Below are 46,814 nucleotides of genomic sequence, written 5' to 3'. Positions count from 1 at the left end.
GTGAGGGCCCGACGGTAGCAGCGCGTGCCGATATCGACGGGCTACCGGTCAAGGAAGCGTCGGGAAAAAGCTATGCCTCCACCGCCACACAGGTTGATAAAACTACCGGCCGCGAGCTACCCGTCGCCCATGCTTGTGGCTATGATTTCCACCTCATGTCTCTACTCTCGGCAATAGGCCTATCTTGGCCAGCATGTGCTCGCCACCTTGCCTGGTGGCTACGTGGGAACTCGCCCCGGACCTCCAACCCACGCTTGATCGCGGTGTTGAGGCGATCGTTGTTGCCGCGTCCGCCTGGCTAACCACGTAGTGTTGTTGCCAATGTAATCCTGGGCATGAGAAAACCGCCTGGTCCGGCATGAAAGTCGGGCCAGGCGGTGAATGCTCGAGTTATTTAGCGAGCCGTGTCGGTCAGCGGGTTCTGAACCCAGGACATCATGTCACGCAGCTGAGCACCGGTCTTCTCGATCGGGTGCTCGGAGATCTTGGCGCGCAGACCTTCGAGCTCCTTGTTGCCACCCTCAACGTTGGCGATGAGGCGACGGGTGAACTCGCCGGACTGAATGTCCTTGAGAACATCACGCATGCGCTCCTTGGCACCAGCGTCAACAACGCGCGGGCCGGAGAGGTAGCCACCGAACTCAGCGGTGTCAGACACCGAGTAGTTCATGTTGGCAATGCCGCCTTCGTAGATGAGGTCAACGATGAGCTTGATCTCGTGCAGGCACTCGAAGTACGCCATCTCCGGCTCGTAGCCAGCCTCGGTGAGAACCTCGAAGCCATTCATGATCAGCTCTTCCAGGCCACCGCAGAGAACAGCTTGCTCACCGAAGAGGTCGGTGACGGTCTCAGCCTCGAAGGTAGTCGGGATGACACCAGCGCGGGCACCACCGATTGCAGCAGCGTAGGACAGAGCCAAGTCGTGGCCGTTGCCCTTCGGGTCCTGCTCGATAGCGATCAAGCACGGAACACCCTTGCCGTCAGCGAAGGTGCGGCGAACCAGGTGGCCCGGGCCCTTCGGAGCAACCATGCCGACGATGATGTTCTCAGCCGGCTCGATGAGCTTGAAGTGGATGTTCAGGCCGTGGCCGAAGAACAGTGCGTCGCCGTCGTTGAGGTTCGGCTCAATATCGTTCTTGAAAATCTCAGCCTGGGAAGTATCCGGAGCCAGCAGCATGATGACGTCTGCCCATGCAGCGGCATCAGCGTTGGACTTGACCTCGAAGCCAGCCTCGCGAGCCTTCTCCGCGGACTTGGAGCCGTCGCGCAGACCCACGACGACCTCAACGCCAGACTCACGCAGGTTCTGAGCGTGTGCGTGGCCCTGGGAGCCGTAACCAATCACGGCAACCTTGCGGCCCTGGATGATGGACAGATCAGCGTCGTCGTCGTAAAAGACTTCAATAGCCATGAGCGAACCTTTCAAAATTTTTGAGATGTGTCAGTCGCGTTTCCCACTATACGGGATACGCGTCCAACTATGTGAGACGGGGGTGAAAAACTTTTTAAGACTTGGACGGAGCCAGGGTCTTCGGACCACGGTTGAGTGCCACACGGCCAGATTGAACGAGCTCACGGATACCAAACGGCTCGAGGACATCCAAGAGTGCGCGCAGCTTGCTGGACGTACCGGTTGCCTCAATGACCACTGAATCCGGGGCAACATCCACTACACGGGCACGGAAGATGTTCGCAGCGTCCACAATCTGCGGGCGGTTGCTGTTATTGGCGTTCACCTTCACCAGCATCAGCGAACGAGCGATGGTGGAATCTTCTTCCAAGCGGAGGACCTTGAGCACGTCGACAAGCTTGTGCAGCTGCTTCGTAATTTGCTCGACTGCATGCTCCGAAGCGTCAACGACAACAGTGATGCGGTTGATGCCCGGGGTCTCCGTCTTCGCGGAAGTCAGGGAGACAAGGTTGAAACCACGGCGCGTGAACATCGCGGTCACGCGGGTGATGATGCCCTCGACGTCCTGAACCAGCACGGACAGGACGCTACGGGTCACGTCGTCATAAAGATGATTAGTGGTCATGCTTAGTTCTCCTCGTCATTGTCATCATCAATCGCATCAGCGATCGTTTCGTGGATATCTGCTGGAGATTCGCCAGCGGACACCTCTTCGTCGAAAAGCGGGCGCAGATCGCGCGCGTACTGGATCTCAGAGTTTGAGCTGCCAGCTGCAATCATCGGCCACACCTGTGCGTCCTCACCGACGACGAAGTCGATGACAACCGGGCGGTCATTGATCTCGCGAGCGCGCTTGATAGCCGGAAGGACTTCCTCCTCCGTGGTCACACGGATCGCTTCGGCACCAAGCGCGGCAGCCAGGCCCATGAAGTCCGGGATGTACGTGGTGTCCTGGTGCAGCTTGGTGTGGGAGTAGTGGCCGTCGTAGAAAAGCGTCTGCCACTGGCGCACCATGCCGAGGTTGCCGTTGTTGATCAGGGCCACCTTGAATGGGAAGCCCTCCACAGCGGCGGTGGTGATTTCCTGGTTGGTCATCTGGAAGCAGCCGTCACCGTCAATCGCCCACACTTCCTTATCCGGGCAACCAGCCTTCGCGCCCAGTGCGGCAGGAACGGCGTAGCCCATCGTGCCCAGGCCACCAGAGTTGAGCCAGGTGCGCGGCTGCTCAAAGTCGAGGAACTGTGCCGACCACATCTGGTGCTGGCCAACGCCGGCAACGTAGATGGCGTCGGGGCCCACTTCCTTGGACAGGGTCTCGATGACGAACTGCGGGGAGAGCGTGCCATCAGCATGCTTTTCGTAGCCGCGCGGGAAACGCTCCTTCATATCGCCGAGGTAGTCCATCCACTCATCGATCTTCGGAGCAGATGCCCTCTTGCCCTTCTTGAACACATCGATGAGCTGGCTGATGACCTCACGTGCGTCACCCACGATCGGCACATCAGCAGCGCGGATCTTGCCAATCTCGGCTGGGTCGACGTCAGCGTGGATCACCTTCGCATCCGGTGCGAAGTGCTCCGGGTCGCCCGTCACACGGTCATCAAAACGCGCGCCCAAGGTGATGAGCAGGTCGGCCTTCTGCAACGCTGCAACCGCCGGAACGGTGCCGTGCATACCCGGCATACCCATGTTCAGCGGGTGGTGGGTGGGGAACGTGCCCAGCGCCATCAACGTAGTCACCACAGGCAGACCCGCCAGCTCAGCGAACTCACGCAGTTCCTTTGCTGCATTGGCCTTAACGATGCCACCACCGGCGTAAATGACTGGGCGCTCAGCCTGAGCGATCATCTTCGCGGCCTGGGTGATCTGGCGGCTGTGTGGCTGAGTGGTTGGCTTGTAGCCCGGCAAGTCAATGACCGGCGGCCACTCGAAATCCAGCTCAGCGTTCTGAACGTCCTTCGGGAAGTCGACCAGGACTGGGCCGGGGCGACCAGTGGACGCCAAGTGGAATGCCTCCGCGAGAGCCTTGGGAATGTCCTCCACGCGAGTCACCATGATGTTGTGCTTGGTGATCGGCATGGTGATGCCGCGGATGTCCGCCTCCTGGAAGGCATCCGTACCCAGCAGTGCGGTACCCACCTGACCGGTGATAGCCACGATCGGCACCGAATCCAGGTAAGCATCAGCCAGCGCGGTCACGAGGTTAGTTGCACCCGGGCCGGAGGTGGCCAGGCAGACACCAACCTTGCCGGAAGCAATGGCGTAACCTTCAGCCGCGTGCCCCGCTCCCTGCTCATGGCGCACGAGGACGTGGCGCAGCTTCTTGGCGGCAAACAGGGCGTCATACAGCGGAAGTACCGCTCCTCCCGGAATACCGAAAATAATGTCCGTGCCCAGCTCCTCAAGGCTGCGGACGATCGCCTCCGCACCTGTCATGCGTTCGGGCTGTTTTTTCTGTGACGCTGCCACTATTCCCTCAAACTCCTTATGTGAGGCCTTTTCGGTGTTTTACCAGACTTAATCACACCCAGCCTGGGGATGTGATCTTGGGGTGACCAATAACAAAGCCCCCGCTGTGTTGGCGGGGGCGCTTGCTGTAATCGGCCGTTTGTGCAACCGGATCCGATGCTTAAAGAAGCATCAGTCACGCGAAGCGCCGCGCGGTACCACTACTAGCCCAATAAAAGTCATGCTGAATATCATACACGATTCATCAGCCCATTCTCAGCTTCATCGAGCTACTCTGTTTGTGTTATGCCGTTCTCACTGATTCTTGACCAGGTCTGGCGTTGGCTTGCCGACACCGGTATTAACCTGGCCCTTTTACTTGTCCTTGCCTTTCTGGTTCCCCGCGCAGGCCGCCTGGCCAACCGCTATGTGGAACGTCAGGTATCTGAATCTAAAGACACGAATGAGGGTAAAACTTCCCTCGCGCTCGCCGGCGTAGGCATTTATATTGCCCAGTTGGTTGCATACTTTCTCATTCTTGTTTTCTTCCTACAGCAGCTCGGCTTCTCGCTTGCCGGCGCCGCCATCCCCGCCACTGTCGTGTCGGCTGCGATTGGTTTTGGTTCACAGCAGATCATCGCTGACTTCGTGGCCGGCTTCTTCATCCTCACGGAGAAGCAGTACGGCGTGGGCGACTTGGTCACGTTCCAGGGCAATGGCATTGATGTGACCGGTGACGTCATTCAGATCACCATGCGCGCCACCCAGGTGCGCACGCTTGAGCAATACACAGTGACTATTCCGAACTCTGCTGCCCAGGTGTGCATCAATAATTCCAACCACTGGTCGCGCGCCCTCGTGGAAGTGCCCGTGCCCCTGTTGGGTTCGCACAACACCGAGGAGGTCATCTCCCGGGCGGAAGCAGCTGCACGTCGTGCGATTTCGGAGCCAGATATTGTTCCGCTCATCCAGGGTGATTTGCTGTGCCAGCCAGGTACTGCACTCAATCCGCCGAACACCGTTGGTATGCCGTGGACACTGGATATTCGCTTCATGGTGCGGTGCAGCCCGGGTGACCAGTTCCCCATCGAGCGCGCCATTCGCGTGTACCTCCTCGACGAGTTCTTCGATGAGTACGGTTCAGCCGCAGCCATGCCGGATGCACCGCTTTTCGACGAAAACGACACCCGCACCACCGCCTTCACCCCAGCATTCGTTGGGAAGCGCTATGCCTCGGAGTGGAACCAGTGGGAAACAGAACACGAAAAGCAGCCCGAGACAAAACCGATCATCGCCTCTGCCCTGCTGGAGGAGGATGCCAATAAAGGCAAGCGCATGGGCTTGTCCGCTGGTACCCCCACGAAGGCGGATAACACCGCCCCGGAAGATGATCCGGCGACGCAGAACAAAGAGGATAGGGACAAAGAGTCCAAGAAGAGCCGCTATTCCTTCGGCACCCTTGGTGGCCGCGTCCGCGCGTCCACTGGCATGCTCATCCTCCTCTTCTTCATTCTCCTTGTCTTCCGTGGTTTGACGCTTGATTCGGCGGAGAGCAGTGATAAAAATTCAGGAATTCTTGCCCCACCACGGATCAGCACTCCCTCATCAGTGATTGAGACGCCACAGCCACAACCGACACCAACCCAGGCGCCCGTACCAACGACCGAGGTCACCCCCACTAACACCGCTGAGGCAACGGCCACCACGGCTGAGCCGACAACTGGCCAAACTGATGCCCCTACGGACCAAACCAGCCCGCAACAGCCGGGGCAGAATCCGACTGAGCAAGGGGTCAACGAATCGTCGATAAGCGAGCCCGTACGACCGTAACCCTCACGTGACTGCCTTGAATGACACCCAGTTGGATAGCATGACACCCATGACTTCTGTCGGCCGAACGTTCACTCCAGACCGCACCCACCTCCTCGCGGTGGCTTTGATGACGGGCATTGGGCTCATTGCTATCTCATGGGCCCCGCTTTACCTGGGCTGGGTCCTGATTTTCCCGGTGGTCTTCGTCCTGTGGGTGCTCAAAGCACACACGCGGGTTGATGAGTCGGGCGTTTCCATCACCTACCTCTTCCGTAAAAACGAAGAAATCCCGTGGGAAGAACTCAAAGGCGTGTCCTTCAAGGGCATGAAGGCTCTTGCTACCACCAAGAATGGGAAGCAATTCCCCTTGCCCGGAGTAACGTTCAATTCATTGCCGGCACTGTCTGAAGCATCCCAGGGCCGTATCACCGACGTGATTACGGAGGCCGCGGAAGCAGCAGACGGAATGGTGGAAGTCACCGACACCGAAGGCAACTCCGTGCTCATGACACAGGAAGAGTACGAAGCCCACGTGCAAGAACACGCGGAAACAGAAGCACAAGCAGACAAGGAGTAAGCACGTGCCCAACGCGATCCCTCTCCGTTCCCGGGTCACCACCGTTGGCCGCCAGGCCGCTGGTGCGCGCGCTCTGTGGAAGGCCACCGGAACCAAAGACAACGAATTCGGCCGCCCGATCGTGGCGATTGTGAACTCGTATACACAGTTCGTGCCCGGCCACGTGCACTTGAAGAACGTCGGCGACATTGTTGCTGAGGCCGTACGTGAAGCAGGCGGTATTCCAAAGGAATTCAACACCATCGCTGTCGACGATGGCATTGCGATGGGCCACGGCGGCATGCTGTACTCCCTGCCCAGCCGCGAGATCATCTCCGACTCGGTTGAGTACATGGTCAACGCCCACACCGTGGATGCCATGGTGTGCATTTCTAACTGCGACAAGATCACGCCGGGCATGCTCAACGCGGCGATGCGCCTGAACATCCCCGCTGTCTTCGTGTCCGGTGGACCGATGGAGGCCGGTAAGGCTGTCGTCGTGGATGGCATTGCGCAGTCCGGTACGAAGACAAACCTCGTGGACGCGATTTCCTACTCCGCGAATGATGAGGTCAGCGATGAGGCTCTGGACCGCATCGTCGATTCAGCCTGCCCGACCTGTGGCTCCTGCTCCGGCATGTTCACCGCAAACTCGATGAACTGTCTGACAGAAGCACTGGGCCTCTCCCTGCCGGGCAACGGCACGACGTTGGCTACGCACACTGCCCGCCGCCGCCTGTTCGAACGCGCTGGCGCTGCCATCATGGACATCTGCCGCCGCTACTACGGCGAAGGCGATGAATCCGTGCTGCCGCGCAATGTGGCCACCCGTGATGCGTTCCGTAACGCCATGGCTTTGGATATGGCCATGGGTGGGTCCTCCAACACGATCCTGCACACGCTTGCCGCTGCGCAGGAAGGTGAGATCAACTTTGACCTGAAGGATATTGACGAGCTCTCGCATGAGATCCCGTGCATCTCCAAGGTCGCTCCAAACGGTGACGCTCACATTGAGGACGTGCACCGCGCTGGCGGCATCCCCGCCATCCTGGGTGAGCTCAACCGCGCTGGCTTGCTCAACACCGATGTCCACTCGGTGGTCTACCCCACCCTGCAGGAATGGCTCGATGACTGGGACATTCGCGGCGGCAAGGCAACCGAAGAAGCCATTGACCTCTTCCACGCTGCCCCTGGTGGTGTGCGTTCCATCGAAGCATTCTCCCAGTCCAACCGCTGGGACAGCCTGGACACGGACTCTGTCAACGGTGTCATCCACGACTTTGACCACCCGTTCAGCTCCGATGGTGGCTTGGTGGTTCTGCGTGGCAATCTCGCCGAGGACGGCGCCATTCTGAAGACAGCTGGCGTGGACCAGGAGCTGTGGGAGTTCTCCGGCCCTGCCCGCGTCGTCGACTCGCAGGAGCAGGCCGTGTCCATGATTCTGTCTCGTGAGGTTCAGCCGGGCGATGTCGTGGTCATCCGCTACGAAGGCCCCGCTGGCGGCCCGGGTATGCAGGAAATGCTCCACCCCACGTCCTTCCTCAAGGGCGCAGGCCTGGGCAAGGTGTGCGCCCTCATCACCGATGGCCGCTTCTCCGGCGGTACATCTGGTCTGTCCATCGGCCACATTTCGCCGGAAGCTGCCCAGGGTGGTCTCATCGGCTTGATTGAGAACGGTGACACCATCCGCATTTCGGTGCGCGACCGCATCCTGTCCCTCGAAGTGGACGACGAAGAACTTGATAAGCGCCGCACGGCGATGGAAACAAAGGACAATCCATGGACACCGAATCGCACTCGCCACGTCACGAAGGCGCTCAAGGCCTACGCGCGCATGGCAACGTCGGCGGACAAGGGCGCCGTGCGCAAACTCGACTAATCATCCGGTTCCTGCTCATCGTGCTCGCCGTAACGCTGGGCGCGGTGAACCTGTACAACAGCTACCTCACGGCTTTCGATAGCAGGTTGCTGGATGTCGGTGTCTTCCGCGACGCAGGCAATGCGATCCGGCACGGGCATCCGCTTTACGACGGCTTCCCCTCCCGCAGCGGATACGCCTTCATCTACCCACCGTTTGCGGCTGTCCTGTTCCTCCCCTTGACCGTGGGCGGGGAACTCTTCATGGACATCGTGTGGAACGCCACGATTGTTGCGTGCGTCGTGGGCATCATGGCTATGGCTTGCCATCGCGCCGGTATTAAGGACTGGCCGTACTGGGCCATCACCCTGGCTGGATTTGCCACGTGCTTGGACATGATTCAGGCGAACCTGTATTTCGGCCAGATCAACGTCTTCCTGGTGTTCCTGGTCACCGCTGACGTGCTGGGGTACACCCCTAAGCCGATTCGTGGACTTGGCATTGGTCTGGCTGCGGGCGTGAAGATTACACCGGCTGCCTACGCCATCATCTTCTTGGTACGCAAGGACTGGTGGTCACTCGCCCGCGCCGCGGGATTCTTCTTTGTCACCGTCATCTTTGGGTTCATCGCCCGTGCGAAGGAGTCCGTGGACTTCTGGACAGTCATCTTTTTCGAGACTGACCGCGGCGGCCAGGTGAACTACCCGAACAACCAGGGCCTCGGCGGCATTCTGTCCCGAAGCGTGCTGAGCGTGGACCAGGTGGGCGCTGTCACGCCATTCATCTTTGTCTTCTTCGCCGCCGCCACGATCTACGTGGCTTACCAGCTGGAGAAGCACAACCGAAGCGTGGAAGCCCTCCTCATCGTCGTGTTGGGGATTTCCATCGGCGGACCGTATGCAGTCTCCCACCACTGGGCAGGCGTGATTCTGGCGCTGCCTGTAATCCTCATCGTCCGTGAAGAGGCGCTGCGCGTCATTCTTTCCATCGCCGCCGGCGCATGGGTCGTCCCGGGCTACCTGTTGGCGCCCGAGAGCGACCCCGGCAATGTTGGATGGACAACCTGGGTAGCAAGCAACCTGATCGGCCTGATGGGTCTAGCGGTGTTTATCGGATACCTGATCTACACCGCATCCTCCGAGTGGCGTTTACAGGAACCACCACAAAAGTCCGGCAACAGCGAGACCAACAGCGGCACCGAGCCACGAGCTAGCAAGTGGGCGGCGCGCCCAGCTGCGGCCGTAATCGATACCGATGACGCCAGGGCCAGTAAATTGAACCGCTAGGGCCATACCCAGCAGAACAACTGCCAGCCACGCGGCCGGGTCCCAGTTGAAAGGCGACACCGTTCCGGCCACAGCATCCAATGCTGTGAAGCCGGTGACGGCCACTGCCACCGTGGCTGCGAGCGGGGTAATCAAACCCAGCAGAAGGAACACACCGGCAGCAAGCTGCATCGTCGGAACAGCAATAGAAAGCGCTGCTGCCTGAGCGTGGCCAGCCTGCTGCAGCTGGTCTTGGAGGGCAGCCAGACCCTCATTCGTGCCCAGCTGGAAGAACGTTCCAAGGACGGTGAATGTGAGCACCGCGCCCAACACCACGCGCAGAATCATGACACCAAAGTCCATGGTGCCGCGATCTAGGGACACTGGCTGCGCTGCCGGGGCTGCCGGTTCAACGTTGTCCTCCGCTACCGGCTCTTCAGGGCTGAGCGCAGAAGTCGGTGCTGCAGCACCCGCAGAAACCGTCGCGAGGCTTTCCGTCTTCACACCCTTCGTATCCTTCGTGTCAGCCGCCGGTGCGGGTTCCGGAGTGGAAGGCGTTTGGGGTTCTCCTGCCACGATTTTGATCGGCTCGTCGTCAAGCGTGGCGTCCTTGCTTGGCTCAGTGGACGCTGCTGGCAGCACCTCAGTAGGCGCAGCCTTACCCGTGCGGGTGTAGATATTCGATGTTGGCGCAGCGGGGATGTCATCCAGCGACTCGTCGAGGTCGAGGAAGACGTCAGCGTCGTTAAGCTCGCGTGCTTCTTGGCCAAGTTTCTTGTTCGGGGTGCTGCCAGTATCGGTCATGCACACCAATCTAAGTCAGCAGCCAGCTGTTTTCGGGGACCTTCACCGCGTGTACGGCAACCTGTCGTGGCGTCTTGTTAATTACTGGGTAAAAGGTGCTTGAAACCGTAATAATTCCTCTCTGATAACCTCTATGGCGCACATTTTTTCAATTTCTAAAGGTTTTTCTATGAATAAGTCCTTAAAAGTGGCTCTTGCGCTTGTAGGCCTCACCGTTGGTGCTGGCTTCGCGTCGGGCCAGGAGGTCATTCAATACTTCCTTGCATTCGGCTACCGCGGCATCATCGGTGCCGCCATCGCCGGCATCACCATTGCGATCTTCAGCGCGTGGGTATACCAGCTCGGTTCCTACTACATGGCTGATGATCACAGTGCCGTGTTCAAGAGCGTTTCCCACCCATGGCTTGCCCGCTACATGGACGTGACCACGATGTTCACGTTGTTCTGCATCGGCTTTGTCATGGTGGCTGGCGCAGGTTCGAACTTGAACCAGCAGTTTGGCTTCGACACATGGATCGGTTCCGCGATCATGGTCGTGTTGCTTATCGGCTCCGGTTTCCTGGACATCGACAAGCTGACAAATGTCATCTCCTTCATCACTCCCCTGCTGATCATCTGCCTGCTGGGCGCGTTTGTGATCACGCTGATGAATATGCCGGAGAACGCCGCCAGCTTGAATGAGCTCGCGCAGACCAATACACCTGCGTCTGGCACGTTCAACAATTGGTTCATCACCGCGCTGAACTACGCCACCTTGGTGATGATCATGGACTGCTCCATGATGCTCGTCTTCGCCGGCTCCCACATGAACCCCGCGCAGGCCGGTAAGGGTGGCCTGCTCGGCGGCATCATGTTCGCGGTTCTGCTGATGATCCTGGTGTTCATCCTGTTCTTCAGCATGGAGAACATCATGGATGCGGATCTGCCACTGCTCATGGTCTTCTCCACGATGCACCCGGCGGTGGGCACCTTCGTCTCCATCGTCATCTACCTGATGATCTACAACACCGCGGTTGGCCTCTTCTACGCCCTCGGCCGCCGCCTGAGCCACGACAAGCCGAAGAAGTTCCGCTTGTACTACGCAATCGCTGTCTTCATCGGCTTTGCCCTGTCCTTTATTGGCTTCGCTGATCTGGTGGGCTGGGTTTACCCACTCCTGGGTTACCTCGGCCTGATCCTCGGCATTGTCATGGGTGTCGCGTGGTTCCGCGATCGCAGCAATATCAAGGAGGAGACGGAGCGCCGCGAACGCCTCGCGGAGCTCGCCGAGACGCAGCTCGATCCGGACATGGAAGATCTGACTCGCTCAGAGCGCGCTGAGGTTGAGGACCTCGTCGCCGATTCCCATGTTGCTGACCAGGAACTCTGGCAGTCCGTGCAGGAGGAGGTCGCTGCTGACCTCGACGCCGACCCGGAGAGTGACTTCGATCTGAACGATGTCCCCGCGCTCGACCCTGAGTCCGAGAGCTACGAAGGCGCCCCCGAGTCAAAGGACGACGAGATTCAGTGGAAGGCCTACGAGGAGATGTACGCCACGGGCGAGTTCCCAGCCGTCAAGCCCGAATCGAAGTAGCTTTTCGTTGCAACCGTCCAAAACTCCTTTCCCGGGCTGGAAACTCGTCTTGTTCTCGCTGGCTATGTGGCCTTCTTGCCTGTTTCGTTGCGTGCTTTAGTGCTCACCCCCGTGGATAGTTGTTGAGTTATCCATAGGCCGTTTTGGCTGATAGTTTCGTGTTTCGGTTTTTACGTTTAGTGTGCGTGGCATGAACGCATTCGGATCACTGGTAGCGGGTTTCACCAACCCGATCGAGGCCCTGGCATCCTTTGATGCCCAGGTGATCCTCGATGCTGGTTGCAGCCCTGCCCGTGTTCGCGATTGGACCAAGACCTCGGCAGCCAGGAACGGCTGACCGGGGCAAAAGTGTAGGCCGAGGGTTCCCCTCGCTTTCCGCCCGGAGTCGAGATATCTCACCGCCCTCCGAAACCCCGTTTCCTGAAATGCCAAGTCACGGGGTTTTCGTGATTTTGGGGTGCGGGCGGGATGTCAGACTTCTCGGATGGGCCTTCTGGGCCTCTCTGGGACCCCCTAGATGCGGTTTGACTATGGCGAAGGGCGCCAGGCAAAACATCAGGTCGCGGATCGCTGGAAGGTGCCATAGTCAAACCGACCCTTCAACGCCAAAGCCCCGGTAGCGGGAAAGGCTGACCGGGGCGAGGGACGTCGTGAAGCTAGTCGGCGAGCTTCTTCGCGATGATCTCGTTGATGGACTTCGGGTCCGCCTTGCCCTGCGTCGCCTTCATCACGGCACCAACAATGGCGCCGGTGACCTTGGTGTTGCCGGCCTTATACTTCTCCACGATGTCCGGGTTAGCAGCAAGCGCCTCATCGACGGCTGCTTCAATGGCGCCGTCATCGCGCACGACCTCAAGGCCGCGTTTAGCCACAACCTCGTCGACATTGCCCTCACCGGCGATGACGCCGTCGAGAGCCTGGCGGGCGAGCTTGGTGGTGAGCTTGCCTTCCTTCACTAGTGCGACAACACGTGCCACATCGGCTGGGGTGACACCCAGCGCATCGAGCTCGGTGCCGGCCTCGTTGGCCTTGCCAGCGATGTAGGAAACCCACCATGCACGTGCCTCATCCGGGGTGGTGCCGGCTTCGACGGTGTCCACGATGAGGTCGAGAGCACCAGCGTTGACCAGATCACGGAATTCCTTCTCCGGCAGCTGCCACTCTTCCTGGATGCGCGCGCGGCGGACCCACGGAAGCTCCGGCAGGGTCGCGCGGATCTCTTCCACCCACTCCGGCTTGGCAATCACCGGCGGCAGGTCAGGGTCGTTGAAGTAGCGGTACTCGCTCGCTTCCTCCTTGGGGCGACCCTTGGAGGTGGAACCATCGGTCTCCTGGTAATGGCGGGTTTCCTGCACCACTTCCCCGCCCTCTTCCAGGACGCCAGCCTGACGCTGCATCTCGTAGCGCACAGCCTGCTCGACGGACTTCAGGGAGTTGATGTTCTTGGTCTCCGTACGCGTACCAAACTTCTCCTGCCCCTTCGGACGCAGGGAAACGTTGGCGTCACAGCGCATGGAACCCTGGTCCATGCGCGCATCGGATACGCCGAGAGCCTTGACCAGCTCACGCAACGCACCGACATATGCGCGGGCGACCTCTGGCGCGCGTTCGCCGGCGCCGATGATCGGCTTGGTCACAATCTCAATAAGCGGCACACCCGCACGGTTGCAGTCAACCAAGGACGCCGTCGCACCGGAGATACGGCCCGAAGCAGAACCCAGGTGGGTCAGCTTGCCCGTGTCCTCCTCCATGTGGGCGCGTTCGATTTCGACGCGCCACTCGGTGCCGTCGTCAAGCAGAACATCCAGGTATCCGTCGTATGCGATCGGCTCGTCGTACTGCGAAATCTGGTAGTTCTTCGGCTGGTCCGGGTAGAAGTAATTCTTGCGGGCGAAGCGGGAGGACTCCGCAATCTTGCAGTTGAGAGCCAGGCCGATCTTGATGGCCCACTCCACGCCCTTCGCGTTCACCACCGGCAGCGCGCCAGGCAGACCCAGCGACACCGGGTCAACGTTTGTATTTGGCTCTGCACCGAAGTGTGCGGAGGAGGTGGAGAACATCTTCGTCTCGGTACCGAGCTCGACGTGCACCTCAAGGCCCATAACCGGGTCGTACTTGTCCAGTACTTCGTGGTAATCCATCAGATCGTACGCAGTCATAGTTGACCAGTGTAATGCCCTTCCGCTACCGCCGAGACGATAGCTCCAGTTACTGCTTCTTTCGGTCCTGGGCGCGGAAGATCAGCGCCAAAACTGCACCCGACAGGTTGTGCCAGACGGAGAACACTGCGCCAGGCAGCGCCGCCAGTGGGCTGAGGTATGCGGTGGCAAGCGTTGCCGCCATGCCGGAGTTCTGCATGCCCACTTCGACAGCCATGGTGCGCGCCGTTGATTCTGGCTGGCCCGTCACCTTGCCGGTGAGGTAGCCGAGCGCGTAGCCGATGGCGTTGTGCAGGATGACCGCGATGAGAACAATAAGACCCGCCTGCGCGAGCTTGTCACGGGAGCCCGCAACCACGATGGCCACGATCATGGCGATCGCCGTCACGGATACCCACGGCAACGCCGGCAGAAGCTTTTCGACGAACTTCGGCGCCAAGAAGCGCACCAACAGCCCCAGACCAACCGGCAGGACAACCATCTTGAGGATGGACAGCGCCATCGGGCCGGCACTGACATCCATGTGCTCCCCTGCCAACCACAGGGTCAGCAGCGGGGTGAGCAGTGGTGCCAGCAGGGTGGACACAGAGGTCATGGTGACGGACAGGGCCACGTCGCCACGCGCAAGGTACGACACAACGTTGGAGGACGTTCCGCCGGGTGCACAACCAACGAGGATGACACCGGCTGCAATCTCCGGCGGGAGACGCAGCGCCCACGTCAAGGCGACGGCTGCCAACGGCATGATCACAAATTGAGCAACCACACCGATCAACACCGGCAGTGGCTTCTTCGCCACAAAGACGAAGTCATTGCCCGTCAGCGTCAGGCCCATGCCGAACATGACGATGCCCAGCAGCCAGGTCGTCCATCCCGAGATGGGGGCGACGACGCTCGGGGCCGCAAAACCGATGATGCCACCGATGATCACCAGGATTGGGAATCCAACCGTGGCGATGAAAGCTGAGCGATCTTGTGTGCTCTGATTCTGTTCAGTTCCCGTCAATTCCATACCGTGGACTGTAACTCCCACTGTGTGAAACATGTTCATTGGGGGTGGATTTGCCCTCATAAAGACTAAAGCGGGCTACATTGAACACATGTGGACCGATGAAGTGCAAAAACTGAAGAAAGAACGAAACGCCGTCATTCTGGCGCATAACTACCAGATCCCAGAGATCCAAGATGTTGCTGATTTCACCGGCGATTCTTTGGCCCTCTCCCGCATCGCTGCTGAGACGGATGCAGATGTCATTGTTTTCTGTGGCGTGCACTTCATGGCAGAAAGTGCGAAGATCCTGAGCCCAGACAAGACCGTACTGATCCCGGATGCGGACGCTGGGTGCTCGCTGGCGGATTCCATCACTGCCGAGCAGCTCCAGGCTTGGAAGGACGAACACCCCGGTGCCGTGGTGGTCAGCTACGTCAACACCACCGCTGAGGTGAAGGCGCTCACCGATGTCTGCTGCACCTCCTCCAACGCGGTAGAGGTCGTGGAATCCATTGATCCGGACAAGGAGATCCTCTTCTGCCCTGATCAGTTCCTCGGCGCCCATGCCAAGCGCATGACGGGGCGCGAGAACATGCACATCTGGGCTGGCGAGTGCCATGTCCACGCCGGCATCAACGGCAAGCAACTCGCCGAACAGGCAGCTGCCCACCCCCATGCGCCGCTGTACATCCACCCAGAGTGCGGCTGCGCCAACTCCGCGATCTATTTGGCGGGAGAAGGCGTCATCGATCCATCCCGCGTGCACATGCTCTCCACCGGCGGAATGCTCGACCAGGCAGCGCATGACACGCAGGGCACGGTGCTCGTGGCCACCGAGGTGGGCATGCTCCACCAGCTGCAACTGAAGTCCCCGAACACGGACTTCCAGCCGGTGAACCCGCAGGCATCGTGCACGTACATGAAGATGATCACGCCGGAGAAGCTCGTGGCCAGCCTGCGCGACATGAAGGACGAGGTCACTGTGCCGGAGGATGTCGCGGCGAAGGCGCGGCAGTCGCTGGAGCACATGATCGCCATCGGCAACCCAGGCAGCGGGGAGTAAGCCAGTGCAGGGTTTGAACAAAGACGCCACGCTGCGGCTCATCCGCCTTGGCCTGTCGGAGGATTTCGCGCATGGTCCGGACGCCACTACAGAAGCAACGATCGACGCCGATGTGCAGTTGACCGCAGCACTCGTACCCCGCCAGGACGGAGTCGTCGCGGGCCTTGACGCCGCGCGCTGGACATTCAACGAGGTCTCCCCCGCCATCACCGTGGACATCCACGCAGTGGACGGTGACGCGGCTGCTCCCGGCGATCATCTCGCGACTGTCTCTGGCCCCGCACGCGCCATCTTGTCCGCGGAACGCACCGCATTGAATCTGCTCACCTACGCCAGCGGCATTGCCACCCACACCAACGAATGGACCCAGGCGCTCGCCGGCACCCACGCCCGTGTGCGGGATTCCCGCAAGACGCTGCCTGGTTACCGTGACCTTGCCAAATACGCCGTGCGCTGCGGCGGCGGGGTCAATCACCGTATGAGCTTGGGCGACGCGGTGCTGATCAAGGACAACCACGTCGCCAGCGTGGGAAGTGTCGCCGAAGCTTATCGACGCACCACCGCCACCTTCCCCCACCTCCCCCGCGAAGTCGAGGTGGATAACCTTACCCAGCTCGAGGAGGTGCTCGCGTTCACGCCTGACCTGGTGATGCTGGACAATTTTGGGGTGGAGGGGACGAGGGAGGCCGTCGATAAGCGAAATGCGATGTCCCCGGCTACGAAGCTGGAATCTTCGGGTGGGCTCACGCTCAGTGATGCGCGTGAATATGCGGAAACGGGCGTAGATTACCTGGCCGTGGGGGCGCTCACGCACTCTGTGAGGGTCTTGGACATCGGGCTGGACGCAATCTAGCTGCGCAGCTTGGCTTCGAGCGCGGTTTTCACCTCGGGCCACTCCGTGTCCAGAATCGAGTACACGCACGTGTCACGGACGAGACCGCTCTTGAGGATCTTGTGGCGGCGCAGCACCCCGTCCAGCTTCGCACCGAGGCTCTCAATAGCCGTGCGCGACTGACGGTTCATGTAGTGCGTCCGAATCTCTACGCGCAGGCAACCAAGCTCCTCGAACGCGCGCTGCAGCAAAAGCAGCTTCGCCGCCTTGTTGATCGGGGTACCCTGCGCCTCTTTGGTCAGCCATGTCGAGCCGATCTCGATGTTCCTGTTCGCCGGGTCGGGGTGGAAGAAGGTGGTCACGCCGATAGCCTGGCCTTCCGGCGTCACAATCGCCCACGGCGCGCGGGTGCCCTGTTTCTGCTCAGCGAGCAGCGTATCGATGTACGCCGGCACCCCCTCTGGCGTAGGAATGTGGTCTAAGTACCAGAGCTCCGACAGATCACCGACGTGCGCGGCAAGTGACTCCACATGCGCGGGGCTCAGTGGCTCTAGGGTGACCCACTCATTGCTCATCGTGGGGGTTTCACAAAAACTCATCATGCTCCTCGAAAGTAGTCAACGGTCCGGGAGACTCCTTCATCCAGGCTCACCGTGGGTTCCCAGCCCAGGACCTCACGCGCGCGGGTGGCATCGAGCGCTGAGCGCGGCACATCACCGAGGCGTGCTGGATGATTCTCAGGGGCATCTGGCGCTCCCGCATGCTTGGCCACCAGCGTATGCAGTTCACGGTCCGTCGTTTCAATGGACGTACCAATGTTGAAGCGCATCCCGTTACCCTTATCCCCCGCGGCCAGGACAAACGCGCGCGCAACGTCCTCGACGTAGACATAGTCGCGCGTATTCGTGCCGCCGCCAAAGATCTTCGTGGGCTGACCGTGCAGCAGGTTCTCGGAGAAAATCGCCACCACACCGGCCTCCCCGTGCGGGTTCTGGCGTGGCCCGTACACGTTCGCGGGCGCAATGAAACTGCACTCCAGCCCGTACAAATGGCGGTACACATTCAGGTACTGCTCGCCGGCCAGCTTGGACGCGGCGTACGGGGAATGGGGGTCTGGTGGGCAGGTTTCGCTGATAGGCAAATCCGCTGGGACGCCATAAATCGACCCACCTGAGGAGGTATGCACGATCTTGCGCACGCCAGCTCGGCGCGCTGCTTCCGCGAGACGAATGGTGGACACAATATTCGTCTCCGCATCCGCCACCGGGTCGGCGACGGAGGCGCGCACGTCGATCTGCGCTGCCAAGTGGAAGATCACCTCAGGAGCAAGCTTATCGACGATCTCCCCCAGCCCCTCGCCCCTCACATCCGCCTCCACCAGCTCCACATTCGTGTGGTGGCGGAGGTTAGCGGGGTTGCCGGAACTCAAATCGTCGATAACAGCAACGTCATGGCCATTGCTGATGAGCTGGTCTACGAGATGTGATCCGATGAATCCGGCACCGCCGGTGACTAGAGTTCGCACGCGAGAAAATTCTACTCAGTATGTCGGCTTAGCCGAACATGGCACGAGCAGTTTTGTACCGGTGTTCTGGCACACGCTTCAGCGTGCCCACGGCGTCTTCGAGCGGGACCAGGTCGATGTTCTCACCGTGGAGGGCAACAGACATACCAAACTTGCCTTCGTGTGCTGCACGCGCGGCGTGGACGCCATAACGGGTAGCCAACACGCGGTCGTAGGCGGTGGGGGTACCACCGCGCTGGATGTGGCCCAGGACTGTGGTGCGCACGTCATAGCCGAGACGCTTGTGGATCTCATCGCCGATAATCTGCCCCATGCCCTTGAAGGTCTTGTGGCCGAACTCGTCTTCCTCCCCCAGGCCGGCATCCATCGTGCCTTCCTTCGGCACAGCGCCTTCGGCGACGACGATGATGCCGTACTTCTCCCCCATCTGGAAGCGACGCTCCATCGACTTACAAATATCTTCGATATCGAAGGGGTCCTCCGGGATGACGGTGTAGTGTGCACCGCCAGCCATACCGGCGTGCAGCGCGATCCATCCCACGTGGCGGCCCATCACCTCAACGATGAGGATGCGGTTGTGGGATTCCGCCGTGGTGTGAAGGCGGTCAATGGCATCCGTGGCCACCGACACTGCGGTGTCAAAGCCGAAGGTGTAGTCCGTGGCATTGACGTCATTGTCAATCGTCTTCGGCACGCCCACCACCGGGATGCCGTTGTCGGAGAGGAACTTCGCGCCCTTGAGGGTGCCTTCGCCACCAATGGCGATGAGGGCGTCCACTCCCGCATCCGCGAGGTTCTCCTTGATCTGATCGATCCCGGCCTTGAACTTGTCCGGGTGCAGGCGGCCGGTACCCAAGATCGTGCCGCCGCGCAGCAGGATGGAATCCATATACGCGTCGTCATACAGGTCTTCGCGCAGATCATCCATGAGACCCACCCAGCCATCGCGGTACCCCACCACCGTGGAGCCGAACTCGGAGCTCGCGGTGCGGACGATACCGCGGATAACAGCATTCAGGCCGGGGCAGTCGCCGCCGGAGGTCAGTGTGGCAAGACGCATGGGTCCCAGACTAGCGCGATTACGCCGGCATGTCCGCGACGGCTCGCCTTCGACCGCTCGCGAGCACCAGAGACGCCAGTGCTCCTACCACCATGGCTGCTGCTGGCAGCGCCAAAGCCTTGCCCGCAGTGGCTTCAATGGCTCCGGAGGCCAGCACCGTGCCCACCAGTGCAACGCCGATGACGCTACCCACCTGGCGTGCCGTGTTGTACAACCCCGATGCCGCACCAGTGTGGTGGTCTGCGATACCGCGCATGGTCACCGCCGCATTGGGGGCCCAGACGAAGGCACCGCCGATGCCCAGCAGCGCCGTGACCGCCAGGAACCACCACACACCTGCGCCGGCTTGAATAAGCGCAATGGCCAGACCGATTCCCGCGGCGGACACCCCAAAACCAGTAACGCACAACCGGCCAGGATCGCGTCGATCCGTCAGGTACCCCGCAACCGGGGTCAGAACCAGAGCGAGGACGGACATGGGTGCCGTGATCAACCCCGATTGGCTCGGCGTTGCACCAGCGACTGTCTGCAGCCAGTACATCAGCGGAATGAACATCGAGGCGACCGTAAAGCCCATCGCCGCCACGCCGACTGCCCCTAGCGTGAAGGAGCGGTCGCGCAAAAGCTCCAAGGGAAGAAAACCTTCATCGCTCCCCCGCTGCGCGAAGAGCACGAGGAGCCCCAAGAACAGAACCCCCAGAACGACAGCAAGCCATTCACCGAATTGGATGCCGTAGACCAGACAGCCCAGCCCGCCGAAGGACAGCAGAACAGGCAGGAGGTAGATGCGTTGGTTGTGGGAAGGGAGCGTCGGCAAAGCAATAAGCCCCGCGATAAGCGCCATGACACCAAGACCAGCTTGGGCCAAGAAAGCCGCACGCCACCCAGAAAACTCCGCGATCGCACCACCGGCCACCGGCCCGATGAGGGAGGCCACCGAACCGATGACTCCCCACGCAGCAAAGGCACGCCCTTGGCGGTCCTCACTGAACACACGCGGGATAAGCCCAAAGGCCTGCGGCAGGAAGAGTGCCGCACCAAAGCCTTGTAGTCCGCGGGCCGCAACCAAGGACGCGAAGGACCAGGACAAACCCGCGAACACGAGGGCCACCACATAAATGGCCAACCCGATGAGGAACACGCGGCGCTGCCCATGGGCATCCCCCAAACGCCCTGACGCCGGCATGGGCGCAACCGTGCACAGCAGGTACACGCTGGTGAGCCAGACGGCATTGCCAACGTCGAAAGGCAACAGCGGCGTGATCACGGGCATGAAGCCCTGATCAATGAGAACGAGAAAATACCCCGCAGCCAGCGCTGCGAGGGTATTCCAGGGATTAACGGCCGGCTTCAAAGGCTGCTGCCACGCGGTAGAGGCGCTCGTCGGCGAACGCCGGCGCGATGAGCTGCAGACCAACCGGCAGACCCGTGTCCGAGGCGGTGCCCGCCGGAACAGACATGCCCGGGAGACCAGCCAGGTTCAGCGGCAGGGTGAACAGGTCGAAGTTGTACATGGCCAACGGGTCATCGATCTTGTCGCCCAGCTTGAAAGCCGTGGTCGGCGTTGCCGGGCCGGCGATGATGTCCACCTGCTCGAAAGCCTTGGCAAAGTCCTGCGCGATGAGGGTACGAATGCGCTGTGCCTGCAGGTAGTACGCGTCGTAGTAGCCAACAGACAGAGCGTAGGTACCCAGGATGACGCGGCGCTTCACCTCATCACCGAAGCCCTCACCACGAGTCAGAGCCATGACCTCTTCAGCGGAGTTCTTGCCGTCGTCGCCGACGCGCTTGCCGTAACGCATGCCGTCGAAACGCGCGAGGTTCGAGCTGACCTCCGATGTCTGAATGATGTAGTACGCACCCATGACGTGCTCGAACGTGGGGCAATCCACCTCGACGATCTCCGCGCCCTGGCTCTCGAGCTGTGCGATTGCCTTATCGACGGCCTCCGCAACCCCCGCCTGCGTCCCCTCGCCGCCGAACTGCTTCACGCGGCCAACCTTGACGCCGGTGAGGTCACCAGTAGCGCCCTGCTTTGCAGCCTCGACGACGGGGCTCACCGGGCGGTCAACGCTGGTGGCGTCGAACTCGTCGTGGCCAGCGATGACCTGGTGCAGCAGCGCCGTATCCAGCACGTTGTTGGCGCACGGGCCAGCCTGGTCTAGCGAAGAAGCGTTGGCGATCATGCCGTAACGCGACACCGCACCATACGTCGGCTTCACGCCCACGGTGCCGGTCAGGGATGCCGGCTGGCGGATCGAACCACCGGTGTCCGTACCGATGCCCAGCGGTGCCTGGCCAGCAGCCAGCGCTGCGGCCGTACCGCCACCGGAACCACCCGGGGTGCGGTCCAGGTCGTGCGGATTGCGGGTGACCTTGTAGGCGGAGTTCTCCGTCGACGAACCCATGGCGAACTCGTCCAGGTTGGTCTTGCCCAGAATCGGGATCTTCGCGGCACGGATCTTGGACACGATCGTCGCGTCGTACGGGCTCATGTAGCCCTCGAGCATCTTCGACGCAGCCGTGGTCGGCGCATCGGTGGTGACAAACAGGTCCTTCAACGCCAGCGGCACACCCGCGAGCGGGGATGCCGGGGCTTCGCCGGCCTTGACGGCCGCATCCACTTCGTCGGCAACTGCGAGAGCTTCCTCCGCACCAACGTGAAGGAACGCACCGATCGTGTCATCGGTCTCCGCGATGCGGTCAAGGAACGCCTGGGTGACCTCGCGGGAAGTTACCTCACCGGCCTGGATCTTCTCAGCCAAAACGTGCGCCGGCAGGCTGGTCAGCCCTTCTGCGGGAATGGTGTACTCGGTCATTTACTGCTCCTCCCCCAGAATCTGCGGAACCATAAAGCGGTCTTCCTCGACCTCGGGTGCCTGGTCGAGCGCCTGCTCCTGCGTCAACGTGGGACGCAGTACATCCTCGCGCATACCCGCATCAATCGAGTGCGGGTGGCTCATCGGCTCAACACCCTCGGTGTCTACAGCCTGAACCGCTGAGACAGCCTCAACAATGGTGTCCAACTGGCCTGCGAGCTGGTCCAATTCCTCTTCGCTCACGGCAATCCGCGCGAGTCGCGCGATGCCTGCGACCTCGTCGCGGGAGATTCCTGAGGCTTCAGCCACGGTGCCCACCTTCTTAAAATCATTGGTAATAGTCTCGGTCGCCCTTATACTACGGCAGCACCCCTTTCGACTTTCAACGAGACGAGATGTGATGTCTTACCTGATCCGTGTTGTCCTTCCAGACACCCCTGGCAGCCTCGGCGAGCTCGCCGAGGCCTTCGGCATGGTCGACGCCAACATCAAATCCGTGGACATCGTTGAAAGCGTCTTTGCTGGCGACGCTGCGATGGTGACCGACGACATTGTGGTGGAACTTCCCACCGGCGTCATGGTTGATTCCCTCATCACCGCCGCTGCGTCCGTCAAGGGCGTGGAGGTTGATTCCATTCGCCCCTTCACCGGCCGCGTTGACCGCCGCGAGCAAGTCCAAATGCTCGCCCGCGTGGCTAACCAGGTCCACGATCTGCCCGCCGCGATGGAGGAGCTCGTCTCCGTCATGCCCATGGCATTGACCTCATCCTGGGCCGTTGTCCTCCGCGAGACTGAGACTGGCAGCGAGCGCGTCGCTGCGTCTCAAGCTGCCCCCGGTGATGACGGTTCCGCGCCCAAGCTTATCGACGTCTCCCACGCCCGCATCCTCCGCGACGACATCGACACGTGGGTCCCCGATGCCTGGTGGCTCCTCGATTCCACCCTGGCCATCACCCCTCTGGGTACCACCGGCCTCTACATGGTGGTCGGCCGTACCGGCGGCCCGGACTTCCTCGCCTCCGAGGTCAACCACATCGGCGACCTCGGTGCCATCGTGGGCGCCCTGGTGAGCTAGAACTCAGCTACTAAGCCCAACGGGTAACATCCAACTATCCTTGTCACCATGAACGACATGGAAAAACTCTATGAGTCAGCGGCTAAGCTGCAGAAAGTGGCGCCAGATGCCGTCCTCGTCGGAGGAAGTGCGGCCGTTTTCTACGCTGGCCACCGCATGTCGTTCGATCATGATCACGTGATCCAAAACCTTCAAGGACGCTACGACGCAGTTCTTGAATCGGTTATGGCGCTCGAGGGCTGGACGACCGATCCACGCGCCTCCAAGCCGCCAATGACGATTATGGGCAGTCTCGATGACTATCAAGCTGGTCTTCGTAACTTACGACGTAAAACCCCATTAGAGATCGAAGAGATCACTCTCCCATCGGGGGACCCCCTCCGGATTCCTACAATTGCCGAAGTCCTACGCACAAAGGCCTTTCTCATCGTCCGCCGAAACCAAGTGCGCGATTATCTCGACGTAGCTGCCGTTAGCTCCCAATTGGGCATCAAGACAGCCTGCGAGATTCTTTCCAACATCGATTCGTACTACTCCGAGATGACCGAAACCGATGGTTCAGTTCTTTCCGAGCTGATCTTCATGTTGGCGGCACCGAATCCTGCAGACACCCGGAATCGAGATTCGCTTGCGAACTACAAGGGTGTTTCAGCCGATTGGAATTCATGGTCACGGGTAGAAGCCACGTGTAAGGAGTTGGCTGCATGTCTCACGTAATCCGTCCGCAGATGTTCCGAAACGTCTCGGCATCGCCAAAGGATCCGATCTCCTCGTGGCCCTACGAGGTGTACGTCGCCACCCTGCAATACGGCAATGTTTTTGACTGGCGGGTCTTCGCCGAGGAAATCCGTCGGGACCCATGGGGCGAGGTAGCAGAGCTCATGAACAGTGTCGTCCATGAGCTTCCCAATTTGGATGCTTCCCCACTCTTCTTCCTCATTCTGGGGCAGGCACGTGGGGATGAAGAGATCTTCTTCAAGTCGCTGCCTGGGCGCGACAACGACTATGAAGCCTGGTGATTCGGTCTAAATCTCGCCGGTTTCCAGCAGCTGCTCGAACTGGGCTTCGTCCAAGATGGTGATGCCCAGGTCGCGTGCCTTTTGCTCCTTGGAACCCGCGTTCTCCCCCACCACGACGTAGTCCGTCTTCTTCGACACCGAACCCGAGGCCTTACCACCACGGGAAAGAATCGCTTCCTTGGCGCTGTCGCGGGAGAAATTCTCCAGGGTGCCGGTGACCACGATGGTCAGGCCCTCCAGAGTCTGCAGTGCTGCATCCTCCGCGGAGTCCTCCATGGTCACGCCAGCAGCGGCCCACTTGTCCACGATGTCCACATGCCAGTCCACCTCAAACCATGCCTTGAAGGATTCGGCGATGATCGTACCCACGCCATCGGTCTCCGCGAGGTCTTCTACCGAGGCAGCACGCAGCGCATCCATGGACTTATAGCGCGCCGCCAACGATCGCGCTGCCGTCGGCCCAACATGGCGGATCGACAAAGCCACCAGCACACGCCACAGATCGGTGTTCTTTTTCTCCTGCAGGTTGCTCAGGAGCTTCTTACCTGACGCATTCACCGCTCCCTTCTGGGTGGTGTACACACTGGATTTTGCCAAGTCGTCGACGGTGAGGTCGAAAAGCGTGGATTCGTCGATAAGCACACCCGATGCAATGAGGTCATGCGCACCCTTCTCGCCGAGCGCTTCGATATCGAATGCTCCGCGCGAGGCGATGTATTCCAGGCGCGCGCCGAGCTGAGCTGGGCACGAGCGGGTGTTGGGGCAACGCCAATCCGCATCGCCTTCCTTCGCGGGCGCGAGCTCCGTGCCACACGCCGGGCAATTCTTCGGGAACACGAACTCGCGCTCAGTGCCGTCGCGCAGATCCGCAACGGGGCCGAGGACCTCCGGGATGATCTCCCCGGCCTTGCGCACAACGACGGTGTCGCCGATGAGCACGCCCTTGCGCTTGACCTCCGTCTGGTTGTGGAGAGTGGCCATCGCGACCGTCGAACCGGAAACAAACACCGGCTCCATGACTGCGTATGGCGTGGCGCGGCCTGTGCGGCCGATGGAGACCTCGATATCCAGAAGCTTCGTGGTCACTTCCTCCGGCGGGTACTTGTACGCGATCGCCCAACGTGGCGCGCGCGACGTGAAACCGAGCTGGCGCTGGGTAGCCAGGTCATCGACCTTGATCACCACACCATCCATCTCGTGGATGGCATCGTGGCGGTGGTCGGCCCAGTAGGTCACGGCGTCCTGGACCTCCTGGGCTGTCTCAGCCTTCTTCGTGTACTCACTGACGGGCAATCCCCATGACGCAAGCTTCTCGTACGCTTCGTGCTGGGAGGTGAACTCAACTCCCTCACGCGCGCCAATGCCGTGGCAGATCATGCGCAACTTGCGGGTGCGCACCGCCTCCGGATCCTTCTGGCGCAGGCCACCAGCCGCTGTATTACGTGGGTTGGCAAACGGCTTTCCGCCCTCCTTCTGGCGCAGCTCGTTGAGCTCCGGGAAATCCTCCGGGCGGATGAACACCTCGCCGCGGACCTCCACGAGAGCTGGTGCGTCCCCTTTGAGCTCGTGCGGGATGTCCTCGATGACCTTGGCGTTTGCGGTGATGTCTTCGCCCACGCGGCCGTCACCACGCGTGGCGGCGCGAACAAGCTTGCCGTTTTCGTAGACCAGATCGATGGACACGCCATCGATCTTCAGCTCCGTCAGATACGGGCCGGGGGTTTTGGCTAGCCAATCTGCCAGCTCCTCCGCCGAAAACACGTTGTCCAAACTGGTCATCGGCTCAAGGTGCTCAACATCCGCGAACGCTGTGTTCGTGACAGGGGCGCCGACTTCCTTGGTCGGCGAATCCGGAACGGCCAATTCCGGGTGCTCCTCTTCGAGTTTCTGAAGCGCGCGGAACATCTTGTCGAATTCCGCGTCCGTGATCACCGGGTCACCGTTGTAATACAGGTCTCGGTGGTGGCGGACCTCCTTAGCCAGCTCATCCCACTCGCGGAGGAGATTCTTATCGATGCTGCCGTTATTCTCAGTCACGCTGCCCCAGTGTAGATGCGCGGAACCAGGAGGGGGTTATTCGGACGAGGTCGAGAAATCTCACCACTTTCGCGTTTTGGTCTTCTAAACGCCCAGGACGCTAAAAGCGCGATGTAAGAAATATCGACCTCCCGAAAGCACCCCCTCACCACTCTGGGTTTGCCACGTCCACGCCCTCAGCAGCAGCATGCATTTCGACGAGTTCCAGCAGATACCCCTGCGCCCCCTGATACGCATCGTGGAAGCGCTCATCACCGACGTACATCCGCGCCAAAATAAGCTGACGGGCGGGAGTGACTTCGTACCACTGCCCGATCATCTCTCGGTGGCGCGCGACGAGCGCGGAGGCTTCGTCAGAGCCAGCCTCCACCCCAGCGTCTCGTGCAGCAACCAGATCCGTGGCAAAGGCCTCCTGATCGCGCTGTAGCTGCGCGAAGTCACCTTCACCCATCTGCGCCAGTTTCTCTTGGGACTGCGCCCATTCGGCAGTATCACCCCAGCGTTCCTCGGCTTCTGCCTGGTATTCCGGCATCTTTTCACCGAGGTATTTCTTCATTGCATCCATGTTGATCTGTCCTTTCATGGTTTCGTTGATAAGGTCATCCACCGCATCAATCTGCTCACTCACAGCAGCGAGCCGACGAGCTAGTTCCGCGCGGTGGTGGTTGAGGGCGGATCGGAGGGTGTGGGAGGGGGCGTCGATAAGCATTGCGATGCTCTCGAGCGACATGCCCACGCCGCGGTAGAGCGCGATGGCTGCGCAGCGTTCCACATCAAAATCTGAGTACATGCGGTACCCGCTGTAGGTGCGGGACGGTTCCAGCAGCCCGCGCGCCTCCCAGTGCCGCAGTGTTTTGGTGCTCAGGCCGAGCATGTCGGCCATTTCTCCGATCGTGTAATCACCCATGGCTCCTAGTGTGAACGTTGACCTAGGGGCAAGGTCAAGATGTGCGTGTCGCGTGGCTCATTAGAATGAGCACCATGCCTACTTTCGACGCGTCGCGGATGCTCTCCTTCGACCTTGAAACCACCTCGGCGAATCCGCTTGAGGCACGCATTGTGACCTCAGCGCTCGTGCGTATCGACGGCCGCGAGGTCACCGCCACCGAACACCTCGCTGACCCAGGAGTGGAGATCCCTGAACAGGCTGCTGCGATCCACGGCATCTCCACGGAGAAGGCACGCGCGGAGGGGCGCCCGCATGACGAGGTGTTGAAGGAAACCGTGGACACCATCAAGCAGGCCTGGGACGACGGTTTCACCCTGATCGTGTTCAATGCACCGTACGACCTGACGGTGCTGCGCGCGTTGACCGGCGATTTCACAGTGACGGGCCCGGTGTTTGATCCACTGCTCATTGACCGCGCGATGGACCGCTACCGCAAGGGCGGCAAGCGGAATCTCGGCGCACTATCGGAGCACTATGGTGTGCAGTTAGAAAATGCTCACGAGGCCACCTCCGATGCGATGGCTGCTGCGCGCATTGCCTGGAAGCAGGTCAATTCCGTCTGGCCGGAGCTGGCCCAGAAGGACCTGGATGAGCTCATGGAATTCCAAGCCGTCAAGCATTTTGAGATTCAGACGGACTTCCGCAAATACATGGAATCCCGCGGACGTGACACCTCCACGATCAACACGGCGTGGCCGATGATCAGCTAGCCATGTCTGCGCCAACTACAGCTGGTATTCGCCCTTAACCTCGTTGACGAACGTCGACAGACCTTTCTTGTCCCAGCCGGCGTCGAGGGTGTGCGTGCTGCCGTCGCTCGTTTGCACGACCATCTCGCCCTTCGAGTCGTCGAAGGTCACATGATCGACATCGCTGAGCGGGATTGATTCAACCTTCTTCCCCACCCCGAAGATCAGATTGCCGTCCTCGACCTTCGCACGGTGCTTCTCCCCCAACGCCATAGCTATCGACAGACCGAAAGCGAACCCGACTGAGATGGCCAAGGCAAGGTTGTCGAACACGTTGCTCATTGCGAAGCCGAAGAGCACGCTGAAAATCAGGATGTAGTACCACTCGTAGTGGTCGTGTTTCCAGATCATCGCAGCGCTCCTTGCCAGTGAGTCAGTTCGTTCCAAGGGTACAGAAACGCAAGCCGCACATGACGGACTTCAGTCCCAGCTAGACAGAGCGCATGAGGCCCACTACAGTTGAATCAACTTTGAAAGGACTTGATTCAGCATGAATATTCCAGCTGATTTTGGTCGGCGCCTAAAAACTCTGCGCGTGGCTCGTGACATGAACCAGCGCGCACTGGCTCAAGCCACAAACGGAGCTTTGTCTCAGTCGGGCATCGTCCGCATAGAAAAGGGCGATAAGACTCCGTCCCCTAGTGAACTTCTCGCATTGAGCTGGGCACTCGGCGTGAGCTTGGACGAACTGACCGATGCCAAGCCGTTGAGCGAACGAAAGATGTGGGCGGCGCGCTCCAAGCACCGCGTCGATGTCACCGACGCCCTTGACCGCCTCACCGCACAGCTCCAGCTGCGGAATACGCTCCAGGAAGTGCTCGGTTCTCGTGCTTCCTAATAGGCGCCTGTCCGGACAGAACCTATCGCCGAACGCTCAAGGCATCGAACTCGCCCAGCGGTTTCGCCGGCAGCATCAACTTGCCCTCGGCCCCATCGAACGGATCGAGCATCTCACCGAGCTTGTCGACGCAGACCTGCTCATCACCGATCTCCCCGACAAAGTCGACGCGTTGACGGTCCAAGACCCCGCCACCCGAAATATCGTGATCGGGGTTGCCACTTCCGGGATTCCATTCCGGCAGAACTTCTCACTCGCCCACGAAGTTGGGCATATTTATGCCGGTGACCTGACTAACGCGTCCAACTTGAATCCATGTCTGAACTACAACGCAGAAAAACGCGCGGATTCTTTTGCCGCCCATGTTCTGTGTCCGCTTGAATCTTTGGAAGAACAGCTGGAGGGACACGATCCGAGTACGGCCGAAGCTCTCTCGCATATTGTGCAGCGTTACAAGATTTCGCCGCGCGTGGCATTGAACCAATTACGGCGCGCGGGCTTGATCACGCCTAGTCGAGCCACCGAACTTGGACGCACCTGGTCAGCCCCATCCCTCGCGTCACGTTTCGGTTGGCGGGATGAATACGATGCAGAGGTTGCCCGAGCATCTACTCCCCGACCCGCGCCACGTATTGTCGCCGACGCTACCCAGGCGTACCTCAGCGGCGAGGTCTCAGCAGAAGCAGTTGCTCTCGCACGAGGAATCTCACCGCAGCAGGTACGTGAAGAACTCGATGGTCTCTTCATCGAAGATGATTCGGAGATAGTCGAGGCGGACCCGTTTTCTAGCCTCGATAGTTTTTTCGGCGAGGACTAAACCACCGTGTCAGCATCACGCGCATTCATCGTCTCCGATACGTCGATCCTGTTGTCATTCGTGTGCGCGAATAAGCATGACCTGTTGATTAAATTTGCCGGGCCCAATCCGATCTATCTTCCTCAGGTAGTGGTCAATGAGATGGGGCGAAAGCTATCCCAGCCTCAATTTCGCGATGCCCACGGCCGGTGGATGCGACTTTTGAGTTCTAAGTACTTCTCCATCCTTGAGGAAACTGCTGATCTATTGCCCATTGTTCGCGGTTTCGCTGGTTATGCGTTCTCATACCAAGGCGGCAAGGCAAAGAATCTTGGGGAGTTCATGTGCCTGGCGCACTGCCTCCAAGAACAGGAACGAGGACGCAAGGTAGCCATGTTGGTAGATGATGGCGATGCCCGCGAAATCGCCCGCAAACGATCCGTCCACCATTTCGGTTCTGAGCAAGTTCTTCTCCGCGCGGTGCAGCAAGGTCACATCAAGAATCGTGCGGACGCCAAGAGCATTTGGGAACAGCTACGGAGGTTCGATACGCATGTCCCCTTTGAGGACACGGCGCTCAATTCTCCTACTGTGTACTCTTCAGCGCGTCCATCATCTCCGCCGCCGCACGGTAATTAGCGGCGGTAATGACCAGCGTCGGGCCAGGTGCGGCGTAAACGTCGATCTCCGTCAATGCCGGGTCGATCTGCAGCTGGTCAAAGATGTTGAATACGTCCCGCGGTTTCATCACGGGCACAGCTATTCGCGCACCACGGTCGAGCGCGCCGGCCAACGCATCCCAGTCGAACTCCCCTGCTAGGTTCACGGTGAACCAGTCTGCCCCGTACAAAGGTTGCGGTGCGTTGAGGAGGTGCTCGCCGAAGGGCTCGTAGGCCTCCAGGAGACGCTCGTCGGGAACGGCAGGGATCTCCTCGTAGTCCGTCGTTCCTTTGACCGTTCCACCTCGCACGCTCTCGAGTGCCGGCTCGTCGAGCTGCAACAGCGTGGTCACGCCGAATCGCTTCTCCACATCTCTCCTATGCTGCCCCGCCGCATACACCAGCGCCTCTGCGATATCCCGTGTCGCGCCACGGTCAGTGATCATGCGGTGGCCATTAGCCATTTCCAGTTGGGCAGCAAGAGTCCACGGACCGACGAGCTGAACCTTGAGTTCGGTGAGCTTGCCGGCCCAGAGTTCTTCGAGCAGATCCAGGTCGCGTTCGAACTGGTCGCGGGCACGCATGGTGGCGATCTGTGGGCGACGTGTGACCCGCCAGGAGCGGGGCCCAATGTCGAGGTTGAGTGGCAGCAGCGCAGCGGTACGGCCAATCAGATCCGAGCCCACACCGCGGGCAGGTAGTTGTGGGATGTGCGGTGTCGGTAGTTCAGAGAGAACTACGTCCGCGGCCTGGATGAGGTCGGTGCCGGGCATAGGCCCCAGGCCAAAGGCCGTCACGCTGACTCCGTCCCGCAGATCGTGCCGGAACCCAGCACGATGTCACCCAGCCCATCAGGGTCCGGCAGGTACAGCACGGCAGCCTGGCCGCGAGCAACACCGGAGAGCGGCTCGGCGAGCTCCAAAGTCATGGTGTCGGCTTCTAGGTCCACATGAGCACGGCACTTCACCACACCGCCGTGGGCACGGATCTGCACGAGGGCGGAGAGCGGAGCTCCGCTCTCGGAAGTTTCGGTCATCGCAGGATGGAGAACCTTGAGGCGATCGGCGTGGATCGTGGTCACGTCCAGGGCCGAACGCGGGCCGACGGTGACGGTGCCGGTTTCAGTGTCAATGTCGGTGACGTAGCGCGGCTTGCCGTCCGCAGCGGGCACGCGGATGTTCAGACCCTTGCGCTGGCCGATCGTGTACTGGAAAGCACCGTCATGCTCTTTGAGCTCCGCGCCATCTTGGTCAACGATCATGCCGGGACGCATGCCGATGGACTTGCCCAAAAACGCCTGGGTATTTCCATCTGGGATGAAGCAGATGTCATAAGAATCTGGCTTTGACGCAGTGGAGAAACCATAGGCGGCGGCTTCCTCACGGATCTGTGGCTTCTCGGTATCACCGACCGGGAAGAGGCAGCGGTCCAGCTCATCGCGCGTCATCACACCGAGGACGTAGGACTGGTCCTTGTTGGCGTCGGTGGATCGGCGGAGGTTGCCAGCGTCGTCGATAAGCGCGTAGTGGCCTGTTGCTATCGCGTCGAAGCCGAGAGCCATCGCGCGCTCGAGCAAAGCTGCGAACTTGATTTTCTCGTTGCAGCGCAGGCACGGGTTGGGGGTCTCACCGCGGGCGTAGCTGTCCACGAAGTCATCGATGACGTCCTCTTTGAAGCGGTCGGAGAAATCCCACACATAGAACGGAATGCCCAGCTTGTCGCACACACGGCGCGCATCGGCGGAATCCTCGATCGAGCAGCAGCCGCGCGCAGATTCGCGGGTTTGCTGCGCGTCCTTGCTCAGGGCGAGGTGAACGCCGACGACATCGTGTCCGGCATCGACAAGCCGCGCCGCCGCCACAGAGGAATCGACGCCGCCACTCATTGCTGCCAAAACTCGCACGTGGCGTGAGTGTAGTCGCGTCACCGCAGGACGGAAAATGCCCGGCGCGCAATGTGGTACCCGGGTACGACGACAGTGATGCGCCCGGAAATTACGCTGGCAAAGCATGACCAATCATGTGGAGGTTGAGCTTATTCGACCCCGGGACGTACTTCTAGCGCTCGTGCTCGTGGCGTTTTGCCTCATCAGCCCGTTCGCGACAGGTTTCGGCTTGCTCGACGCAGCCCTTGTCGTATGCGCGGGTGCCGCGCCGTTCACGCGCCGTCGCTGGCCGTGGGTGACCATTGCGTCGTGCGTCGTGGTGCTCGCAGCCTGCTCTTGCACTGAAAACCTACCAACCGGGGTGATCGGTGTTGCGATGATCACCGCCTACATCATCGCGCGCCACCTTCCCGCACCCGTACGGTATGTCGTGGCCACCATGCTCCTTGCCGGCGACATCGCCGCGACGGCGCTTATCGCCCCAGCTTTGGTGACGTTGCCATTGCCTGTGCGCGCCCCGTACATCGCATGGAGCGTCACGTTGCTCGTCATTGCCTTCCTTCTCGGTGAACTGCGGCACCGTGCGGAGGAAGCGGCAGCGAAGGAACTACAGATCCAGCTCGAGCGCCAGCGCGATGTATTCGAGCGTGTGGCAGCTGAACAGCGCGCGCATCTCGCCCGCGAAATCCACGACATTGTGACGCATTCTCTCACCGTCATCGTGGCGCAGGCCGACGGAGCACGCTACGGAGCCTCGTCCGACGACGCGCTGCGCACGATCAGCACGGTCGGCCGGGAATCGTTGCGCCAAATGCGCGGTGTCCTCAGCCTACTGCGTGGCGGGGAGCAGCGCCCTGTCGAGCCGCTCGTTCCCGCACTCGATATCGATGGTCTTGTCGCCACTAGCCGCGCGGGCGGACTCGACATCGACTACAGCGTAGAAGGCACGCTGCCCCCACTCGACCCGGGCACGACGCTGACAATCCACCGCATCGTCCAAGAAGCACTTACCAATGCGATGAAGCACGGTGACGGCACTGCGCGGCTCACCGTTGCCTGGCATCCAACCGAGGCTGCAATCTGCCTCGAAAATGGGTTCACGCCCGGCGCCAAACACCAGCACGGTCACGGTCTCCGCGGGATGCGCGAGCGAGCATCGCTTATCGACGGCTCCCTTACCTCCTCCCCCTCCCACAACAACACCTGGCTCACCGAAGCGCGCCTGCCTTTACAGCATGCAGATAGGGTCGAGCCATGACCCATTCCATCGGTCTCGTCGACGACCAGCTGCTCTTCCTCCACGGCATCCGCGCTGTGGTGGACTACCAGCCGGACCTATCGGTGGGCTGGCTCGCTGGCAACGGTGAAGAGGCCCTGGAGGCGATGGCCGCTAACCCGGTCGACATCGTGCTCATGGACATCCAGATGCCGGTCCTCGACGGCATCGCGGCCACACGCCAGCTCCTCCAGCGCTTCCCCAAAGCAAAGGTGATCATACTGACCACTTTCGATGACGAGGGTTACGTCATGGGGGCGTTGTCTGCGGGAGCGAGCGGATTCCTGCTCAAAGACGCAGAGCCGGACACGCTGTTGAGCGGTATCCGCACCACTGCGGCGGGTGATGCGGTGATTTCACCGAGGGCGACGAAACGGATCGTCGATAAGCTCAACGCTTCTTCTGCAGAAGCCGATGTGCCGCTATCTCCCACTGACCGACTCGCCTTGGACGAGTTGACTGAGCGGGAGACTGAGATCCTGGTCGCAGTCGGGCGTGGTTGGTCGAATGCGGAGATCGCCGAGCGGATGTTCATCTCCATGCCGACGGTGAAGACACATGTCGGGCGTGTCCTGGCGAAAACAGGCTCACGCGACCGCGTCCACGCCGCGCTGTTCGCGTACCGGACCGGACTCGTTGCGCGCGAAGACTTGCTGGATTCCTAGAGCGCGTCATACCCGAGTAGGACAGCGAAGATCATGCCCCGCGCCGACGCGGAACCTGCTGGTGGTGCGGGAACCTTGAGTGCATGGAGACATCATCGATCATCAGGACAGAAAGTCTGACAAAGACGTACGGTGGCACAACCGTGGTCAACAACCTTGGCTTGGATGTTAAGCCCGGTACCGTGCACGGGTTGCTCGGTCCGAACGGGTCAGGCAAATCGACCACCATGAAAATGCTGCTCGGTTTGGTCACACCCTCCAGTGGCCAAATCAGCATGCTCGGGCGCCCCATGAACCGCGCCACCCGCTCCGAAGTACTCGCCGGCGTCGGTTCACTTATCGAAGCGCCGTCCGCATACCCGCATTTGACCGGTGGCGAAAACATGAAGATCGCGTCGCGGCTCTTCGGCGCCTCTCCCGAAAATGCGCAACGTGCGATCGAGCTCGTGCGCCTGGGCGACCACATGGACAAGCTGGTTAAGAACTACTCGCTTGGCATGAAGCAACGCCTCGGCATCGCGATGGCGCTCGCGCGCGACCCGCAGATACTCATCCTCGACGAACCCACCAACGGCCTCGACCCGGCTGGTATTGAGGAAATCCGCGCACTTATCGTCAGCCTCGCCCGGGACGAAGGCCGCACGGTGCTGGTATCCAGCCACCTGCTCTCCGAAATCGAGAAAATGGCCTCGAATCTGACCATCATCGACCGGGGCAGGCTCATCTTTCAAGGCTCGCAGCAAGAGCTTTACGACGCCCAACTCCCCGACCTCTTCATCCAAACCCCCTCTGCAGAGGCCGCCGCATCGCTTCTGGCTGCCCTGAGCCCCGTGCAGGTTGCTGGCGGACTCGAAGTACAGGGGCTCAGTGATGATCAGGTCGCCGATGTCTGCGCCCACCTGGTCAGACACGGAGTTCCACTGCACCAGGTAGTGCGCAAACGCCGAAGCCTCGAGGAGATCTTCATCGGACTGACGGGCCGGGAGGGTTTGAGCGCATGATCGTCGAAATTGCAAAGCTGCGCCGCACCAAGGTCGTGCTGCTCGGATTCCTGCTGTGTGCGGGAATTGTCTTATTCGCCGGTATGAATCTCTTCGCCGGGGGCCGCATAGACGATTTCCGCGCGGACCCCGAGACTTCCTGGGCTGGTCATCTTGTCGGCTACTGCATGGCGTTGGCGTTCTTGTCGCCCCTGCAGTTGGCTGTAGTCGCCAGCCGAGTGGTGGACACCGAAAACGTCAACGGCGGGTGGCGCCTCAACGCCATCGCCGGTGTGCCACCGAGCACACTGATCGTACGCAAATTCGCCGTGGCGACGGTGCTCGTGGCCATGCTCAACCTCGTTGAATTCGTAGGCGTCATTGCCGTACCTCTCCTCATGGGCGCCCCGGTACCGGGCTCCGAGATGCTTTCCACCTGGGTGCTTTTCGGTCTGGGAGCACTCGGCACCTCACTTACCCTGCTCGCCGTCATGTTGTGGTTGGCTGCGGTGACCGACTCCCAGATTGTTGTTCTGGCGATCGGCGTCGTCGGTGGCTTCCTCGGCGTTGCCGCACTGCTCTCGCCGACATGGCTGGCCGCTATCAATCCTTTCGGATACTTCGCCATGCTGACCCCGTTCACCTTTGGTGACTCAGGCATCGCGCCGACTACCCCGCACTGGTGCGTGTGGGGCATCTACATCATCACCGCCGTCGCTGTTGTTACTGCGGCAACCCGCATGCTCGATCAGAAGGAGCTCTAGAAAACATGAAGTTGCTGTGTAACGACCTTTTGAAATTCCGCAGGTCCCACATGTGGGCTGTACTTACTCTCGTTCCGCTCATCGCGGTAGCAATCGGGGCTGGAAACTACGCGGGTAACCAAGGGCAACTCGATGCCGGGTGGACCAGTTATCTCTCCCAGATCATGCTCTTCTACGGGATGATCTTCATGACAGCCGGTATCGCCATCATCGCCTCCGCTGCCTGGCGCGTCGAGCACCGCGGCCACAACTGGCATTCGCTGCTTACCTCCACCCGGTCGGCGGGCAGTTTGACCGCCTCCAAAATCGCCGCGATTACGATTGCGGTGGCAGCGATGCAGGCAGTGCTCGTTGTCTTGGCCATCGGCGTGGGTTTTGTCCTCGGCGTGCCCGGCACACCACCTGGCTCATTCGGTGTGGTCGCGCTTCTCTCATTACTGCCAGCTGCTGCGGTGTCTGCATGGCAGTCCTTGCTGTCGATGGTGATTCGCAATTTCACAGGTCCCATCGCCATCGCTCTGGTCGCCAGCATCTTCTCATTCGGCGTTCTCGCTTCAGGTGCGACCTTCGCCCGCTTCGTCTTGCCACCAGGGCTACTCACTGACACCCTATGGCTGGGCAGCAGTGCAGTCGCAGAAGCAGGGACAATCAACGAAGTAACAATAATCCAGGTCACAATCGCGTCCACCGTCCTGACGCTGGCCGGGTGGCTCGCCGCCACTGCTTATCTCCGAGCAACGGATGTGGATCTGTAGTCTCGGCAGGTATGGCCCAGAAAAGCGAAAACTTTGAGATTGACACCGGCCTCGCGGAGATCATCCACGAACCGGACGGGTCGATGCTGTTGCTCGTCAATGGTGTTCCCAGCTCGCACATCGTGCCGGGTGAGCCGGAGCGCCTCGATTTCGAATACATGCGCTGGATCGCCGCCGCGATCGAAGAAACCCGTGCATGGGAGAAGCCGCGCCTGACGCACCTGGGCGGCGCAGGGTGTTCGCTGCCACGCTACTTCGCGCATGTCTGGCCGCATTCGCGTAACACGGTCGTGGAATGGGACATGGATTTGGCGCAGCTCGCGCGGGAGAAATTCGATATTCCGCGCTCGCCGCTGGTGAAGATCCGCGTGGGCGATGCGCGCGAAGTCACCGACGGATTCGTTGAGTCTTCGCGCGACGTGATCATCCGCGATGTCTTCGAGTCAGCCACGACGCCAAAAAGCTTGACGACACTCCCCTTCTTCCGCCAGTGCCTCCGCTCCCTCTCCCCGAATGGTTTGTACGTGGCTAACTGCGGTTCGCACGGTGACCTGAAAGAAGCGCGCGAGGAGCTGGCGGGCATGGCGGAGGTCTTCCCGCACTTGGCGGTGATTGCTGATCCGCCGATGCTGAAGGGACGGCGCTACGGCAACATCATCTTGATTGGCTCCCGGGCCGAGATACGCGAAACCCCCGAGCTGACCCGGAGGTTGCTCGGGGGCGGAGTGCCCGCTCATTTCAACGGTGACAGGTGGGCACGCGATATGGCGGCTTCCGCGACGCCACGCGAGGACGCACCTGCGGGCTAGAAGCTACTTACCCTCGTTCTGCTTGTTGGCGTTGTCCAGGAGGATGAGCAGGTCGCCGACGGAGTATTCGTCGCCCACCATCATCTTGTTCAGGTCATCGATAGGCAGGGTGCCGTTTTCCACCTGGAGGCGGGCGGTGTCCGCGATGTTGTGGGCATCGCCAGCATCAAAGCCGAAGGTCTGGGCAGCGTTTTCTACCTGCTCCGGGGCGAGCACGCCGGAAGCCATGCCGAGAATGGCTGCGGCGAGAGCCGTGTTGGACTGCTCAAGGACACGCAAGGAGTCAGAGATACCGCCTTCGATCGGCTGGTCCTGCAGTGGCTCCAAAATGCCGCCGGTGGCGTTCAGATCACCAGCAAGGAAGCGTGCGAACTGGCCATGGTTGCCGTTAAACAGGTTCAAGTCCACCGGGGTGTTGATGCCGGCGACGCGGCCGGACTCAGAACGCTGCCAGATGTCTACCTTGTCCCAGCCACCAACCGGTGCCGGGGCGGTGTTCTGGTAGGCAGCCAGCCACAGTGGGTAGTCGGCGAACTCGCCGGTGTTGTTCATCTGCTCCAACCAGAAGTAGCGGTAGGTGTACAGAATCGGGCGGCGACCAGTCTGGTTCTCCACCTCCGTCAGGAAAGCGCGGGTCCACTCCGTGAGCTGCTCGGCGCTTAGGCCCTCGTCGACCTCCAGATCCAGCACCGGCGGCAAGGTCAGGCCCGGAACAGAGTTGTAGGCACGGGCAAGGTTCTGTGCCTGCGTGACCGGATCCTTTGCCGGGCGAGCGTAGTGGTAGGCACCCACTGCCATGCCGGAATCAATAGCGCCCTGTGCGAACTTGGCAAAAGCGTCATCCGTGTAATCCTGCCCCTCAGTCGCCTTGATGAAGGCGAACTTGTGGTTATCGTCGCGCACCTCATGCCACGCGATGGAATCCCCACCCGTGTCCTGGTGGTGGGAAACATCCACGCCATTAACCCAATCAGCGGGGCTATCAGCGTTCACATTACCGGCGGCAAAGATGCCACCAAGGGCGATTGCAGCGGAAGTGAGCAGGGCTGCGGGGCGCATAAAACGAGTCATGTTCTGCACCGTAGTTCACACAAGTCACACACGCCTCATGCGACACGCAGAATTTCTGGACTAGAGAGACCCCACGCTTCGTGCTTTTTCAATCACGTCAGGCAGGACTGTTATGAGGCGATCAACGTCCTCCTGCGTGGTGGTCCGTCCGAGCGTGAAACGCAATGCGCCATCCGCGTGATCCGCGGGCAGCCCCATCGCTTCAAGGACATGACTGCGCTGATTCACACCGTTGTTGCACGCGGAACCCGTGGATGCCTCGATGCCGTGGCTGTCCAAGAGCATGATCATCGCGTCCCCATTGGCCCCAGGGAAGACCAGGTGAGCATGGCCCGGCAAGACGTGGGGCGGCTGCTCCGCCCCAAGAACCGTGGCGTAAGCATCCGGGATGGAGTGGGTGGCGGCGACGATGAGATCATCGCGAAGCTTCGAGAGTCGCTTGTTTTCCGCATCCATCTCTGCCACCGCTTCTTCCAGTGCGGCGGCGGCGGCTGCTGCTGCGGCGACGTCCACGGTTCCCGGGCGCAGGCCACGCTGCTGTCCCCCGCCGGTGAGAACCGGGGAAGGTGCCGGCGAACGGCGCGCGAGCAAGATGCCCACGCCACGCGGACCGCCAAACTTGTGGGCGCTGGCGGCGAGTGTTGTTGCGCCAAGTGCATGGAAATCTACCGGCAAATGGCCCACCACCTGTACCGCATCCACGTGAACGGGTGAACCGGTGGCGGTGGCACGGGAAATAACGTCGGCGATGGGCTGGATCGCGCCCGTCTCATTATTGGCCCACATGCACGTGACAACGTCGGCGGGCTGATCGAGGGCGCATGTAAGCTGCACGAGTCCATCCGGCCCCGCCGGCAGCAGGTCAACTGCAGCGCCACGCTTTTCTAGGTCCGTGACAGTTTCACGCACCGCGGGATGCTCAAGTGGGGTAGACACGATGCGCGCGCCAGGAGTCCCGGCGAAACCGCGGATGGCCAAATTATCGGCCTCCGTGCCGGAGCCGGTGAAGATCACCTCGACAGGGTCCGCGCCCAGAATGCCCGCGATGGTTTCGCGGGCTTGGGCCAGCACGGCATTCGCCTCACGGCCGGAGCGGTACTGCCCGCCGGGGTTGAGAAAGTGGGCATGCTCCACCCATGTGTCAACCGCCACCTGACGCATGGGCGTGGTGGCGGCGTGATCGAAGTAGCTCACCACAGGTTTACTGCTTGCGCGCCTGCAGTGCCTTGATCAGTTCGGGCACGAACTCCTCGACATCAGCAACCACACCGATGTCGGAAATAGCAAAGATCGGCTCGTCACGGTCCTGGTTCACAGCGACGATGGTGCCGGATGTCTGCATACCGGAGGTGTGCTGGATCGCGCCCGAGATACCCAGTGCGATGTACAGGTCCGGGGACACGGTGGCACCGGTCTGCCCCACCTGGGTTTCCGGATCGGCGTAGCCCAGATCGACGATGTCACGGGTGGAACCAACAGCGGCACCGAGTTCGTCCGCAAGACCCTCAACATAGGTACGGAAGCCGTCTGCATCGCCGATACCGCGGCCACCAGAGACAACCGTGGCCGCCTGGGTGAGCTCCGGACGGTCAGCGCGCACCTTCGGGGTGAAGGACGTGACGCGGACATCACGAGTAGTGGCAGCCGGCAGTGGCATCGGGGCCACCTGGCCGGCAGCAGCTTCCGGCACTGCCTTCACGGAGCCTGGGCGCAGAGTGTAAATCGGGGTTGCGCCACCAGCGGCAGCGGTGGTCTTGTAAGCGCCACCGAAGATCTCATGCTGCGCAGTCTTATCCGCAGCGATACCCACGACATTCGTCAGCACACCAGCGCCCAAGCGGGCAGCCAGGCGGCCAGCGATCTCATTGCCCGTGGCGGTTGCTGCGATGACAATCGGCGCCGGGTTGGCAGCACCGAGGGCCTGCAACGCATCCACCTCAGGAGTGATCAGGCGCGAGTTGTAATCTTCGGCCGAAGCGTCGATCACCTGGGCGGCACCAAGCTCAGCCAAGGACGGCGCCAGCGCCGCAGCGTCCCCAGGGGAACCAACAACAACAGCGGACACCACGCCGAGCGGGCGTGCTGCGGTGATCAGTTCACCGGTGATGGGGCTCAAGGTCGAGCCCGTGTGTTCAACAAGTACGTAGACGTGCATGAATCAAGGCTCCTTAGATGAGGTTTCGTTCTGCCAGGCGCTCAACAACCTGGGCGGCAATGTCGGCGGCGGGGCCTTCCAGGACCTCGCCACCATCGCGGGCGGGGATCTCGGATGCGGCGGTGACGGACGTCGCAGCATGGGCCAGACCCACCTGTGCCGGATCCACGCCAATATCGCTCAGGCTCAGGCGTGTGATCTCGTGCTTCTTCGCAGCCATCATGCCCTTGAAGTTCGGGAAACGCGGCTTGTCCGCAAGCTCGGTCACCGTCACCAGGGCCGGCAGTGGCGCTTCCAGCTCCCACGTGCCGTGGTCATCCTCACGTGTCCCGGCGATCACATCACCGGTAAGACGCAGCCCATGCACCTGCGTTAGGGCCGGGATCTGGCGGTACTCAGCCAGCAGACCAGGCACAGCACCGGTCTCACCATCCGAGGACTGATTGCCGGCGATCACCAGAGCCACATCATCGAGAGTGTTCAACACATTGTGCAGGGCCCAAGCGGTGCCGATGGCGTCGCAGCCGGCCAGGGCGTCGTCGATAAGCGAAACTGCATCATCCGCGCCCATCGCGATGGCCTTGCGCAATGCTTCCTCGCAGCCTTCCGGCCCCATGGTCACAGCGACAACCTTGTAATCGCCAGCATCACGCAGACGTAGAGCAGCCTCAACGGCGTACTCGTTGATCTCATCGAGAACATTGTCGGCGCTCGCACGATCGAGCGTGTTGTCCGGCTCGAGCGTCTTCGCCGACCACGTGTCGGGCACGTTTTTCACCAACACAGCAATGGTGGGCATGGAAAAATCACCTTCCGTTGTGAATTTTGCAACGCCCAAGCCTAGCGCACGCGCGCATCGCAGATGAAGGCTGTGGCACTATCCCCCACCCGCGCGATGACAACAGCCATCGACCGGGAACCTTTGAGCTTCAATTTGCTGCGCAGCTGGTCAGGGTTCACATCAACACCGCGAACGAGGATCTCCAGCGCACCCGCGCCGTGCGCTTGCAGGGCGGGCCGCAGCTTCTTCAACGGCACCTCCTCGATGAATGGAAATCCGGAATAGCCTTGCGGTAACTCATCACCAGATAGATAAGCAATGTGCGGATCGAGCATGGTCAGCCCGTGGCGCGCGCCCCACTGCTGAACAAGGCCCGCGCGCACGATCGCGCCGTCTGGATCCACGATGAAGCTTTTTGGCTTATGGACGTCAACCGCACCCCCATCATCCGTCACCGTTTCCATGAAACCGTCCCGGATGACCACGGCCTCCCGGCGATGGTCCGCGAGGTCGGGCGTGTACAGGCACGCTTCCTTCACACCACCGTCCACACTCACGACGCTGACAAGGCCGTGCCACTCCGAGTAATCAATGCCCGGCGCACATTTGATAGCCAATGCCGCACCCGGGTAGGCGTCGATGAGATCCGGCAGCGGCGGGATGAGCTTGGCCGGGTCCGTGATGCGGCGCCCATCAGCCCGGCGCGCGGGATCCGCCACGATAACGCGACCGGGCCCGGAGCCGGAGCAGGCACGGATTCGCGGGCCGGAACTGCTAGCCGGTGTGGTCACGGGTGCCAGGGCATCGGCCTGGGCAACCCACGCCGTTCCGCTACCTCGCTTCCCCGTAACTACCCGCAAGTTGTGCTGTGCCATGAGCAGGCGCGTGTAGTCCAGGTCAGTCCCCAGGTAGTCCATCCCTGTCGCAGTGATCGCGGGGGCTTCCGTACCGATGGAACACGTGACGTCATGAACAAGGGACGCCCCGGCGCGTGCGATGCGTTCAGCACGGATCTGTGCGACAGCGTGCGGGGTGGCTTGCTGTGCGGAATCACTATCCGCCAGCCACTGGCTGCTTGCCTCTTCCCCGATCTTGGGGGCAAGCGTCTGGCGGGCTTGGATGAGTTCCATGACCGCGCGTGTGCGATCACCGAACTGGCCGTGCAGTTTCTTGTGGTCCGCGAGGGCGCTCTTCTTGGTCAGCTCCACCTTATCTGCAGCCGCAGTGATCTCCTCTGCGTGTGCGATGAGGAAGTGGACGTCTTCTGGGCTAAAGCTCAAATTGCTTGCCTATCCGGTTGACGGGGTTGGACTCGAACAGCTCGCGGTACCGCGGAATGTCTACTGGGTCGCCCACGACAGCTTCGATGGGCAGGCCCTTCACGTGCTCCATGATCTCAGCCACGCTGTTGAATTCGGAGATGTCATACAGCTGCGCCCACGTGGATGGGGCGAACCGGACGAGGCCTTGACGCCAGCCATCCAGCAACAGGGTCGGCGGGAACCAGTTCGCATCACTGGCCTCCCCCGTCGTCACATCCGGCTCTTGGCCTTCCGGCAGTTCGGCGATAAAGGTGAAGGTGTCGAACCAGACGCCTTTCTCGGACTTCCCCACCCAACGGCCGGACGGCTTGAGCAGCGAGGCGTCCACATCCAGGCCGGTTTCTTCCAGTAGCTCCGTAAACGAGAGCTCGTGGCTCTCCAGCCTCTTGCGAGCGTGGTGGAAGGGGCGGGCGTCGCGCAGGAGGGTCCCAGAGTCGTCCACGAGCAAGAGCGTGCCTGTCTCCTCGAAGAGTTCACGCACGGCAGCGAACATAAGCGCGTGGGCTTGGCGCGGCTTGACGTCGAGCTGCTTGGCAAGGTCGCTCACCGAACGGCCGGACCAGAGTTGTTTTGCCTCGTCCTTGTTCAGCGGGAAGTCACGGATATCCACGCCCCCGCCGGGAAAGACAGTCATGCCGGGGTAATTAGCCATGGTGAGAACGCGCTCCTGCATCCACACCTCAAGGCCTTGCACCCCATCGCGCACGAGGATCACCGTGGCCGAAAGACGGCCATAGTTGATGCCCTTCATGTCTTCTTCATCGCGCCGTGCCACAGGTCACCTCCTTTTCCTTCTTTTTACATCCTTGTGCTCCCCGTTTGATGATCTTCAGATCATCAAACGCGGTGCGCACCTCCCCGCGTTTCCCTCCGCGCGAAGAAGCGTCCGTCCTCCTTGGTGATCTTAATGGGCTGGTGGTATGCCTTGGTCAGGTTCTCACTGGTGAGCACATCGTCGATGAGCCCTTGCGCAACGACGGAGCCTTCGTCCAACAGCATGGCGTGGGTGAACCCGTATGGGATCTCTTCCACGTGGTGCGTGATCATCACGATGGCGGGTGCATCGGGATCGAGCGCGAGCTCACTGAGATATCCCACGAGATCCTCACGGCCACCAAGGTCCAGCCCTGCACCCGGCTCATCCATGATGAGCAGCTCCGGGTTCACCATGATGGCGCGGGCAATGAGTACGCGCTTCTTCTCGCCGTCGGACAGTGTTCCCCAGCGGCGCCCCAACAGGTGCAGCGCACCAACCTGTTCGAGCGAATCGTGGACTTGCTCCACGTCCACATCCTCGTATTCCTCGCGCCAGCGGCCAATCACCGCATAGCCGCCGGAGATGACCACGTCCTCCACGATCTCATCGGCTGGAACGCGATTCGCCAGGGACGTAGTGGTCATACCAATCACGGCACGCAGGTCACGCATATCGGTCTTGCCCAGCTGCTCCCCCAGAACAAAGGCTGTTCCCTCCGACGGGAATTCCTGTGCCGAAGCCATCCGGACCAGCGTGGTCTTGCCGGCACCGTTAGGGCCAATGATGACCCACCTTTCATCGAGCTCTACCTGCCAATCCACGGGGCCCACCAGTGTGCGCCCACCGCGGCGGAACTCCACCCCACGAAAATCGAGGAGGAGGTCAGGGTTCGTTGGAGCAAGATCAAAGTCATTCGTTGGTGCATCAGTCACGCCCACCATTGTGGCGCATTTTTTCTCCTTTCGGTGCCCCGACTCGGCGCGCCATCCTCCGCTAGGCTGGGAGCCGACTGTGCGCTGGTGTTCCCAACCAGTGGCACAACGGCAACACCGAACCGGACGAAGGTGACAACAATGGCGATTGGCCGACTTGGAATCGACGACGTGAGGCCCCGCACCACCGACGGTGCCCTGCCCACCAAAGCAGTGGTTGGGGAGGTTGTGCCGATCTCCGCGCTTATATGGCGCGAAGGACATGATGCGATTTCTGCCACAGTCGTGGTCACCTCCCCCAACGGACGCACGTTTAGCCTCCCCATGACCGCAGAGGATTGCCGTCCGGACTACTGCCACGCTGTGTTCACTCCGGACTCCCCCGGGCTGTGGCGCTTCCGGGTTGAGGCATGGTCTGATCCCATTGCCACCTGGCGCAATGCCGTGACCAAGAAGTCCGCCGCCGGCCAGACCGCGGCCGAGATGGACAATGACCTCATCCACGGTGCGGAGCTTCTCAACCGCGCCGCCAAGGACTCCCCGCACAGTGCGCTCCTGCGTTCCGCGGCCAAAGCCTTGGAGGCCGAGGCCCCACTGAGGGATCGTCTCGCGCCAGCGCTTGCTGACGATGTTGCGGCCGCCCTCGCCACCCACCCCCTGCGCGAGTTGGTGACGGAGGGACCGGAGTGTGAGGTGAACGTCGAAAGGCGAAAGGCTCTCTTTAGCTCCTGGTATGAGCTCTTCCCGCGCTCCACCGGTGGCTGGGACGAAAACGGCCACCCTGTCCACGGAACCTTTGCCACAACCATGGAAGCGCTGCCGCGCGTGGCTGCCATGGGCTTTGACACCGTGTACTTCCCTCCGATCCACCCTATTGGCACGCTCAACCGCAAAGGCCCGAACAACACTCTCGTGGCCGAGGAAGGCGATGTCGGCTCTCCGTGGGCCATTGGCTCTGCTGAAGGCGGGCACGATGCGATCCACCCCGAATTGGGGACGGAGAAGGACCTGCGCGCACTCATTGCCCGCGCCCAGGAACTGGGGCTGGAAGTCGCCCTCGACTTGGCACTGCAGGCCGCACCCGACCACCCGTGGGCGAAAACCCACCCGGAATTCTTCACCGTGCTCCCGGACGGCACCATCGCGTACGCTGAGAACCCGCCGAAGAAGTACCAGGACATCTACCCCATCAACTTTGATAACGCGCCGAAGAAGATCTACAAGGAGATCTACCGCGTGGTCATGCACTGGGTTGAGCTGGGCATTACCACTTTCCGCGTGGACAACCCACACACCAAGCCGGCGAATTTCTGGCACTGGCTCATTGCCAAGGTGCACAACACACACCCAGACGTGATTTTCCTTGCTGAAGCCTTCACTCGCCCGGCGCGTCTGTTGGGTCTGGCGAAGGCCGGTTTCTCGCAGTCCTACACCTACTTCCCGTGGAAGACCACGAAGAAGGAGCTGACGGGCTTTGCCCAGGACTGCGTGCGCCAGGCTGACATCAGCCGCCCGTCCTTCTGGGTGAACACGCCCGATATCCTTCATGCGTTTATTCAGACGGGTAACCGCTCAGCTTTTGCTATCCGCGCCACCCTGGCTGCAACGCTGAGTCCGCTGTGGGGCATGTACTCCGGCTTCGAGCTCTACGAGCACGAGCCAGTTGCCCCTGGCAGTGAGGAATACCTCGACTCGGAGAAGTACCAGCTGCGCCCGCGCGACTACCAAGGAGCACTGGAGCGCGGCGACTCGCTTGAGCCGTACATCACGCTGCTCAACCGCATCCGCCGCGCGCACCCGGCTTTCCAGCAGCTGCGCAATCTGACGTTCCACACCGTGGACAATGACCAGATCATCGCGTACTCCAAGTTTGACCCAGTCACGGGCGACAGCGTGCTCACCGTGGTCAACCTCGACCCGACCTACGCGCAAGAGGGAATGATCACCCTCAACATGGACGCCCTCGGCCTTGCGCCCGGCGCATCCTTCCCTGTGCACGACATGGTCAGTGGCGCCCAATACGAATGGAACATGCGCAACTACGTGAGGTTGAGCCCCGTGGACAACGTCGCGCACATCTTCCGTCTCCCGCGTATCGACGAACCCGCTCGCACCCGCCTCTCCTTCCGCAGCATCGCCGACGAGGACTACCGCCCGTAGGATGGGCCACCAGTAGCGCCTGAAAGGACATAACCCCCACCATGACCGACATCGACCCCGCACTGCTTATCCCTGAGGAAGACCGCCAGCGCCTGCTGCAATGCCAGCACCACGCGCCGCATGACTTCTATGGGTGGCACGCAACCCCCACTGGATCCGTTATCCGCACCCGCATCCTGGGTGCCACGCACGTGGAAGTGCTCA

General features: G+C 60.9%; 46 protein-coding genes and 1 pseudogene (1 of these 47 only partly in view). 23 read left to right on the top strand and 24 right to left on the bottom strand.

The genetic code is table 11. The features are described 5' to 3' along the window. Window positions 1–394 precede the first annotated feature (394 nt). The 3 genes from ilvC to L8U60_RS06085 form a co-directional block, all read right to left on the bottom strand. Window positions 395–1,411 carry a ketol-acid reductoisomerase gene (gene ilvC / locus L8U60_RS06095; RefSeq protein WP_269965482.1) on the bottom strand — a complete coding sequence of 339 codons (1,017 nt, stop codon included), beginning with the start codon at window positions 1,409–1,411 and terminating at the stop codon, window positions 395–397. A gap of 94 nt (window positions 1,412–1,505) precedes the next feature. Then, complete coding sequence (gene ilvN, locus L8U60_RS06090) at window positions 1,506–2,036, bottom strand: acetolactate synthase small subunit (RefSeq protein WP_269965481.1); 531 nt, start codon at window positions 2,034–2,036, stop codon at window positions 1,506–1,508. Between the two features lie 2 nt (window positions 2,037–2,038). Next, a complete protein-coding gene (locus L8U60_RS06085; protein WP_420840159.1) occupies window positions 2,039–3,847 on the bottom strand; it encodes an acetolactate synthase large subunit in 1,809 nt (602 codons plus the stop codon). A 318-nt stretch (window positions 3,848–4,165) separates the two neighbouring features. Between L8U60_RS06085 and L8U60_RS06080 the strand changes: the two genes are divergently transcribed. The 4 genes and pseudogenes from L8U60_RS06080 to L8U60_RS06065 all read left to right on the top strand — a co-directional run. Continuing rightward, window positions 4,166–5,689 (top strand): mechanosensitive ion channel family protein, encoded by a 1,524-nt coding sequence (locus L8U60_RS06080; protein WP_269965479.1) that lies wholly within the window; start codon window positions 4,166–4,168, stop codon window positions 5,687–5,689. A gap of 49 nt (window positions 5,690–5,738) precedes the next feature. Next, complete coding sequence (locus L8U60_RS06075) at window positions 5,739–6,248, top strand: PH domain-containing protein (RefSeq protein ID WP_269965478.1); 510 nt, start codon at window positions 5,739–5,741, stop codon at window positions 6,246–6,248. A gap of 4 nt (window positions 6,249–6,252) precedes the next feature. Further along, window positions 6,253–8,106 carry a dihydroxy-acid dehydratase gene (ilvD, locus tag L8U60_RS06070; RefSeq protein WP_269965477.1) on the top strand — a complete coding sequence of 618 codons (1,854 nt, stop codon included), beginning with the start codon at window positions 6,253–6,255 and terminating at the stop codon, window positions 8,104–8,106. After that, window positions 8,007–8,945, top strand: a pseudogene (locus tag L8U60_RS06065) (glycosyltransferase 87 family protein); the annotation flags it as partial. The gene ilvD and the pseudogene L8U60_RS06065, both read left to right, overlap by 100 nt. 288 nt (window positions 8,946–9,233) lie before the next feature. Here the strand turns inward: L8U60_RS06065 and L8U60_RS06060 are convergent. Next, on the bottom strand, window positions 9,234–10,154 hold the full coding sequence (locus L8U60_RS06060) for a DoxX family protein (protein WP_269965476.1): 921 nt from the start codon (window positions 10,152–10,154) through the stop codon (window positions 9,234–9,236). A 169-nt stretch (window positions 10,155–10,323) separates the two neighbouring features. Between L8U60_RS06060 and L8U60_RS06055 the strand changes: the two genes are divergently transcribed. Further along, window positions 10,324–11,727 carry a YkvI family membrane protein gene (locus L8U60_RS06055; RefSeq protein ID WP_269965475.1) on the top strand — a complete coding sequence of 468 codons (1,404 nt, stop codon included), beginning with the start codon at window positions 10,324–10,326 and terminating at the stop codon, window positions 11,725–11,727. A gap of 190 nt (window positions 11,728–11,917) precedes the next feature. Beyond that, window positions 11,918–12,064, top strand: a complete 147-nt coding sequence (locus tag L8U60_RS06050) for a hypothetical protein (protein ID WP_269965474.1) — start codon at window positions 11,918–11,920, stop codon at window positions 12,062–12,064. A 319-nt stretch (window positions 12,065–12,383) separates the two neighbouring features. Here L8U60_RS06050 and gatB read toward each other — a convergent pair whose 3' ends face one another. After that, window positions 12,384–13,886, bottom strand: a complete 1,503-nt coding sequence (gene gatB, locus L8U60_RS06045; RefSeq protein ID WP_269965473.1) for an Asp-tRNA(Asn)/Glu-tRNA(Gln) amidotransferase subunit GatB — start codon at window positions 13,884–13,886, stop codon at window positions 12,384–12,386. A 49-nt stretch (window positions 13,887–13,935) separates the two neighbouring features. Beyond that, complete coding sequence (locus L8U60_RS06040; protein WP_269965472.1) at window positions 13,936–14,898, bottom strand: bile acid:sodium symporter family protein; 963 nt, start codon at window positions 14,896–14,898, stop codon at window positions 13,936–13,938. 88 nt (window positions 14,899–14,986) lie between these two features. On the opposite strand from L8U60_RS06040, the gene nadA reads away from it, so the two are divergent. Beyond that, entirely contained in the window at window positions 14,987–15,940 is a 954-nt protein-coding gene (gene nadA / locus L8U60_RS06035) for a quinolinate synthase NadA (RefSeq protein WP_269965471.1), read from the top strand. Window positions 15,941–15,944: 4 nt separating this feature from the next. Further along, on the top strand, window positions 15,945–16,793 hold the full coding sequence (gene nadC / locus L8U60_RS06030) for a carboxylating nicotinate-nucleotide diphosphorylase (protein ID WP_269965470.1): 849 nt from the start codon (window positions 15,945–15,947) through the stop codon (window positions 16,791–16,793). Here the strand turns inward: nadC and L8U60_RS06025 are convergent. Genes L8U60_RS06025 through gatC form a run of 6 tightly spaced genes read right to left on the bottom strand, consistent with a single transcriptional unit; the run spans window position 16,790 to window position 22,485 of the window. After that, complete coding sequence (locus L8U60_RS06025) at window positions 16,790–17,374, bottom strand: GNAT family N-acetyltransferase (protein ID WP_269965469.1); 585 nt, start codon at window positions 17,372–17,374, stop codon at window positions 16,790–16,792. The two genes, nadC and L8U60_RS06025, sit on opposite strands and share 4 nt — an antisense overlap. Then, window positions 17,371–18,297: an NAD-dependent epimerase/dehydratase family protein gene (locus tag L8U60_RS06020; RefSeq protein WP_269965468.1), complete on the bottom strand. Its 927-nt coding sequence runs from the start codon at window positions 18,295–18,297 to the stop codon at window positions 17,371–17,373. Before L8U60_RS06020 ends, L8U60_RS06025 begins: the two co-directional genes overlap by 4 nt. Before the next feature lie 28 nt (window positions 18,298–18,325). Beyond that, window positions 18,326–19,357, bottom strand: coding sequence for an ATP-dependent 6-phosphofructokinase (locus L8U60_RS06015; protein ID WP_269965467.1), 1,032 nt, complete (start codon window positions 19,355–19,357; stop codon window positions 18,326–18,328). A gap of 19 nt (window positions 19,358–19,376) precedes the next feature. After that, window positions 19,377–20,711 carry an MFS transporter gene (locus L8U60_RS06010; RefSeq protein ID WP_269965466.1) on the bottom strand — a complete coding sequence of 445 codons (1,335 nt, stop codon included), beginning with the start codon at window positions 20,709–20,711 and terminating at the stop codon, window positions 19,377–19,379. Further along, window positions 20,695–22,176, bottom strand: coding sequence for an Asp-tRNA(Asn)/Glu-tRNA(Gln) amidotransferase subunit GatA (gene gatA / locus L8U60_RS06005; protein WP_269965465.1), 1,482 nt, complete (start codon window positions 22,174–22,176; stop codon window positions 20,695–20,697). Before gatA ends, L8U60_RS06010 begins: the two co-directional genes overlap by 17 nt. Then, window positions 22,177–22,485, bottom strand: a complete 309-nt coding sequence (gene gatC / locus L8U60_RS06000) for an Asp-tRNA(Asn)/Glu-tRNA(Gln) amidotransferase subunit GatC (RefSeq protein ID WP_269965464.1) — start codon at window positions 22,483–22,485, stop codon at window positions 22,177–22,179. Window positions 22,486–22,576: 91 nt separating this feature from the next. Here gatC and L8U60_RS05995 point away from each other — a divergent pair, with 91 nt between their 5' ends. The 3 genes from L8U60_RS05995 to L8U60_RS05985 are packed head-to-tail and all read left to right on the top strand — an operon-like array spanning window position 22,577 to window position 24,270. After that, window positions 22,577–23,251 carry an ACT domain-containing protein gene (locus tag L8U60_RS05995; RefSeq protein WP_269965463.1) on the top strand — a complete coding sequence of 225 codons (675 nt, stop codon included), beginning with the start codon at window positions 22,577–22,579 and terminating at the stop codon, window positions 23,249–23,251. A 48-nt stretch (window positions 23,252–23,299) separates the two neighbouring features. After that, window positions 23,300–23,968, top strand: a complete 669-nt coding sequence (locus L8U60_RS05990; RefSeq protein WP_269965462.1) for a hypothetical protein — start codon at window positions 23,300–23,302, stop codon at window positions 23,966–23,968. Continuing rightward, window positions 23,956–24,270, top strand: a complete 315-nt coding sequence (locus L8U60_RS05985) for a hypothetical protein (RefSeq protein WP_269965461.1) — start codon at window positions 23,956–23,958, stop codon at window positions 24,268–24,270. Before L8U60_RS05990 ends, L8U60_RS05985 begins: the two co-directional genes overlap by 13 nt. A 6-nt stretch (window positions 24,271–24,276) precedes the next feature. Here L8U60_RS05985 and ligA read toward each other — a convergent pair whose 3' ends face one another. Both ligA and L8U60_RS05975 read right to left on the bottom strand, forming a co-directional pair. After that, complete coding sequence (gene ligA, locus L8U60_RS05980; protein ID WP_269965460.1) at window positions 24,277–26,307, bottom strand: NAD-dependent DNA ligase LigA; 2,031 nt, start codon at window positions 26,305–26,307, stop codon at window positions 24,277–24,279. A 145-nt stretch (window positions 26,308–26,452) separates the two neighbouring features. After that, the gene (locus L8U60_RS05975; RefSeq protein ID WP_269965459.1) at window positions 26,453–27,214 is read right to left on the bottom strand and encodes a MerR family transcriptional regulator; all 762 of its coding nucleotides are present in this window, start codon (window positions 27,212–27,214) and stop codon (window positions 26,453–26,455) included. A 74-nt stretch (window positions 27,215–27,288) separates the two neighbouring features. On the opposite strand from L8U60_RS05975, the gene L8U60_RS05970 reads away from it, so the two are divergent. Beyond that, entirely contained in the window at window positions 27,289–27,966 is a 678-nt protein-coding gene (locus L8U60_RS05970; RefSeq protein WP_269965458.1) for a 3'-5' exonuclease, read from the top strand. A 15-nt stretch (window positions 27,967–27,981) separates the two neighbouring features. Here L8U60_RS05970 and L8U60_RS05965 read toward each other — a convergent pair whose 3' ends face one another. Beyond that, entirely contained in the window at window positions 27,982–28,356 is a 375-nt protein-coding gene (locus L8U60_RS05965) for a hypothetical protein (RefSeq protein ID WP_269965457.1), read from the bottom strand. Between the two features lie 139 nt (window positions 28,357–28,495). On the opposite strand from L8U60_RS05965, the gene L8U60_RS05960 reads away from it, so the two are divergent. Genes L8U60_RS05960 through L8U60_RS05950 form a run of 3 tightly spaced genes read left to right on the top strand, consistent with a single transcriptional unit; the run spans window position 28,496 to window position 30,278 of the window. Continuing rightward, window positions 28,496–28,843 (top strand): helix-turn-helix domain-containing protein, encoded by a 348-nt coding sequence (locus tag L8U60_RS05960; RefSeq protein ID WP_269965456.1) that lies wholly within the window; start codon window positions 28,496–28,498, stop codon window positions 28,841–28,843. Further along, entirely contained in the window at window positions 28,833–29,660 is an 828-nt protein-coding gene (locus L8U60_RS05955; protein WP_269965455.1) for an ImmA/IrrE family metallo-endopeptidase, read from the top strand. The genes L8U60_RS05960 and L8U60_RS05955 overlap by 11 nt, the downstream gene beginning before the upstream one ends. 6 nt (window positions 29,661–29,666) lie before the next feature. Next, window positions 29,667–30,278: a PIN domain-containing protein gene (locus L8U60_RS05950; RefSeq protein ID WP_269965454.1), complete on the top strand. Its 612-nt coding sequence runs from the start codon at window positions 29,667–29,669 to the stop codon at window positions 30,276–30,278. Here L8U60_RS05950 and L8U60_RS05945 read toward each other — a convergent pair. Further along, window positions 30,226–31,071 (bottom strand): uroporphyrinogen decarboxylase/cobalamine-independent methonine synthase family protein, encoded by an 846-nt coding sequence (locus L8U60_RS05945; protein ID WP_269965453.1) that lies wholly within the window; start codon window positions 31,069–31,071, stop codon window positions 30,226–30,228. The two genes, L8U60_RS05950 and L8U60_RS05945, sit on opposite strands and share 53 nt — an antisense overlap. Before the next feature lie 20 nt (window positions 31,072–31,091). Then, complete coding sequence (gene mnmA, locus L8U60_RS05940; protein ID WP_269965452.1) at window positions 31,092–32,201, bottom strand: tRNA 2-thiouridine(34) synthase MnmA; 1,110 nt, start codon at window positions 32,199–32,201, stop codon at window positions 31,092–31,094. A 106-nt stretch (window positions 32,202–32,307) separates the two neighbouring features. On the opposite strand from mnmA, the gene L8U60_RS05935 reads away from it, so the two are divergent. The 6 genes from L8U60_RS05935 (at window position 32,308) to L8U60_RS05910 (ending at window position 37,432) form a co-directional block, all read left to right on the top strand. Then, window positions 32,308–33,441 carry a sensor histidine kinase gene (locus tag L8U60_RS05935; protein ID WP_269965451.1) on the top strand — a complete coding sequence of 378 codons (1,134 nt, stop codon included), beginning with the start codon at window positions 32,308–32,310 and terminating at the stop codon, window positions 33,439–33,441. Next, window positions 33,438–34,124, top strand: a complete 687-nt coding sequence (locus tag L8U60_RS05930) for a response regulator (protein WP_269965450.1) — start codon at window positions 33,438–33,440, stop codon at window positions 34,122–34,124. The genes L8U60_RS05935 and L8U60_RS05930 overlap by 4 nt, the downstream gene beginning before the upstream one ends. A gap of 83 nt (window positions 34,125–34,207) precedes the next feature. Further along, window positions 34,208–35,125, top strand: coding sequence for an ABC transporter ATP-binding protein (locus L8U60_RS05925; RefSeq protein ID WP_269965449.1), 918 nt, complete (start codon window positions 34,208–34,210; stop codon window positions 35,123–35,125). Continuing rightward, window positions 35,122–35,868: an ABC transporter permease gene (locus tag L8U60_RS05920; RefSeq protein WP_269965448.1), complete on the top strand. Its 747-nt coding sequence runs from the start codon at window positions 35,122–35,124 to the stop codon at window positions 35,866–35,868. The genes L8U60_RS05925 and L8U60_RS05920 overlap by 4 nt, the downstream gene beginning before the upstream one ends. 5 nt (window positions 35,869–35,873) lie before the next feature. Beyond that, a complete protein-coding gene (locus tag L8U60_RS05915) occupies window positions 35,874–36,623 on the top strand; it encodes an ABC transporter permease (protein ID WP_269965447.1) in 750 nt (249 codons plus the stop codon). An 11-nt stretch (window positions 36,624–36,634) separates the two neighbouring features. Beyond that, on the top strand, window positions 36,635–37,432 hold the full coding sequence (locus tag L8U60_RS05910; protein WP_269965446.1) for a spermidine synthase: 798 nt from the start codon (window positions 36,635–36,637) through the stop codon (window positions 37,430–37,432). 3 nt (window positions 37,433–37,435) lie between these two features. Here the strand turns inward: L8U60_RS05910 and L8U60_RS05905 are convergent, their stop codons facing one another. The 7 genes from L8U60_RS05905 to L8U60_RS05875 all read right to left on the bottom strand — a co-directional run bounded on the left by L8U60_RS05905 (window position 37,436) and on the right by L8U60_RS05875 (window position 44,459). Then, a complete protein-coding gene (locus L8U60_RS05905) occupies window positions 37,436–38,503 on the bottom strand; it encodes a glycoside hydrolase family 25 protein (protein ID WP_269965445.1) in 1,068 nt (355 codons plus the stop codon). Window positions 38,504–38,563: 60 nt separating this feature from the next. After that, on the bottom strand, window positions 38,564–39,664 hold the full coding sequence (locus L8U60_RS05900; protein ID WP_420840158.1) for a cysteine desulfurase family protein: 1,101 nt from the start codon (window positions 39,662–39,664) through the stop codon (window positions 38,564–38,566). A gap of 40 nt (window positions 39,665–39,704) precedes the next feature. After that, window positions 39,705–40,658: an electron transfer flavoprotein subunit alpha/FixB family protein gene (locus L8U60_RS05895; RefSeq protein ID WP_269965443.1), complete on the bottom strand. Its 954-nt coding sequence runs from the start codon at window positions 40,656–40,658 to the stop codon at window positions 39,705–39,707. 13 nt (window positions 40,659–40,671) lie between these two features. After that, complete coding sequence (locus tag L8U60_RS05890; RefSeq protein ID WP_269965442.1) at window positions 40,672–41,457, bottom strand: electron transfer flavoprotein subunit beta/FixA family protein; 786 nt, start codon at window positions 41,455–41,457, stop codon at window positions 40,672–40,674. Window positions 41,458–41,498: 41 nt separating this feature from the next. Then, complete coding sequence (locus tag L8U60_RS05885) at window positions 41,499–42,719, bottom strand: THUMP-like domain-containing protein (protein WP_269965441.1); 1,221 nt, start codon at window positions 42,717–42,719, stop codon at window positions 41,499–41,501. Then, entirely contained in the window at window positions 42,709–43,536 is an 828-nt protein-coding gene (locus tag L8U60_RS05880; RefSeq protein WP_269965440.1) for an NUDIX hydrolase, read from the bottom strand. The genes L8U60_RS05885 and L8U60_RS05880 overlap by 11 nt, the downstream gene beginning before the upstream one ends. 62 nt (window positions 43,537–43,598) lie before the next feature. Continuing rightward, on the bottom strand, window positions 43,599–44,459 hold the full coding sequence (locus tag L8U60_RS05875; protein ID WP_269965439.1) for an ABC transporter ATP-binding protein: 861 nt from the start codon (window positions 44,457–44,459) through the stop codon (window positions 43,599–43,601). 132 nt (window positions 44,460–44,591) lie between these two features. Here L8U60_RS05875 and L8U60_RS05870 point away from each other — a divergent pair, with 132 nt between their 5' ends. Next, window positions 44,592–46,610: an alpha-1,4-glucan--maltose-1-phosphate maltosyltransferase gene (locus L8U60_RS05870; protein WP_269965438.1), complete on the top strand. Its 2,019-nt coding sequence runs from the start codon at window positions 44,592–44,594 to the stop codon at window positions 46,608–46,610. 41 nt (window positions 46,611–46,651) lie between these two features. Continuing rightward, window positions 46,652–46,814 carry the start of a 1,4-alpha-glucan branching protein GlgB gene (glgB, locus tag L8U60_RS05865; protein ID WP_269965437.1) on the top strand. The gene runs 2,030 nt beyond the window's last position, so only the first 163 of its 2,193 coding nucleotides appear in the window; the start codon lies at window positions 46,652–46,654; the stop codon falls past the right edge of the window.

Origin of the sequence: Corynebacterium meitnerae, assembly GCF_027570075.1 — a bacterium.
In the GTDB taxonomy this organism is placed as follows: domain Bacteria; phylum Actinomycetota; class Actinomycetes; order Mycobacteriales; family Mycobacteriaceae; genus Corynebacterium; species Corynebacterium meitnerae.
Note: the sequence above shows the minus strand (reverse complement) of the source record. Positions and strands in the feature narration are given on the sequence as shown.

Excerpts from the sequence above, each read along its gene's own strand:
- L8U60_RS05975 (WP_269965459.1), bottom strand. The coding sequence starts at position 27,214 with ATGGGTGATTACACGATCGGAGAAATGGCCGACATGCTCGGCCTGAGC.
- gatA (WP_269965465.1), bottom strand. The coding sequence starts at position 22,176 with ATGACCGAGTACACCATTCCCGCAGAAGGGCTGACCAGCCTGCCGGCG.
- L8U60_RS06025 (WP_269965469.1), bottom strand. The coding sequence starts at position 17,374 with ATGATGAGTTTTTGTGAAACCCCCACGATGAGCAATGAGTGGGTCACC.
- L8U60_RS05965 (WP_269965457.1), bottom strand. The coding sequence starts at position 28,356 with ATGATCTGGAAACACGACCACTACGAGTGGTACTACATCCTGATTTTC.
- L8U60_RS05935 (WP_269965451.1), top strand. The coding sequence starts at position 32,308 with ATGACCAATCATGTGGAGGTTGAGCTTATTCGACCCCGGGACGTACTT.
- L8U60_RS05905 (WP_269965445.1), bottom strand. The coding sequence starts at position 38,503 with ATGACTCGTTTTATGCGCCCCGCAGCCCTGCTCACTTCCGCTGCAATC.
- L8U60_RS05960 (WP_269965456.1), top strand. The coding sequence starts at position 28,496 with ATGAATATTCCAGCTGATTTTGGTCGGCGCCTAAAAACTCTGCGCGTG.
- L8U60_RS05925 (WP_269965449.1), top strand. The coding sequence starts at position 34,208 with ATGGAGACATCATCGATCATCAGGACAGAAAGTCTGACAAAGACGTAC.
- L8U60_RS06040 (WP_269965472.1), bottom strand. The coding sequence starts at position 14,898 with ATGGAATTGACGGGAACTGAACAGAATCAGAGCACACAAGATCGCTCA.
- L8U60_RS06075 (WP_269965478.1), top strand. The coding sequence starts at position 5,739 with ATGACTTCTGTCGGCCGAACGTTCACTCCAGACCGCACCCACCTCCTC.
- L8U60_RS06085 (WP_420840159.1), bottom strand. The coding sequence starts at position 3,847 with ATGACAGGTGCGGAGGCGATCGTCCGCAGCCTTGAGGAGCTGGGCACG.
- L8U60_RS05910 (WP_269965446.1), top strand. The coding sequence starts at position 36,635 with ATGGCCCAGAAAAGCGAAAACTTTGAGATTGACACCGGCCTCGCGGAG.
- L8U60_RS05915 (WP_269965447.1), top strand. The coding sequence starts at position 35,874 with ATGAAGTTGCTGTGTAACGACCTTTTGAAATTCCGCAGGTCCCACATG.
- gatB (WP_269965473.1), bottom strand. The coding sequence starts at position 13,886 with ATGACTGCGTACGATCTGATGGATTACCACGAAGTACTGGACAAGTAC.
- ilvC (WP_269965482.1), bottom strand. The coding sequence starts at position 1,411 with ATGGCTATTGAAGTCTTTTACGACGACGACGCTGATCTGTCCATCATC.
- L8U60_RS06055 (WP_269965475.1), top strand. The coding sequence starts at position 10,324 with ATGAATAAGTCCTTAAAAGTGGCTCTTGCGCTTGTAGGCCTCACCGTT.
- L8U60_RS06050 (WP_269965474.1), top strand. The coding sequence starts at position 11,918 with ATGAACGCATTCGGATCACTGGTAGCGGGTTTCACCAACCCGATCGAG.
- L8U60_RS05890 (WP_269965442.1), bottom strand. The coding sequence starts at position 41,457 with ATGCCCACCATTGCTGTGTTGGTGAAAAACGTGCCCGACACGTGGTCG.
- L8U60_RS06060 (WP_269965476.1), bottom strand. The coding sequence starts at position 10,154 with ATGACCGATACTGGCAGCACCCCGAACAAGAAACTTGGCCAAGAAGCA.
- L8U60_RS05945 (WP_269965453.1), bottom strand. The coding sequence starts at position 31,071 with ATGCCCGGCACCGACCTCATCCAGGCCGCGGACGTAGTTCTCTCTGAA.
- L8U60_RS05985 (WP_269965461.1), top strand. The coding sequence starts at position 23,956 with ATGTCTCACGTAATCCGTCCGCAGATGTTCCGAAACGTCTCGGCATCG.
- L8U60_RS05900 (WP_420840158.1), bottom strand. The coding sequence starts at position 39,664 with ATGCGTCAGGTGGCGGTTGACACATGGGTGGAGCATGCCCACTTTCTC.
- L8U60_RS05875 (WP_269965439.1), bottom strand. The coding sequence starts at position 44,459 with ATGGTGGGCGTGACTGATGCACCAACGAATGACTTTGATCTTGCTCCA.
- ilvN (WP_269965481.1), bottom strand. The coding sequence starts at position 2,036 with ATGACCACTAATCATCTTTATGACGACGTGACCCGTAGCGTCCTGTCC.
- L8U60_RS05870 (WP_269965438.1), top strand. The coding sequence starts at position 44,592 with ATGGCGATTGGCCGACTTGGAATCGACGACGTGAGGCCCCGCACCACC.
- L8U60_RS05895 (WP_269965443.1), bottom strand. The coding sequence starts at position 40,658 with ATGCACGTCTACGTACTTGTTGAACACACGGGCTCGACCTTGAGCCCC.
- L8U60_RS06015 (WP_269965467.1), bottom strand. The coding sequence starts at position 19,357 with ATGCGTCTTGCCACACTGACCTCCGGCGGCGACTGCCCCGGCCTGAAT.
- L8U60_RS05995 (WP_269965463.1), top strand. The coding sequence starts at position 22,577 with ATGTCTTACCTGATCCGTGTTGTCCTTCCAGACACCCCTGGCAGCCTC.
- nadA (WP_269965471.1), top strand. The coding sequence starts at position 14,987 with ATGTGGACCGATGAAGTGCAAAAACTGAAGAAAGAACGAAACGCCGTC.
- L8U60_RS06080 (WP_269965479.1), top strand. The coding sequence starts at position 4,166 with ATGCCGTTCTCACTGATTCTTGACCAGGTCTGGCGTTGGCTTGCCGAC.
- L8U60_RS05990 (WP_269965462.1), top strand. The coding sequence starts at position 23,300 with ATGAACGACATGGAAAAACTCTATGAGTCAGCGGCTAAGCTGCAGAAA.
- L8U60_RS05920 (WP_269965448.1), top strand. The coding sequence starts at position 35,122 with ATGATCGTCGAAATTGCAAAGCTGCGCCGCACCAAGGTCGTGCTGCTC.
- L8U60_RS05930 (WP_269965450.1), top strand. The coding sequence starts at position 33,438 with ATGACCCATTCCATCGGTCTCGTCGACGACCAGCTGCTCTTCCTCCAC.
- L8U60_RS05970 (WP_269965458.1), top strand. The coding sequence starts at position 27,289 with ATGCCTACTTTCGACGCGTCGCGGATGCTCTCCTTCGACCTTGAAACC.